Origin of the sequence: Ferrovibrio sp., from assembly GCF_029255545.1 — a bacterium.
Lineage (GTDB): Bacteria > Pseudomonadota > Alphaproteobacteria > Ferrovibrionales > Ferrovibrionaceae > Ferrovibrio.
The window spans coordinates 1-55,982 of the sequence record NZ_JANLJJ010000023.1; the positions used below are offsets into that span (position 1 = coordinate 1).

The 55,982-nt window shown below is 65.6% G+C and carries 53 protein-coding genes and 1 tRNA gene (1 of these 54 running past the window's edge); 24 read left to right on the plus strand and 30 right to left on the minus strand.

Annotated elements, in window-relative coordinates:
* Window positions 1-58: 58 nt before the first annotated feature.
* The 3 genes from Q1J79_RS03870 to Q1J79_RS03880 all read right to left on the minus strand — a co-directional run bounded on the left by Q1J79_RS03870 (window position 59) and on the right by Q1J79_RS03880 (window position 1,971).
* Complete coding sequence (locus tag Q1J79_RS03870) at window positions 59-1,039, minus strand: hypothetical protein (protein ID WP_300296761.1); 981 nt, start codon at window positions 1,037-1,039, stop codon at window positions 59-61.
* Between the two features lie 3 nt (window positions 1,040-1,042).
* Window positions 1,043-1,119 (minus strand) — tRNA-Arg (locus Q1J79_RS03875).
* A gap of 93 nt (window positions 1,120-1,212) precedes the next feature.
* On the minus strand, window positions 1,213-1,971 hold the full coding sequence (locus Q1J79_RS03880; RefSeq protein WP_300296764.1) for a hypothetical protein: 759 nt from the start codon (window positions 1,969-1,971) through the stop codon (window positions 1,213-1,215).
* A 192-nt stretch (window positions 1,972-2,163) separates the two neighbouring features.
* Here Q1J79_RS03880 and Q1J79_RS03885 point away from each other — a divergent pair, with 192 nt between their 5' ends.
* Entirely contained in the window at window positions 2,164-2,673 is a 510-nt protein-coding gene (locus Q1J79_RS03885) for a hypothetical protein (protein ID WP_300296767.1), read from the plus strand.
* A gap of 18 nt (window positions 2,674-2,691) precedes the next feature.
* Here Q1J79_RS03885 and Q1J79_RS03890 read toward each other — a convergent pair whose 3' ends face one another.
* From Q1J79_RS03890 to Q1J79_RS03915, 6 genes are all read right to left on the minus strand, one after another.
* Window positions 2,692-5,517 (minus strand): helicase-related protein, encoded by a 2,826-nt coding sequence (locus Q1J79_RS03890; RefSeq protein WP_300296770.1) that lies wholly within the window; start codon window positions 5,515-5,517, stop codon window positions 2,692-2,694.
* 4 nt (window positions 5,518-5,521) lie between these two features.
* Entirely contained in the window at window positions 5,522-5,962 is a 441-nt protein-coding gene (locus Q1J79_RS03895) for a PaaI family thioesterase (RefSeq protein WP_300296773.1), read from the minus strand.
* A 75-nt stretch (window positions 5,963-6,037) separates the two neighbouring features.
* Entirely contained in the window at window positions 6,038-7,144 is a 1,107-nt protein-coding gene (locus Q1J79_RS03900; RefSeq protein WP_300296776.1) for an ABC transporter ATP-binding protein, read from the minus strand.
* Entirely contained in the window at window positions 7,137-7,805 is a 669-nt protein-coding gene (modB, locus tag Q1J79_RS03905) for a molybdate ABC transporter permease subunit (RefSeq protein WP_300296779.1), read from the minus strand. The genes Q1J79_RS03900 and modB overlap by 8 nt, the downstream gene beginning before the upstream one ends.
* 47 nt (window positions 7,806-7,852) lie before the next feature.
* A complete protein-coding gene (gene modA, locus Q1J79_RS03910; protein WP_300296782.1) occupies window positions 7,853-8,644 on the minus strand; it encodes a molybdate ABC transporter substrate-binding protein in 792 nt (263 codons plus the stop codon).
* A 255-nt stretch (window positions 8,645-8,899) separates the two neighbouring features.
* Window positions 8,900-9,259: a LysR family transcriptional regulator gene (locus tag Q1J79_RS03915; protein WP_300296785.1), complete on the minus strand. Its 360-nt coding sequence runs from the start codon at window positions 9,257-9,259 to the stop codon at window positions 8,900-8,902.
* Between the two features lie 433 nt (window positions 9,260-9,692).
* Here Q1J79_RS03915 and scpA point away from each other — a divergent pair, with 433 nt between their 5' ends.
* From scpA to Q1J79_RS03930, 3 genes are read left to right on the plus strand one after another with little or no spacing between them, the layout of a single operon-like run.
* The gene (gene scpA / locus Q1J79_RS03920; protein ID WP_300296937.1) at window positions 9,693-11,819 is read left to right on the plus strand and encodes a methylmalonyl-CoA mutase; all 2,127 of its coding nucleotides are present in this window, start codon (window positions 9,693-9,695) and stop codon (window positions 11,817-11,819) included.
* A gap of 46 nt (window positions 11,820-11,865) precedes the next feature.
* Window positions 11,866-12,273, plus strand: a complete 408-nt coding sequence (locus tag Q1J79_RS03925) for an MAPEG family protein (RefSeq protein WP_300296788.1) — start codon at window positions 11,866-11,868, stop codon at window positions 12,271-12,273.
* A gap of 49 nt (window positions 12,274-12,322) precedes the next feature.
* Window positions 12,323-13,924, plus strand: coding sequence for a GMC family oxidoreductase (locus tag Q1J79_RS03930; protein WP_300296791.1), 1,602 nt, complete (start codon window positions 12,323-12,325; stop codon window positions 13,922-13,924).
* A gap of 11 nt (window positions 13,925-13,935) precedes the next feature.
* Here Q1J79_RS03930 and Q1J79_RS03935 read toward each other — a convergent pair whose 3' ends face one another.
* The gene (locus Q1J79_RS03935) at window positions 13,936-14,322 is read right to left on the minus strand and encodes a response regulator (protein ID WP_300296792.1); all 387 of its coding nucleotides are present in this window, start codon (window positions 14,320-14,322) and stop codon (window positions 13,936-13,938) included.
* Window positions 14,323-14,471: 149 nt separating this feature from the next.
* Here Q1J79_RS03935 and Q1J79_RS03940 point away from each other — a divergent pair, with 149 nt between their 5' ends.
* Entirely contained in the window at window positions 14,472-16,361 is a 1,890-nt protein-coding gene (locus tag Q1J79_RS03940; RefSeq protein ID WP_300296794.1) for a PAS domain-containing sensor histidine kinase, read from the plus strand.
* A gap of 42 nt (window positions 16,362-16,403) precedes the next feature.
* On the opposite strand, the gene Q1J79_RS03945 is transcribed toward Q1J79_RS03940, so the two are convergent.
* Complete coding sequence (locus Q1J79_RS03945) at window positions 16,404-16,907, minus strand: GAF domain-containing protein (RefSeq protein ID WP_300296797.1); 504 nt, start codon at window positions 16,905-16,907, stop codon at window positions 16,404-16,406.
* Between the two features lie 331 nt (window positions 16,908-17,238).
* On the opposite strand from Q1J79_RS03945, the gene Q1J79_RS03950 reads away from it, so the two are divergent.
* Window positions 17,239-18,690: a CHAD domain-containing protein gene (locus tag Q1J79_RS03950; protein ID WP_300296799.1), complete on the plus strand. Its 1,452-nt coding sequence runs from the start codon at window positions 17,239-17,241 to the stop codon at window positions 18,688-18,690.
* A gap of 4 nt (window positions 18,691-18,694) precedes the next feature.
* Here Q1J79_RS03950 and Q1J79_RS03955 read toward each other — a convergent pair whose 3' ends face one another.
* The 6 genes from Q1J79_RS03955 to Q1J79_RS03980 form a co-directional block, all read right to left on the minus strand.
* A complete protein-coding gene (locus Q1J79_RS03955; RefSeq protein ID WP_300296802.1) occupies window positions 18,695-19,519 on the minus strand; it encodes a phosphodiesterase in 825 nt (274 codons plus the stop codon).
* Window positions 19,520-19,530: 11 nt separating this feature from the next.
* A complete protein-coding gene (locus tag Q1J79_RS03960) occupies window positions 19,531-20,577 on the minus strand; it encodes an ABC transporter ATP-binding protein (RefSeq protein ID WP_300296805.1) in 1,047 nt (348 codons plus the stop codon).
* On the minus strand, window positions 20,574-21,380 hold the full coding sequence (locus Q1J79_RS03965) for an ABC transporter permease (RefSeq protein ID WP_300296808.1): 807 nt from the start codon (window positions 21,378-21,380) through the stop codon (window positions 20,574-20,576). The genes Q1J79_RS03960 and Q1J79_RS03965 overlap by 4 nt, the downstream gene beginning before the upstream one ends.
* Window positions 21,381-21,395: 15 nt before the next feature.
* Entirely contained in the window at window positions 21,396-22,214 is an 819-nt protein-coding gene (locus Q1J79_RS03970) for an ABC transporter permease (protein WP_300296811.1), read from the minus strand.
* A gap of 130 nt (window positions 22,215-22,344) precedes the next feature.
* Entirely contained in the window at window positions 22,345-23,355 is a 1,011-nt protein-coding gene (locus Q1J79_RS03975) for an extracellular solute-binding protein (RefSeq protein WP_300296814.1), read from the minus strand.
* Between the two features lie 4 nt (window positions 23,356-23,359).
* Window positions 23,360-24,184 carry a DeoR/GlpR family DNA-binding transcription regulator gene (locus Q1J79_RS03980; RefSeq protein ID WP_300296817.1) on the minus strand — a complete coding sequence of 275 codons (825 nt, stop codon included), beginning with the start codon at window positions 24,182-24,184 and terminating at the stop codon, window positions 23,360-23,362.
* Between the two features lie 325 nt (window positions 24,185-24,509).
* Here Q1J79_RS03980 and Q1J79_RS03985 point away from each other — a divergent pair, with 325 nt between their 5' ends.
* Window positions 24,510-25,421 (plus strand): Gfo/Idh/MocA family oxidoreductase, encoded by a 912-nt coding sequence (locus Q1J79_RS03985; protein ID WP_300296820.1) that lies wholly within the window; start codon window positions 24,510-24,512, stop codon window positions 25,419-25,421.
* Window positions 25,418-26,113, plus strand: coding sequence for an acylneuraminate cytidylyltransferase family protein (locus Q1J79_RS03990; protein ID WP_300296823.1), 696 nt, complete (start codon window positions 25,418-25,420; stop codon window positions 26,111-26,113). The genes Q1J79_RS03985 and Q1J79_RS03990 overlap by 4 nt, the downstream gene beginning before the upstream one ends.
* Window positions 26,114-26,149: 36 nt before the next feature.
* On the opposite strand, the gene Q1J79_RS03995 is transcribed toward Q1J79_RS03990, so the two are convergent.
* A complete protein-coding gene (locus tag Q1J79_RS03995; RefSeq protein ID WP_300296825.1) occupies window positions 26,150-26,338 on the minus strand; it encodes a superinfection immunity protein in 189 nt (62 codons plus the stop codon).
* A 127-nt stretch (window positions 26,339-26,465) separates the two neighbouring features.
* Between Q1J79_RS03995 and Q1J79_RS04000 the strand changes: the two genes are divergently transcribed.
* Entirely contained in the window at window positions 26,466-27,431 is a 966-nt protein-coding gene (locus Q1J79_RS04000; RefSeq protein ID WP_300296828.1) for a complex I NDUFA9 subunit family protein, read from the plus strand.
* On the opposite strand, the gene Q1J79_RS04005 is transcribed toward Q1J79_RS04000, so the two are convergent.
* A complete protein-coding gene (locus Q1J79_RS04005; RefSeq protein WP_300296831.1) occupies window positions 27,432-28,313 on the minus strand; it encodes a LytTR family DNA-binding domain-containing protein in 882 nt (293 codons plus the stop codon). It abuts the gene before it with no gap.
* A gap of 153 nt (window positions 28,314-28,466) precedes the next feature.
* Here Q1J79_RS04005 and Q1J79_RS04010 point away from each other — a divergent pair, with 153 nt between their 5' ends.
* From Q1J79_RS04010 to Q1J79_RS04025, 4 genes are all read left to right on the plus strand, one after another.
* Window positions 28,467-29,702, plus strand: coding sequence for an acyltransferase family protein (locus tag Q1J79_RS04010; protein ID WP_300296834.1), 1,236 nt, complete (start codon window positions 28,467-28,469; stop codon window positions 29,700-29,702).
* A 260-nt stretch (window positions 29,703-29,962) separates the two neighbouring features.
* Entirely contained in the window at window positions 29,963-31,408 is a 1,446-nt protein-coding gene (locus Q1J79_RS04015) for an NAD(P)-dependent oxidoreductase (protein WP_300296837.1), read from the plus strand.
* 82 nt (window positions 31,409-31,490) lie between these two features.
* On the plus strand, window positions 31,491-35,963 hold the full coding sequence (gltB, locus tag Q1J79_RS04020) for a glutamate synthase large subunit (protein WP_300296940.1): 4,473 nt from the start codon (window positions 31,491-31,493) through the stop codon (window positions 35,961-35,963).
* A 123-nt stretch (window positions 35,964-36,086) separates the two neighbouring features.
* On the plus strand, window positions 36,087-36,383 hold the full coding sequence (locus tag Q1J79_RS04025) for a hypothetical protein (protein WP_300296839.1): 297 nt from the start codon (window positions 36,087-36,089) through the stop codon (window positions 36,381-36,383).
* 22 nt (window positions 36,384-36,405) lie between these two features.
* On the opposite strand, the gene Q1J79_RS04030 is transcribed toward Q1J79_RS04025, so the two are convergent.
* Entirely contained in the window at window positions 36,406-36,795 is a 390-nt protein-coding gene (locus tag Q1J79_RS04030) for an MAPEG family protein (RefSeq protein ID WP_300296842.1), read from the minus strand.
* A gap of 58 nt (window positions 36,796-36,853) precedes the next feature.
* Window positions 36,854-38,743 carry a methyl-accepting chemotaxis protein gene (locus tag Q1J79_RS04035; protein WP_300296845.1) on the minus strand — a complete coding sequence of 630 codons (1,890 nt, stop codon included), beginning with the start codon at window positions 38,741-38,743 and terminating at the stop codon, window positions 36,854-36,856.
* 257 nt (window positions 38,744-39,000) lie between these two features.
* Between Q1J79_RS04035 and Q1J79_RS04040 the strand changes: the two genes are divergently transcribed.
* Window positions 39,001-40,809, plus strand: coding sequence for an ABC-F family ATP-binding cassette domain-containing protein (locus tag Q1J79_RS04040; RefSeq protein ID WP_300296848.1), 1,809 nt, complete (start codon window positions 39,001-39,003; stop codon window positions 40,807-40,809).
* Window positions 40,810-40,812: 3 nt separating this feature from the next.
* Here Q1J79_RS04040 and Q1J79_RS04045 read toward each other — a convergent pair whose 3' ends face one another.
* From Q1J79_RS04045 to dinB, 6 genes are all read right to left on the minus strand, one after another.
* On the minus strand, window positions 40,813-41,400 hold the full coding sequence (locus Q1J79_RS04045) for a PAS domain-containing protein (protein ID WP_300296851.1): 588 nt from the start codon (window positions 41,398-41,400) through the stop codon (window positions 40,813-40,815).
* Between the two features lie 9 nt (window positions 41,401-41,409).
* Window positions 41,410-41,994 carry a PAS domain-containing protein gene (locus Q1J79_RS04050; protein ID WP_300296854.1) on the minus strand — a complete coding sequence of 195 codons (585 nt, stop codon included), beginning with the start codon at window positions 41,992-41,994 and terminating at the stop codon, window positions 41,410-41,412.
* A gap of 143 nt (window positions 41,995-42,137) precedes the next feature.
* Entirely contained in the window at window positions 42,138-43,145 is a 1,008-nt protein-coding gene (locus Q1J79_RS04055; protein ID WP_300296856.1) for an ABC transporter substrate-binding protein, read from the minus strand.
* A gap of 23 nt (window positions 43,146-43,168) precedes the next feature.
* Entirely contained in the window at window positions 43,169-43,972 is an 804-nt protein-coding gene (locus Q1J79_RS04060) for an ABC transporter permease (RefSeq protein WP_300296858.1), read from the minus strand.
* Complete coding sequence (locus Q1J79_RS04065) at window positions 43,969-44,877, minus strand: ABC transporter ATP-binding protein (RefSeq protein WP_300296861.1); 909 nt, start codon at window positions 44,875-44,877, stop codon at window positions 43,969-43,971. The genes Q1J79_RS04060 and Q1J79_RS04065 overlap by 4 nt, the downstream gene beginning before the upstream one ends.
* Window positions 44,878-45,427: 550 nt before the next feature.
* The gene (gene dinB, locus Q1J79_RS04070; protein WP_300296863.1) at window positions 45,428-46,564 is read right to left on the minus strand and encodes a DNA polymerase IV; all 1,137 of its coding nucleotides are present in this window, start codon (window positions 46,562-46,564) and stop codon (window positions 45,428-45,430) included.
* Window positions 46,565-46,751: 187 nt separating this feature from the next.
* On the opposite strand from dinB, the gene Q1J79_RS04075 reads away from it, so the two are divergent.
* Window positions 46,752-47,450, plus strand: a complete 699-nt coding sequence (locus Q1J79_RS04075) for a hypothetical protein (RefSeq protein ID WP_300296866.1) — start codon at window positions 46,752-46,754, stop codon at window positions 47,448-47,450.
* A gap of 49 nt (window positions 47,451-47,499) precedes the next feature.
* On the opposite strand, the gene Q1J79_RS04080 is transcribed toward Q1J79_RS04075, so the two are convergent.
* Entirely contained in the window at window positions 47,500-47,793 is a 294-nt protein-coding gene (locus Q1J79_RS04080) for a hypothetical protein (protein ID WP_300296868.1), read from the minus strand.
* A gap of 305 nt (window positions 47,794-48,098) precedes the next feature.
* On the opposite strand from Q1J79_RS04080, the gene Q1J79_RS04085 reads away from it, so the two are divergent.
* Window positions 48,099-48,710 (plus strand): DUF938 domain-containing protein, encoded by a 612-nt coding sequence (locus tag Q1J79_RS04085; protein ID WP_300296871.1) that lies wholly within the window; start codon window positions 48,099-48,101, stop codon window positions 48,708-48,710.
* 9 nt (window positions 48,711-48,719) lie between these two features.
* Here Q1J79_RS04085 and Q1J79_RS04090 read toward each other — a convergent pair whose 3' ends face one another.
* Window positions 48,720-49,478: a glutathione S-transferase family protein gene (locus tag Q1J79_RS04090; RefSeq protein ID WP_300296873.1), complete on the minus strand. Its 759-nt coding sequence runs from the start codon at window positions 49,476-49,478 to the stop codon at window positions 48,720-48,722.
* Between the two features lie 113 nt (window positions 49,479-49,591).
* On the opposite strand from Q1J79_RS04090, the gene Q1J79_RS04095 reads away from it, so the two are divergent.
* The 8 genes from Q1J79_RS04095 to Q1J79_RS04130 all read left to right on the plus strand — a co-directional run bounded on the left by Q1J79_RS04095 (window position 49,592) and on the right by Q1J79_RS04130 (window position 55,062).
* Window positions 49,592-50,293 carry a YafY family protein gene (locus tag Q1J79_RS04095; RefSeq protein ID WP_300296876.1) on the plus strand — a complete coding sequence of 234 codons (702 nt, stop codon included), beginning with the start codon at window positions 49,592-49,594 and terminating at the stop codon, window positions 50,291-50,293.
* 128 nt (window positions 50,294-50,421) lie between these two features.
* Window positions 50,422-51,501 (plus strand): metal-dependent hydrolase, encoded by a 1,080-nt coding sequence (locus Q1J79_RS04100; RefSeq protein WP_300296879.1) that lies wholly within the window; start codon window positions 50,422-50,424, stop codon window positions 51,499-51,501.
* A gap of 190 nt (window positions 51,502-51,691) precedes the next feature.
* Entirely contained in the window at window positions 51,692-51,835 is a 144-nt protein-coding gene (locus Q1J79_RS04105; protein WP_300296882.1) for a hypothetical protein, read from the plus strand.
* A 24-nt stretch (window positions 51,836-51,859) separates the two neighbouring features.
* Window positions 51,860-52,069: a hypothetical protein gene (locus Q1J79_RS04110; protein ID WP_300296885.1), complete on the plus strand. Its 210-nt coding sequence runs from the start codon at window positions 51,860-51,862 to the stop codon at window positions 52,067-52,069.
* Between the two features lie 80 nt (window positions 52,070-52,149).
* Window positions 52,150-52,509: a hypothetical protein gene (locus Q1J79_RS04115; protein ID WP_300296887.1), complete on the plus strand. Its 360-nt coding sequence runs from the start codon at window positions 52,150-52,152 to the stop codon at window positions 52,507-52,509.
* Between the two features lie 38 nt (window positions 52,510-52,547).
* Window positions 52,548-52,853, plus strand: coding sequence for a helix-turn-helix transcriptional regulator (locus tag Q1J79_RS04120; RefSeq protein ID WP_300296890.1), 306 nt, complete (start codon window positions 52,548-52,550; stop codon window positions 52,851-52,853).
* Window positions 52,854-53,245: 392 nt separating this feature from the next.
* Window positions 53,246-53,560: a hypothetical protein gene (locus Q1J79_RS04125; protein ID WP_300296893.1), complete on the plus strand. Its 315-nt coding sequence runs from the start codon at window positions 53,246-53,248 to the stop codon at window positions 53,558-53,560.
* Window positions 53,561-53,730: 170 nt separating this feature from the next.
* Entirely contained in the window at window positions 53,731-55,062 is a 1,332-nt protein-coding gene (locus Q1J79_RS04130; protein WP_300296896.1) for a hemolysin family protein, read from the plus strand.
* A 542-nt stretch (window positions 55,063-55,604) separates the two neighbouring features.
* On the opposite strand, the gene Q1J79_RS04135 is transcribed toward Q1J79_RS04130, so the two are convergent.
* On the minus strand, window positions 55,605-55,982 hold the 3' portion of the coding sequence (locus Q1J79_RS04135) for an outer membrane beta-barrel protein (RefSeq protein ID WP_300296898.1). 366 nt of this gene lie beyond the right edge of the window; the window shows 378 of its 744 coding nt (coding positions 367-744); its start codon lies off the right edge, out of view; its stop codon occupies window positions 55,605-55,607.

Consider the following 55,982-nt stretch of genomic DNA (forward strand, 5'->3'; position numbering starts at 1 on the left):
CTGACCGCCAGGCAGGGCCGCATCACGCGCTGCCGAGCGTGATGCGGCCGACTGGGGGTTACATGAAAGGAAAGATTATTCTCCAGTGACGGTCTATATCGAAGTCTTCTTCGGATAGGTCGGCCTGGGGCAACCAGGCGCCGAAGGCGTCTTCGACAAGCCCCTCCCGCGCTGTAACGAGTAAATTGTGAGGGGTCGGGCTTTTGCGGATGAAATAGCCGATGCGATAATAATCCTCGTCATCGAGTTGTGCATCGCTGTATGAGATTGCCAGCGCAACATCGGCATTATCAGGAAGAAACCTGTAGGACCCCTTCGCATTCTTGCTCAGACTGGCCTCAAGGCATTCGCTGTTGATCTGTGCCATCTCGGATAGAACCGAACATATTTTGATGGCCTCGCCGACACCAACGTGATCTCGATCCTTCCAGAACCTCAATCCGGTTGCGGGAAACCTGTATGAAAACAGCTCCCTGTCATCACGAGCAAGGCGAATGCGATCTCCCCAGTTTTTCTCGGCATTTCTATCGATCCTCCTTATGTAATTCGCTGTGCTATTGATGATGTTTTGATGCGTCATTTCTACTGACGCCGCACCTTTCCAGACGAAATCCGGTACCGTGAAAAGATAGGCGCGACAACAATTGAGGATGGAATAATAAATCAAGTACGGAGTTGGGATAAAAAGCTTCCTATCATCCGCGTAATCGGCCGACGCTATCATGATGCTTGCCGCGATAATGTATTTGACCGCTAGGTAATGCCTGATGAGCCATATCGTGTTTAATTCATTGGTCCAGGCCTTGGTCGGCGTGCTGAAAAACTTTCGCGTTCCGTCGCAATAGGCCTGTATATCGTCTTCCGCAAATTGGTGTTTCAGGTTTTGGTATTCAAAGCCGCAGTCAATGCCTGTTGGTTTCTTCAAATTTGCAACCCCCGTCAAATGCCAGTGAAGAACGGCTATTCTTCCTGGAAAGAGACTTAACCATGGTGCCGAAAACGCATCTCCATGCCGGCATTCCTGGATGGCATACCGCAAAAATGGCGTCCCCGGAGAGATTCGAACTCCCGACCCGCTGCTTAGGACGCAGCCGCTCTATCCAGCTGAGCTACGGGGACGCTGGGCTTTCCGGCCGGACCCTAACCGGGGCGGCGGCCGGCCGCAACTGCCGGTCCGGGCCCGGCGGCGGAACGGTCGCCGCTCGCGGACGGCTATTCGAGCAGCCGCGCCTGGCGCAGGGTCTGCGGCAGGTTTTCCGCCATCATCTGCCTGAACTGGCCCGCGATGCTGTCGCGATGTTGGACCGGGGCATCGAGGAACTGCGCCGGCACGGGAACATTCGGCGCGCTGATCGGCGATTTGATCGGGGCAAAGGACGACAGCAGGGATTCGCCGGCGGGAAAAGCCCGCATGTCGGCCTGCAGGGAGAAATCCGTGCCGTCGATCACGCTGACGATATAGGCGGCATGCAGTCGCGTATCGCCACCGCCAAACAGGCTGCCGATCCGCACCAGCCCGATGCCGGCGACCGACTGGTTGGTGCCGCGCACGCTGCTGTAGCCGGGCGTGATCAGGATGTAGGCATCAAGTTTTTCACCGCCCATCAGGTCGCGCACCACCTCGGGCACCATCGGGTGATCCTTCGCGAAAATGCCTTTCTCGCCCGGCCAGTGTTTCGGCTGGTCGACAAAGGCGCGCCGGTACCGCCCGAGATCGACCAGCTGATAGCGCGCAGACAGGGCCTGTATGGCGCCGGCGGTCATCACATCGTCGGCGCCGATATCCAGCTTGTCCTCGCGATAGCTGTTGCTGAAAGCGGTGACGCCGACGCCGCTGACCGAAAACCGGTCCTCCATCGCCGACAGAACGCCGACGCGTTTGTATGTTGCCGCCCGTTCCGTATTGATGGGCTGTGTCACGCAGCCGGCCAGCGCCAGCAGCAGCCCTGCGGCCGCGAGAAATTTACGCACCGGCATCCCCCATATTCGGCAAAAACCCGCGCTTGCAATGACTGCAACCTAGCCGCGCAGCAGCGGCGCTTCAACCGCGCGGCGAGGCCGCCCATATCCAAAAAGTAACCTGCCCTATCCGAATGGTAACCCTGTCCGGCGGCCGGCCGGCTGGCAGACTGGCCGCAGGATCCAGAGCGGCGGGAGAGGGTCATGGCGGCAGGACAGGACAGCAGCGCGTATCATGCCCATCTGCGCGCCCGGCTGCGCGACGGCGCCAGTTTCCTGGGCGCGGTGGAGTATTCCCCCGTCATGGCGGCGCCTGGCGCCCCGCTGGCCGGCGCGGCGGAGCGCGAAAACTGGGGCATCGCCATCGAGAATCTGCATTACGGCCTGCTCTGCCTGATGAGCGTCGAGGCCAGCCTGGTGGCGCGCGCGCCGGTGCCGCTGGCCGACATCCTGCAGGCCAGCGACCGGCATTATTGCGGCGCGCTGTTCCGCGACCTGCTGGCCGATTTCACCGAACATGCCGATTGCCGGCTGGCCCGGCTCAGCCCCGGCGGCCGCATCACCCTGCTCTCGCTGCTGCTGCAGGCCCTGCGCGTGGCCTATGGCAACCTGCTGGAGCAGGAGGCGGCACGCCTCGATCCCGACAGCATGACAGACCTGCAGATCACGCTCGACGGCCTCGGCCGCCGCCTCGCGCGCCATCCGGTCGCCTGAGCCCGGCCTGAAGCCGGGTCAGCGCTTTTTCTGCTGCTGCTGTTTCAGCGCCAGCAGGGCGGCGAACGGGCTGTCGGCCATCTTCGCCTCGTCCTCGCGGCGCTTTTCCTGCTCACGCTGGCGTTTGGCGACGATCGCCTTGTGCGAGCGTAAGTAAAGCGTCACATCGGTCTTTGTCTCCGGGTCGCGCGCGCTCACCGTCTTGTAGCCCAGGGCCCAGAGCAGGCGCTGCAGCTCGTCGGCGCCGCAGCCGGCCAGGTTCATCCAGGCGGTGTCGGGCAGGAAGCTGCCGAAGGGGCCCAGGCGCTTTTTTTGTTTCGGCGGCCCGGCATGCATCTCCGGCGCATGAATCTCCGGTATTGGCAGTTCGGCCGGCGCCTCAATTGCCTGTTCGATCTGTTCGCCCACCGGCTCGATCTGCTGCTCGGGTTCGGGCGCGACCTCGATGGCCTCCACTGGGATGGCCTCCACCGGAATAGCCTCCACCGGGATGGCAGGCGGTTCGGCCAGCGGCGCTTCGGTCTTCTGTTCCGGCTTCTGGATGGGCTGGCGCGATGCCTGCTCGGCCTTGCGCGCGCCCTCGGCGATGCGCTGCACGACATCCAGGCGGAAGGCCTGCCGGCCGGCGCGCAGGAAACCCGCCGCCAGCCACCAGGCATCGTCGCGCCATTCCAGGATCGGCAGCGAGGTCAGCCCCGGCGTCGGCGGCGCTTCCGGCGTCACGCCCTGATGCACCGCCCACAGCAACGTCTTGAGCTGCGTCGGCTTGGGCTTGAGCAGCTTGGGCACCAGGATATGCGTCTCGCCGAAGGTGACGCCCATCTTGCGCAACGGATGCCGCTCGGCCTGGCCCATATGGCGCACAAGATCAGAGACGTCGTCGCGTTTCAGCGCGCCGAGATTCTCCGCCAGCTGGAAGGCCAGGCCCCGCGCCGCGCCTTTCAGCTCGGCATCGCGCAAACGATACAGATCGCTCAAATGCTGGCGCAGGTGGCGCTTGAGCCAGCTGCCGAGCTTGTCCTCCACGGCCTTGCGCGTCTCAGCCGGCAGCTGGTCGTCGGCCAGCAATTGCAGCTTCGGCTCCAGCACCTCCGTGCCTTTGGCCAGCACGGCCAGCGGCACGCTCTCCTTGTCCGGCGTGATCAGCAGCAGCCCGCCTTCGCCCGACAGCGCGAAATTCTCGTCCGGCAGCGCCAGCAGGGCCTCGGCATGGGCCTGCAAAGCCGGGCCCAGCACGCGCAGCGCCGCCGAGCGCAGGATGCGGCGCTGCTCCACCGTGTCGTGGCCGACGGCGCGGAAGCGCAGGCCACGCACATGGCCGATGATCTCGCCTTCCACGGTCAGCGCGTCATCCTCGCCCAGTTGCACGTTCAGGCTGGCCGGGTCTTCCGCCAGGCCGCGGCTCAGCACGGAGGTGCGGCGGTCGACGAAGCGTTCGGTCAGTTTCTCGTGCAGGGCATCCGACAGCCTGTCCTCGATGCCACGGGTTTTGTCCTGCCAGCCCTGCGCATCCTCCAGCCAGCCGGCTCTATGCGCCACCGTCGTCCAGGTGCGGATATGCGCCAGCCGTTGCGACAGCGTGTCGATGTCGCCATCGGTGCGGTCGATGTTGCGCAGCTGCCCGGCCACCCAGTCCTGCGGCAGGCGGCCGTCGCGATCGACCAGGTGCACGTAGATCTGGGTCAGCAGCCGGGCATGGCTGTCGGCCAGGTCCTTGGCGAAATCGGGAATCGCGCAGACCTGCCACAGCAGCTCGACGCGGTCGCGGCGCGTGGCGCGCTCGGTGACGGCGGCATCCCCGCGCAGGGCCTGCAGGCTCAACAGGTCGTCGGCATCGCGGCCGCGCACCAGGCCCTCGCGCGGCGGCGGCAGCTCCAGGCTGGCGACCAGGGCGTTGATGCTGGCGAAATCCAGCTGCGGGTTGCGCCAGCGCGCCGCCTGCACCGGCTCGAAGCGGTGGTTCTCGATGCGCTCGATCAGCTCGGGCTCCAGCGGCGGGCAGTCGCCGGTCGTGCCGAAGGTGCCGTTGCGCAGATGGCGGCCGGCGCGGCCGGCGATCTGGCCGATCTCGGCCGGGCTGAGCGGCCGCATGCCGATGCCGTCGAATTTGGACAGCGCGGCGAAGGCCATGTGCTCGATATCGAGGTTCAGCCCCATGCCGATGGCGTCGGTGGCCACCATCACGTCGACATCGCGGTTCTGGAACAGCTCGACCTGGGCGTTGCGCGCGCGCGGGCTGAGCGCGCCCAGCACCACCGCCGCGCCGCCGCGCTGGCGCCGGATCGCTTCCGCGATGGCATAGACGTCGTTGGCCGAGAAGGCCACCACGGCCGAGCGTTTCGGCAGGCGCGAGAGTTTCTTCGCGCCGGCATAACTGAGCTGCGACAGGCGCGGCCGGGCGATGAACTCGGCATGGGGCACCAGGCGGCGCACCAGGCCGCGCATGGTATCCGAGCCGAGAAACATGGTCTCTTCCGCGCCGCGCGCATGCAGCAGCCGCTCGGTGAAGACATGGCCGCGCTCGGCATCGGCGGCCAGCTGGATCTCGTCGATGGCAAGGAAATCGTACTGCCGGTCCAGCGGCATCGCCTCCACGGTGCAGACGAACCACTGCGCGCCCTTCGGCACGATCTTCTCCTCGCCGGTCACCAGGGCGACATGGCGCTCGCCCTTGATCCGCACCGCGCGGTCATAGATCTCGCGCGCCAGCAGCCGCAGCGGCAGGCCGATGATGCCGCTGCGATGGCTCAACAGCCGCTCCACCGCCAGGTGGGTCTTGCCGGTATTGGTCGGGCCCAGCACGCAGAGGATGCGGCCTTTTTCGGCGGTCTTGAGGTTTGTCACGGTGTCAACTCGTTTTGCTCTGAATCGTTTTCGTAATGCGGGCCGAGGTGCACAGCACGCCGTCCACGGTCGCCGCCACGTCGCAAAACGCCGTGCTGCGGCCGCGCTTCAGCAATCGCCCGGTCATCGTCACGCGCTCGCCCGCCAGCACCGAGCGGATATGCTGCACATGGATGTCCACCGTCATGGCATGCTCATCCTCGCGCATGTCGCCCAGCATGGCCAGCAAAGCCGGCGGCTCCAGCAGGCCGTTCAGCACCCCGCCATGCACGTATGCGCCAAAAATCAGCATTTCGCCGGCCGCTGTGAAGGCGACGTCCGACCGGCCGGGCGCAAGCGAAACCAGCTCCAGCCCGGCCCAGCGGTGGAACGCGGTCTGGCCGATCAGGTTTTCGGCAAAGGGCCTGACCCAGGCGGCAAGCGTCGGGTCGAAGCGGGCGGACATGGACGGAGGCTCCGGTTTTGCCCGCAGTATACCGCCGGCCGTCCTGATCGCTCAACCGGCAGCCGGCCCGGCAGATCAGGCGTCGGTCGTGTCCGGCGGCATCAGATGGATGCCCTCGGCGCGCAGCGATACCGTTGCCGCAATGCCGGGGGCCAAATCGTTGCGCGCGGCGACATGGCTGGACAGGGTGAATTGCAGCCGGTCGCCATTATGCTCGGCGGCGAAATCGATGCTCACCGTATCGCCCATGGGCACCAGTTCGGCGATCCGCCCGGGCACCGGGTTCTCGCGCTCGCCCTGGCTTGGCCGGTCGCGCCGGTGCAGCACGATCTGGGCGGCGCGGATGCACCAGGCGCAGGCGTCGCCGGGAGCGAAATCCGGCTGCGGCGCCGCCTCCAGCAGCAGGCCGTTCCAGTCGATCAGCGTGCGGGTTGCCTCCTGCGCCGCCACCCGGGCCGCAAAGATGTTGCGGATGTCGATCAGCCTGGCCACGGTGGCGCTGGCGGGGCGGGCCAGCACGTCGCCGATCCTGCCCGTCTGCAGGGTCTGCCCGTGATGCAGCACCGCCAGCCGGTCGGCCAGCATGGCCGCCTCGCCCAGGTCATGCGTCACCAGGATGGTCGGCATCGCCAGATCGCGGCGCAGGCCGGCGACTTCGCGATAGAGTTTGTCGCGCGTGGCGCGGTCAACCGAGGAAAACGGCTCGTCCAGCAGCAAGGCGGCGGGGTCGCGGGCCAGTGCGCGGGCCATGGCGACGCGTTGCTGCTGCCCACCCGACAATTGCGCCGGGCGGCGTTCGCCCAGCCCGTCGAGATGCACCCGCGCCAGCAGGTCGTCGGCCCGCGCCGCGCGGTCGGCATTGGGCCGGTGTTCCAGCGCGGCCATCACGTTCTGCCGCGCGCTCAGATGCGGAAACAGCGCGAAATGCTGGAACAGATAGCCGATGCGGCGCTGTTGCGGCGTCACATTTATATTGCGCGCGGTGTCCAGCCAGACGGCCTCGCCGCAGGCGACATATCCCTCCTGCGGATGCAGCAGCCCGGCGATGGCGCGCAGGATCGTGGTCTTGCCGCTGCCCGAGGGACCCAGCAGCGCCAGCACCTCGCTGGCTGGGCAGTCCAGCCGGACATCCAGGGGGATCGGCCCGGCCTGCCGCAATTCGACCACCAGATTGTCAGCCATGGCGCCGGCCGATCCGTTTCGACAGCGCGGTGGTGGCGGCGATGGCGCCCAGCGAAAAAACCAGCAGCGCCGCCGCCATCAGCCCGGCGGCCTGGTCGTCGAAGGCCTGCACGCGGTCATAGATCGCGATGGCGATCGTGCGCGTTTCGCCCGGAATGCTGCCGCCCACCATCAGCACCACGCCGAATTCGCCCAGCGTATGGGCGAAGGTCAGCACGGCGGCCGTCAGCAGGCCGGGCCAGGCCAGCGGCAATTCGATCAGCCGGAAGCCGCGCCAGGGCGACAGGCCGCAGCAGGCCGCGGCCTCGCGCAGGTCGCGCGGGATGGCGGCGAAGGCCTGCTGGATCGGCTGGATGGCAAACGGCAGGTTGGCGATCAGCGAGGCGAAGACCAGGCCCTCGAAGGAAAAGGCCAGCGGCCCGCCGAAGATGCTTTGCCATATCCGGCCCAGCGTGGAACTGCCGCCGGTCGCGATCAGGATATAGAAGCCCAGCACGGTGGGCGGCAGCACCAGCGGCAGGGCCAGCATCGCCTCGATCAGGCTCTTGCCGCGGAACTCGCTATAGGCCAGCCAGCGCCCGATCCATATGGCAGCCGGCAGCAGCAGGGCCAGCGTCCACAGGCCGAGCAGCAGCGACAGGCGAAGGGCGGTCCAGTCCATGCGCGGCAGTCTGGGGGTGGTCTGCGGTTTTGCCTAGTCCCGGCGCGTCAGCTCTGTTCGCCCGGCAGCACGAAGCCGTAACGCACCAGGATTCTGCGCCCGGCCGTGCCCTGCAGGTAATCGTAAAAACGCTGCGTGGTCTCGCCGGCGGATTTCAGCAGCACCATGCGCTGGCGCAGGGGCTGGTGCCAGTCGGCGGGGATCAGGGCGTGGCGGCCGCGCTGCTCCAGTTGCGGCGACAGCACCAGCGAATAGGCCACGATGCCGCCCTGCGCGCCGCCGCCGACCGCGAACTGCGCCGCCTGCGACACGTTTTCGCCCAGCACCAGCCTGTCGTGGATCGCATCCCACAGGCCGGCATGGCGCAGGGCTTCCTCGGCGCGGCGGCCGTAGGGCGCGTGTTCCGGATTGGCGATGGCGAAGCGCGTGACGCGGCCGGCCTGCAAAGCGGCTTTCAGGTCGGCCAGGCTGCCATCGGGTTGCAGCGGCGACCCCGGCGGCACGACCAGGGCCAGCCGGCCGATGGCATACAGCGCGCCGCGATCCCGGGTCAGCCCGGCATCGGCCAGCCTGAACACGAAATCCTCGTCGGCCGAGAGGAACATCTGGAACGGCGCGCCCTGCTGGATCTGGCGGAAGAAATTGCCCGACGAGCCAAGCGAGAGTTTCACCGGCCGGCCGGTCTGCCCGGCGAAGTCTTTCGCCGCCTCCTCCAGCGCGAACGCCAGATCGGCCGCGCCGGCGATAATGGGGATATCGGCGCCTGGTGCCTGTGCCTGCGCGGCTGGAGACATGCCGATGGCAAGCAGGGCGGCAAATACAATGGCATGGAAGCGCATGGACGGTCTCCGTTATGTCCAGGCAACCATAACGGCCGTTATAGCCGTCTGACAATAGCGATGTCGTCAATAGTATAAAGACGCCATGCAACCAAGGCCGTCATGCTCGGGCTCGGCCCGAGCATCCACGAGTTTTTTGAAAAAGACGTGGATGGCCGGAACACGTCCGGCCATGACGGTTTATGGGATGAGAAAAGGCTGTGGCCCGTCATGCTGCGGCGGTGCCAAGGCATGACGAAGATCAACGAAAGCGGCTTACGTCTTCCGCTTTTTCCGCAACGCCGCCACATCGGTTGCGATGGCCTTCTCGGTGGCCGCTGCCATGCGGCGATAACGCGTCAGCACCTCTTCGCCCAGGGCGGTAAGCTGCGCGCCGCCGCCGGCCTTGCCGCCGGTGGCCGCCGTCACCAGCGGTTTGGCGAAATAGCCGTTCAGCGTCTCGACCAGCATCCAGGCGCGCTTGTAGCTCATGTTCAGCCGCCGCCCGGCCGCCGAGATCGAGCCGGTGGCGGCGATGCCTTCCAGCAGGTCGGCCTTGCCCGGCCCCAGGAATACATCGGGCGCCAGCACCACGCGCAGGCGGGCGGCGGGTTTTGCCGGGGTCGTTTTCTTCACGCTTTTAGCCATTGTTCAACTACAGCACGGCGACCGGTGTTTCGGCCAGAGGTGTGGACCGGCTTGCCAATTCGCTGACATGTTTCTATATTGTTCTAACATCAGTTGCAGCTTGGAATTTTGCCGCCGCATTTTACCCGCTTATGTTTTTTCAATGGCTTAACACATCAAAACCATCGCAAAACGATGGGAACCGACATACAAACGACGCGACGGCGGCGGATTTCGCCGGCATTGGCCCGCCAAAACACGGGTACGCACAATTGGACGCTGTGCATTGCCGGGGCGTCAAATTGACAGGGGTTAAAACCCGGCCATACTAAGTTTTGCACCGCAGCAACGGATATTACCGTACAGCACGCCTGCGGAGAGTGGGATGCGAGACATGACCGAGACGACCGCGCCAGTAAATTTTCCCGAGGCCTGGGCGAAGATGGCCCAGAAGGAACTGGGCGACAAACCGCTCTCCGAGCTGCTGTGGCAGACGCCCGAAGGCATCACGGTCAAGCCCCTCTACACCGCCGCCGATCTCGAAGGACTGGAGACGCTGAATTCCCTGCCGGGCTTCGATCCCTTCACGCGCGGCGTGCGCGGCACCATGTATGCCAACCGGCCCTGGACGATCCGCCAATATGCCGGCTTCTCCACCGCCGAAGAATCCAACGCCTTCTACCGCAAGAATCTCGCCGCCGGCCAGCAGGGCGTTTCCGTCGCCTTCGATCTGGCCACCCATCGCGGCTACGATTCCGATCATCCGCGCGTGGTGGGCGATGTCGGCAAGGCCGGCGTGGCGATCGATTCCATCGAGGACATGAAGATCCTGTTCGACGGCATCCCGCTGGATAAGATGAGCGTGTCGATGACCATGAACGGCGCCGTGCTGCCCGTGCTGGCCTGCTATATCGTTGCCGCCGAGGAGCAGGGCGTAAAGCCCGACCAGCTCTCGGGCACCATTCAGAATGACATTCTGAAGGAATTCATGGTGCGCAACACCTATATCTATCCGCCGGCGCCCAGCATGCGCATCATCGCCGATATCATCGGCTATACCGCGCAGCATATGCCGAAGTTCAACTCCATCTCGATCTCCGGCTACCATATGCAGGAAGCCGGCGCGACGGCCGTGCAGGAGCTGGCCTTCACCCTGGCCGATGGCCTGGAATACGTGCGCACGGCCATTAATTCTGGCCTCGATGTCGATGCCTTTGCCGGTCGGCTCAGCTTCTTCTTCGCCATCGGCATGAACTTCTTCATGGAGATCGCCAAGCTGCGCGCTGCGCGCTTTTTGTGGGCGCGCATCATGAAGCAGTTCAACCCGAAGAAGGCCGGGTCGTCGATGCTGCGCACCCATTGCCAGACCTCGGGCGTCTCGCTCACCGAGCAGGACCCCTACAACAACGTGGTGCGCACCGCGATCGAGGCCATGGCCGCCGTGCTCGGCGGCACGCAGTCGCTGCATACCAATGCGCTGGACGAAGCCATCGCTTTGCCGACTGAATTCTCCGCCCGCATCGCGCGCAACACCCAGCTGATCATCCAGGACGAAACTTACGTCACCAGGGTGGTCGATCCGCTCGGCGGCTCGTATTACGTCGAGGCGCTGACCCATGCGCTGGTCACCCACGCCTGGGCGCTGATCCAGGACGTCGAGGCCATGGGCGGCATGACCAAGGCGGTCGAAAGCGGCATGCCCAAGCTGAAGATCGAGGAAGCCGCCGCCCGTCGCCAGGCCCGCGTCGACAAGGGCGAGGATGTCATCGTCGGCGTCAACAAATACCGCACGGCCAGCCAGGACGTGCCGGACCTGCTCGAGGTCGACAATACCCGCGTGCGCGAGCAGCAGGTGGCAAGGCTCAAGACCATCCGCAACACCCGCGACAAGGCGAAGGCGGAGGCCGCCATTCGCGCGCTTGAGGACGGTGCTGCCGGCAAGGCCAATCTGCTTGAGCTTTGCGTGCAGGCGGCGCGTGCGCGCGTCACCGTGGGCGAGATGTCCGATGCCATGGAGCGCGTCTTCACCCGCCACCAGGCCACCATCCGCTCGATCAGCGGCGTCTACGGCGCGGCCTATGCCAATGACGAGGGCTTCATGCAGATCCAGAAGGACATCGAGGCTTTCGCCGCGGAGGAAGGTCGCCGCCCGCGCATGCTGGTGGTCAAGCTGGGTCAGGATGGCCATGACCGCGGCGCCAAGGTGATCGCCACGGCCTTCGCCGATCTGGGCTTCGACGTCGATGTGGGCCCGCTGTTCCAGACGCCGGAGGAAGCCGCCAAGGACGCCATCGAAAACGACGTGCATGTGATCGGCGTGTCCAGCCAGGCCGCCGGCCACAAGACGCTTGTTCCCCAATTGATCAAGGCGCTGCACGACCAGGGCGCCGGCGACATCCTGGTGATCACCGGCGGCGTGATCCCGCCGCAGGATTACGATTTCCTGCGTCAGGCCGGCGTGGCCGGCATCTACGGCCCCGGCACCAATATCCCGCAGGCAGCTGCTGAGATCGTCAGGCTGATCCGCCAGCGGCACGCGCCCAGTGCCGCCAAGGGGGCGGCGGAGTAACGCCCGGCCCAGCATGGCGGGAGACCACAAATAGAAAAGAGCCGTCATGCCGCCTTTCGCCATTAGTCCGCTTTACGCCGCCCTTTGCGCCATCCTGCTGATTGCGTTGTCGCTGCGCGTCGCGCGCCTGCGCAAGACGCTGAAGGTGGGCATCGGCGACGGCGGCGAACGCGACCTGCAAAAGGCCATCCGCGTGCAGGGCAATTTCGTCGAATATGTGCCGCTGGCTTTACTGCTGCTGTTCCTGCTCGAGCTGAGCCGCCAGGCGCCGTTCTGGGCCCTGCATCTGCTGGGCGCCGGCCTGCTGCTGGGCCGCGTGCTGCATGCGATCGGATTGTCGTCCACGGCCGGATTGTCCTTCGGCCGCCTGGTCGGCATCACGCTCACCTTCGCCATGATCCTGATCACGGCGGTCTGGCTGCTGGTGATTTCGGTCGCCGGTATGGCAATGTAGGGCAACGACCAAAGCCCGCGGCAGTCGGGCCAGCAGAATGGGGGGCGCGATGGAGTTCGATTACATCGTGATCGGCGGCGGCTCGGCCGGCAGCGTGCTGGCGCGACGGCTGAGTGACGACGGCACCACCAGCGTCTGCCTGATCGAGGCCGGCCCGACCGATGACCATATCCTGTGCCGCGTGCCGCTCGGCGCCGCCGCCTTCATGCCGGTGAAATGGCGCAACTGGGGTTTCGAGACCGAGCCGCAGCCGGGCCTGTCCGGTCGGCGTGGATATCAGCCGCGTGGCCGCATGCTGGGCGGCTCGTCGGGCATCAACGCGATGATCTATACCCGCGGCCATGGCTCGGATTACGACGACTGGGCGCAGCAGCATGGCGCGGCCGGCTGGTCTTTCGCCGATGTGCTGCCGTATTTCAAACGTGCCGAGGGTAATGCGCGGTTCAGCGCCGAGGATCCGCTGCATGGCGGCGACGGTCCGCTGCAGGTCGGCGATCTGGTGTCGCCGCACCGGATCAACGAAACCTTCCTATCCGCCTGCGACACGCTGCAGCTGCCGCGCAATGCCGATTTCAACGGTCCAAGCCAGGACGGCGTCGGCTATTTCCAGGTGACGCAGAAGAACGGCGAGCGCTGGTCGGCCGCGCGCGCCTACCTGACGCCCGAGGTACGCGCGCGCCATAACCTGCGCATCGAAACCGATACCCGCGCGCTGCGCATCCTGTTTGCCGGGCGGCGCGCCGCCGGCGTCGCCTGCCGGCAGAAAGGCCGCGAGATCGCGCTGCGGGCGAAAGCCGGCGTGGTGCTGGCGGCTGGTGCCTTCCAGTCGCCGCAGCTGCTGATGCTGTCGGGCATCGGCCCGGGCGAGGAACTGGCGCGGCATGGCCTGCCGGTGCTGCACGATCTGCCGGGCGTGGGCCAGAACCTGCAGGACCATGTCGATTTCATCCTGCTCTACAAGGTGGATGACCCCACCCTGCCGGGCGTGTCGCTGCGCGGCGGGGCGCATCTGCTGCGCGAGATCGGCCGCTGGCGCCGCGAGCGGCGCGGCATGCTCACCACCAACTTCGCCGAGTCCGGCGCCTTCCTGCGCTCCGATCCGTCGCAGCCGCGGCCCGACCTGCAACTGCATTTCGTCAATGCGCTGGTCGACGACCATGCGCGCAAGACTCATCTGGGCCACGGCTACAGCCTGCACACTTGCGTGCTGCGACCCAAAAGCCGCGGCAGCGTCGGCCTGAAGGGCGCCGACCCGCAGCTTGCCCCACGCATTGATCCGCAGTTCTTCAGCCATCCCGACGATATCGAGCTGCTGCTCAAGGGCGTGAAGCTGGCCCGCCGCATCATGGAGGCGCCGCCCTTCCAGGCGCTGAGCCCTCGTGAGCTGTATACCGCCGGCATCACCGACGATGCCGGGCTGCTGGAACAAATCCGCCGCCGCGCCGACACGATCTATCATCCGGTCGGCACCTGCCGCATGGGAGCAAGCGATGATGCGCAGGCCGTGGTGGATCCGCAGCTCCGCCTGCGCGGCATGGAGGGCCTGTGGGTGGCCGATGCCTCGGTGATGCCCAGCCTGATCGGCGGCAATACCAACGCGCCGACCATCATGATTGCGGAAAAAGCCGCCGACCTGATCCGCGCCGCCTAGGGTACAAGGCTCTAGCCGGCGTCGCGCAGCACCTCGCGCAGCACCGCGTCGACGGCGTTCAGCAGGTCCTCGCGCCGCACCGGCTTCTGCATCACGCGATCGGCCCCCAGCCGCCCGGCCATGGCCAGCAGGTCCTCGGCCGCCAGCCAGCCGCCGCCCGACACGGCGATCACCGGCAGGGCCGGCCAGCGCTGTTTCACCTGGCGCAGGATTTCGATGCCGTCGCGCTGCGGCATCAGGATGTCGGTGAGCACGAGATCGAAGCGGCCATCCTCGAGCAGGCGAAGGCCGTGATCGCCATCCTGCGTGATCTCGACCCGATGACCATTGGTCGTCAGATGCGCCTGCAGGATGCTGCAGAACTCGGCGTTGTCATCAATCACCAGAATGCGCGGCATATCGTAAATCCAGATATCGGCCCGATATTAACGGAAGAATTGGATTGAAATCCCCCGCAGGGTTTTCCATTCTATCCGGGAATAGTGTTTCAGTAACCTCTATTAAAAATAGAAAAATTCTGTAATATCAATAACTTTCGGGAATTGGCATGGATGACGATCTACTCCAGGCCGTCGTGGACACCGCCATTGATGGCCTGATCCTGATCGAGGCCGATGGCCGGATCGCCCTGTTCAACGCCGCCTGCGAGAGGCTGTTTGGCTATACGCCCGCGGAGGTGCAGGGGCGCAATGTGTCCATGCTGATGCCCGAGCCGGACCATTCGGCCCATGACGATTATATCCGGCGGTACCGCGATACCGGCGAGAAACGCATCATCGGCGTCGGCCGCGAGGTGCTGGGCCGGCGCAAGGACGGCACGGTGTTTCCTTTTGAACTGGCGGTAGGAGAATACCGGCGCGATGGCCGGGTGATGTTCGTCGGCGTGATCCATGACCTGAGCAAGTACCACCGCAGCGAGGAACGGCGGCGGGAGAGCGAGGCGCGGATCCGCCTGCTGGTCGACTCGATCACCGACTACGCCATCTTCATGATGGATGCCGAAGGCAAGGTGATGACCTGGAATGCCGGCGCGCAGAACCTCACCGGCTATACGCCGCAGGAAGCCATTGGCCAGACCCGCGACATGTATTACGTCGATGCCGATCTCGGCATCGATGCGCCCAGCCAGGCCCTGCGCATCGCGGCCGCGAAGGGGCGTTACGTCAATGAGGAATGGCGGCAGCGCAAGGATGGCAGCCGCTTCTGGGCCAGCGTGGTGATCACGGCCCTGCGCGATGCCCAGGGCAACCTGACCGGCTTCGTCAACATCACGCGCGACATGAGCGAGCGGCGCCAGGCCGACGAGCTGCGCGACCAGCTGCGGCAGGCGCAGAAGATGGAGGCGCTGGGCCAGCTCACCGGCGGCATCGCTCATGATTTCAACAATCTGCTGGCGGTAATCGTCGGCAATCTGGAATTGCTGGGCGACCGCGTGAACGACAAGGAAAGCACGCGGCTGATCGAACAGGCCCTGCGCAATGCCGGCCGGGGCGCAGATCTGACGCGGCGGCTGCTGGCCTTTGGCCGCCGCCAGAAACTCAATCCCGCGCGCATTGATGTCAGCGAGCATATCCAGGGCATGCTGGACATGCTGCAGCGGACGCTGGGCGACAGCATTTCGGTCGAGCTGGACCTGGCATCGGACATGCCGGTCATCGAAGCCGATATCGGCGAACTTGAGAATGCCGTGCTGAATATCGCCCTGAATGCGCGCGACGCCATGCAGGGTGCCGGGCGACTGGCCATTCGCTCGGCCATGAGGCATCTCAGCGCGCCGCGCGTCATGCCGACGCGGACGGCGCCGGCCGGCACCTATGCGATGATCAGCCTGCGTGATTCCGGCTGTGGCATGTCGCCGGATATCGTGGCGCGCGTTTTCGAGCCTTTCTTCACCACCAAGGACATCGGCAAGGGCACCGGCCTGGGGCTTTCGATGGTATATGGCTTCATGGCCCAGTCCGGCGGCTATGTTGAAGTCGACAGCCAGCCGGGCGAAGGCACCGAATTCCGGCTTTTCCTGCCGGCGCTGGATGATCAGGCGATGCCGCGCCGGCCAGAGCACGAGGCCGGCCGGCGTCTTGTCCTGTGCGTCGACGATAATGCCGATGTGCGCGCCACCATGGCGGCCCTGCTCGGCAGCCTGGGTTTTGCCGTGCTGCCGGCCGCCACGGCCGCCGATGCCCTGGCCGAGATGCGTCGCGGCCTGCCGATCGATCTGGTGCTCACCGATATCCAGATGCCCGGCGGCATGGATGGCGTTGCGCTGGCCGAGCGCATCCTGGCGAAGAAACCCGACATGCCGATCCTGTTCATGTCCGGCTCCAGCGAGGAGGATCGTCTGCGTGCCACGCGTTTTCATGGCGTCACGCAGATTCTGCCCAAGCCGGTGCGCAAGGCCACGCTGGCCGAGGCAATCAAGGCCGTGCTGGGTGAGTGAATCCGGAATCCGCCAGGCCGCCACGCGGCCGGGGTATTTGCCTCAGGCCGCCACGCGGCCGCGGTATTTGAACGTCAGCGTCAGCAGGTTGGCGATCTGATACATGTAAAGCACGTCTGCTTCGCTCCACTCGCGTGGCCGGTCCTGCTCGGCGGACACGATGGCGACCGGCAGGCCGTGCTGATCGGGCACCATGATGTCGATCAGGGCGCGGATGCCGCTGGTGCGGGCATAGGGCGCGGCCAAATTGCGGGTCGCCGGGTGCAGCGCGTAATCCGGAATCACCAGCAGGCGGTCCTTGCTGATCAGGTCGAAATACAGCGGCACGCTGGTGGCCTCCAGCACCATGCCGGCCGGAAAATCGGCTTCGCGCTGGTCTTTCAGGCATTGGCAGTGAATGGCGTCGCCGGCCAGGTTGAACAGCCAGACGCTGGCCCGCGTCGTGCCGAGCTGCTCGGCGATGTCGCGGCAGATCGCCTGGTAGATCGGCTCCAGGCCCTGGGCGCCGCCCCCGGTGGCGCGGATCGCGGCATTGGTATGGTCCATGATCCCTCGTCGCTGTCTGCCGGCAGGTTGGGCCAGCCTGCCGTACAAGCGTAACGGGATTGTTAATGCGGTTTGCCTGGAAGACGGTAGTGGCGGGCTTGTGCCGGACAGGACGAAATAAAAAAGCCGCCCGGTCCTGGCCTGGGGGGGAGGCGGAACCGGGCGGCCCGGAGACAGTCTAACAAAGGCTGCCTGCGTAATGCTGGGATATAACCCTGCAAAAGGGGCGGAATTAGGGCATCGCCGCAGGGCTTGTTTCGCAGAACTGTAACAATTGTAAACGGCTGAGTTGTTTGACTTTTTTTTAAGGCCTCCGGTAGAGTCCGCCGCCATGAGCGATCAGCCCGCGTTGCTGCGTCTCGGTCTCGCCGCCGGCAAGCTGGCCACGGCGCGCCGCCATGCCCTATTGCAGGGCAGCCCGGCCCGCCGCCATCAGGCGCTCCTCTCCCTGTGCGATACCGACAACCGCCGCTTCGCCGCCACCGGCTGGCTTTGTCAGGCTGGTGGTCGCGGTACCGGGGCTCGGCAGGAAACCATCGCCGTCGCCGCCGTCCCGCTGGCCGAAGCGCCGGCGCTGGAAGACGGCCTCGCGCTGGAGACGCTGGCCGACCTGCGGCGCTCGGCCCATGGCTACAGCCTGCTGTGGAATGGCCATGACATCGCCATCGACATCACGAAACTGACCCTGCGCTGCGACGGCCGCAGCGCCGATGATGGGGAAATCCTGCTGCAGGGTCCCGCCGGCGCCGGTCCGGCGCTGCGCGCGCTGGCCGCCGAGCTTTGCGCCGACCTGCCCCTGCGCTGGACCGGTCCGGCGCCACTGGTGCATCTGGCGACCGAGCTCGGCCTGATCGAGCCGCAGCCACAGCGCGCCGGCAATCTGGCGTTCGACCTGAACGAAGATGGCGACGCGGCCGCCGCCTGCGGCGCGATCCTGTATCACTGCCTGTTGCAGTTCGACGCCAATCTGCTGCCGGTTTTGCGTGATCGCAACGTGGAAGGCGTGCATCAGATGCGGGTCGCGCTGCGGCGCCTGCGCTCGGCGCTTGGCCTGTTCGCGCCGGTCCTCGACCAGGCGCGCGTCGCGCCGCTGGTGCAAGAGCTGCGCTGGCTGAACGATCCGCTTGGCCGCAAGCGCGACCTTGATGTCTTCCTCGCCGAAACCCTGTCGCCGCTGCGCCGTGAGCTCGACGATGTGAAGGCGCTGCAGCATCTGGGCATCATTCTGGAAGATCGCCGTGCCGCTGCCCAGGTGGCGCTGGACTCGGCTTTGCGGTCGCCGCGCCTGGCCGCGATGCGGCTGGGCTTCGCCAGGCTTGCCGATGCCGTGGCCGATGGCACGGCGCTCGCCGATGCCGCCCAGGCCGCGCTGCCGGCAGACCGCTTTGCCGCCGCAGTCTTGCAGCGCCGGCGCCGGAAAGTGAAAAAACTGGGCCGGCAGCATGCCGATCTGGCGATCGAAAGCCTGCACGAGCTGCGCATCCGCGCCAAGAAGCTGCGCTATGCCGCCGAATTCTTCCGCCCGCTGTTCAGCAAGAAGGACACGCGGCGCTTCATCGCGGCGCTTAGTCGCCTGCAGGATTGCCTCGGCGCATTGAATGATGCCGATGTCGGCGGCCGGCTGGTGCGCGACCTGCTGCCCGATGCCGGCCATGGCGCCGCCACGGCGGCCATCACCGCCTGGTTCGCCGGGCGCCAGCAGCTGCAGCTCGCCCAGCTTGGTGATGCCTGGGAAAGCCTCGATGCGATCCGGCCGTTCTGGAAGGATGCGCTGAAGGACTGAACGTTCAGTCGATCAGTTTGCCGTCGGGATCGAAAAACGGATAGGGCCCATCGTAATCGCCGATGAAAGCCGTGTGGCTGACTAGCCTGGCGTCCTTCCACCAATGCAGCATGAAGCCCGGCGGCTCCATGCGGAAACAGCTTGGCGCCTGCGGGTCGATGTCCAGCGCCACCTGGTGTGCCGGGCTCGGACAGGTCAGCGCCGGCCGCCCGCCGATGCTGGCGCGGATGGTGCGATGCAGGTGGCCGCACAGGATCAGCTCCACCTGATTGTGGCGCGCCATGATGGCGGCGAAGTCCTCGCGGCCTTTCAGGCCGATCCTGTCCATATGGCCGATGCCGGTCTCGAATGGCGGATGATGCATCAGCACCAGGGTCGGCATATCGGGCTTTTGCGCCAGCGTGCGGTCCAGCCAGTCCAGCCGCTCGGCGCAGAGCTCGCCGCCGCCCTGGCCGGGGATCAGCGTGTCGAGGCCAACGATCCGCAGCGGATATTCGTCATCGATGGCGAATTGCAGGAAGCTGCCGCGCTCTTTCGGCAGATAACCGCCATGGGCAAAGGCATCGCGCATCGCATCGCGTTCATCGTGATTGCCGGGAATGGCGATGATGCGCTGCTTCAGTGGGCTGAGGATGGATTTCAGGTGGTCGTATTCCTCGGGCCGGCCCAGGTCGACCAGGTCGCCGGTCAGCAGGATCAGGTCCGGCTGCGGCTGCAGCGCCAGCAGGTCTAGCACGCAGCGTTCCAGCATCGCCGCGGTATCCACCTTCTTGTAGGCCAGTTTGCCGGGCAGTTTGATATGGGTATCGGTGATCTGCGCGATCAGCATGACGATGCTCCTTACAGAACCAGCAGGCCGCGCGGGTCAATGGCCAGCCGCACGGCTTCGCCATGGCCGAAATCGCGCCGCGCCGTGCTTTCGATCACCAGTGGCTGCGCCTCGCCCACCTCGACGAACAGCCGCGTGCGGTCACCCAGGAAAAACGCCGCCGCGACAATGCCCTGCAGGCCGGTCTGCTCATGGCTTTCGGCGATGCGGATATCTTCCGGGCGGAACAGGATTTCGCTGGCGCCCTGCGGCGCCTCGGCCCAGGCCAGGTCGCCGGCACGGCAGGAAAACACACCATCGCGGGTCGCCCCGGTCAGGCGGTTCATGGTGCCGATGAATTCGGCGACGAAGCGCGTGGCCGGCCGCTGGTAGATCTCGCGCGGCTTGCCGATCTGCGCCACGCGGCCATGCTCCATCACCACGATCCGGTCGCCCAAAGCCATCGCCTCGGCCTGGTCATGCGTCACATAGATCGCGGTGATCTGCAGGCTGCGCAGCAGCGTGTCGATCTCCAGCCGCAGGGTGTCGCGCAGCTTGGCATCCAGCGCGGTGAGCGGTTCGTCCAGCAGCAGGGCGCGCGGTCGCACGGCGATGGCGCGCGCCAGCGCCACGCGCTGGCGCTGGCCGCCGGAAAGCTGGTCGATGCGGCGGTCGGCCAGTTTCTCGATCCGCATCATGCCCAGCATCTCGGCCACGCGGGCCTTGATCTGGGCGGCCGGTGTTTTGCGGATCCTCAGGCCGTAACCGATATTCTGTGCCACCGTCATGTTGGGGAACAGCGCGTAGGACTGGAACACCATGCCGACATTACGCTGCTCGATCGGCAGGCGCGTCACATCCTCGCCGTCGAACAGGACCCTGCCGCCAGCATCGGGCTCTTCCAATCCGGCGATGATGCGCAAGGTGGTGGTCTTGCCGCAGCCCGAGGGGCCGAGGAACACGACCGTTTCGCCGGCATGGATGGCGAGGTCGAGCGGCTCCAGCGCCTTCGTGCCGTCGGCGAAGGTCTTGGCGCAGTTTTCCAGCGCGATGGCGAGCGGCTGTGTCGTGTTGGTCATTCGGAGTCCTCCGCCACGAATTTCGGCGCGCGTGGCTTGGCATAGGCCTGCATGGCCAGCAGCAGCGGCATGATCATCAGGAAAAACACCAGGGTATAGGCGCTGCCGATCTCCAGCCGCAAGGACGCATAGGCATCGGCCAGGCCAACCGGCAGTGTCTTGGTGAATGGCGTGTGCAGCAGCCAGGTCATGTTGAACTCGCCCATGGAGAGCGTCACCACCATCAGCGAACCGGCCAGGATGCCGGCGCGGCAGTTCGGCAGCACGATGTCGCGGAAACGCTGCCAGAAGCCGGCGCCCAGCGAGGCGGCGCCTTCCTCCAGGGTCTGCAGGTCGATGGCCATCAGCACGGCCAGCACGCTGCGCACCATGAAGGGCAGGGTGAACAGCGCATGGCCGACCAGGATGAAGGCCCAGGAGGTGCGGAAGCCCGATAGCGCGCCATAGGTGACGATCAGCGCCAGCGCGGTGGCAAGCCCCGGCACGGCCACCGGCATTACCAGCAATTCCTCGATCGCCCGGGTCAGCGCGGTCTGGCGCTTGGCCAGCACATAGGCGGTGGGCACGCCCAGCACCAGCGTCACGACCAGGCAGGCCAGCGACAGGCCGATGGAGAGGAAGATGGTGTCGCGATAGCCGTTCCACACCTCGAACACCCAGCGGAGCGTCAGCCCGCTTTCGATGCCGATGAAGTAGTTCACGGTGAGGCCGGCCATGATGGAGAGAATGACGGGCACGATCAGGAAGGCGCAGACCAGCAATGTGAAGCCGAGCTGCAACAGGAAGAGGCCGCGATGTTTCATGCTGCGCTCTCCTCTCTAGCCTGCCGCCGCGACGGTGGAGCCGGCGGCGGTGCGCGCCACGGCCAGCACGATCCAGGTGGCAGCACCCAGCACGAAGCTGAGCGCGGCGGCCATGGCGATATTGGCCGACAGGGTGAACTCGGTATAGATCACCATCGGCAGCACGTTGATGCGCGCGGCCAGCGTAAACGCCGTGCCAAACGCGCCGACGGCGGTGGCGAAGCAGATCGCGCCGGCCGAGATGAAGGCCGGCTTGAGGCCCGGGATGATCACGTCCAGCACCACGCGCCAGGGCGAGGCGCCGAGCGAACGCGCGGCCTCTTCCAGCTTGGGATCGAGTTTTTCTGCCGCCGCCATCACGGTGAGGATGGTGCGCGGGATCGAGAAATAGACATAGCCCATGAACAGGCCGGTCAGCGAATAGGCGAAGACCAGCTTGTCGCCGGTGAGGAATTCGGTGATCTGGCCGATCAGGCCCTGGCGGCCGGCCAGCATGATCACCATGAAACCGATCACGACGCCGGGAAAGGCCAGCGGAAAGGTGAGCATGGCGACCAGCGCGCCGTTGCCGGGAAATTTGTGGCGCTGCAGGAACACGCCGGAAATGCCGCTGATGACCAGCGTGGCAAAGGTGGTGGCGGCAGCGACACTTAAGGTGGCGAACAGGCTGTTGAGGTAATTCGCGTCGGTCAGGATGGCGGCATAGGCGGACCAGCCGGTCTTGCCGCTGCCGCCGATGAAAAACAGCCGCGCCATCGGCAACAGGAAAAAAGCCGCGAAAAATATGCCGGCCGGCAGCAGCAGGAAGATCAGGCGTTGGGTATCGCGGCGCATCGTGTCTTTGCTTCTTCCGGTCGAAAAATGGGACCCCGGCTCAGCGCTTCGCTGGGCCGGGGTGACGATCATATGCTGAAGGCCGTCACCCCGGGCTCGCTGTTGCGAGGCCCGGAGTCCCATTCATTCATCAGTTCACTTCGTTCTTGTAGCGCTCGACGATCTTGGCCTGCGCGGCAGCCAGCTTCTTCAGGTTGATCGGCTTGGCGCGGGCGTAGTCGGCCTCGGGCAGAAACTTCGCCTTGGCTTCTTTCGAGAGATGCTGGGCGAAGACCGGGCGCAGATAGGCGTTGCCCCACATGGCCTGGCTTTCATCCGACAGCACGAAATCCAGCACCTTCTTGCCGTTCTCGGCATTCGGGCCCTTGTTCACCAGGCCCATCACATACGGGAAGACCACGCTGCCCTCCTTCGGGATGACGAACTGCACCGGCGCCTTGTCGGTATACTGGCCGCGATAGGCGTTGAAGTCGTAATCCAGCAGGATCGGAATCTCGCCCGAGATGACGCGGGCGTAAGAGGTCTGCTTCGGCACGATCGGCTGGTTCTTGGCCAGATCCTTGAAATACTTGATCGCCGGATCGAGGTTTTCGTAGCTGCCGCCCAGCGCGAGGTTCACCGCCATGACGCCAAGCTGGCCGACGGCCGCCGAGGTCGGATCAAGATAACCGACCAGGCCCTTGTATTCGGGCTTCAGCAGGTCGGCCCAGCTCTGCGGCACCGGCTTCTTGCCAAGCGCGGCCTTGTTGACGAACAGGCCGAGCGTGCCGGAGTGGATGGTGAACCAGTTGCCGTCCGGATCCTTCAGGTCGGCCGGGATCTTGTCCCAGTTCTTCGGCTTGTACGGCGTCAGCACGCCGGCATCCTTGGCCGGATCGGCGGCGATGCCGCCCAGATAGGTCACGTCGGCCACCGGATTGGCCTTCTCCGCGATCAGGGCGGCGATAGCCTGGCCGGAATTCTTGTTGTCGGGCGGCACCTGGATGCCGAGACGGGCCTGGATCGCCTTGAGCTGCGAGCCCCAGTCGGCCCATTCCGGCGGGCAGTTGTAGCAGATCGCCCGCTGCTGGGCGTTGGCATCGGTGATCGTGCCGAGCGCGGCGATACCCAATACGGTTGCGAAAGCGAGACGTTTCAACATGGGGTTAACCCCTCCTGCCGGTTTGGTTGGTTGTGGTGTGGTTTGCTGCTGCGGTGGAAACGGCGTCGTCGGACCAGACGACGAGACGCACGCCGGCATCGCGCAACTGCGCGGCGATGGCGGCAGGGGCCGGGCGATCGGTGAACACGACGCTCGCCTCGGTGATATGGCCGCCGCGTACGGTGGCGCCGCGGCCGAATTTGGAATGGTCCAGCACCAGGAAACGCTGGCGGCAATGGCGCGCCAGTTCGCTGCGCATGGTCACTTCGTCGGTGCCGAAATCCAGCAGCGTGCCATCCTCGGCCACGCCGCCCACGCCATAGATGCCGATATCGACGGCGAAATGCGCGAAGAAGCCATGCGCCTCGCCGGCCACCACGTCGCGGTCCAGGTTGCGCAGCCGCCCGCCGGCCACGGTGATCTCGCAGGACGGATTGCGCGAGAGCGCCAGCGCGACATTCAGGTTGTTGGTCATCACCCGCAGGCCGGGATGGTCCACCAGCGCCAGCGCGCATTGCTCGGGCGTGGTGCCGATGCCGAAGAACAGCGAGGCGCCCTCGGGCACGTCGCGCGCCACCAGCTGGGCGATGCGGCGCTTGGCCTCGATGTTCAGCACCTGGCGGGCGGGATAGGCGAGGTTCTCGCCTTCGGGCGGCAGCTCGACGCCGCCATGGCGCCGGCGCAGCAGGCCGCGGTCGCAGAGCAGGTTCACGTCGCGGCGGATGGTCTGGGGGGTGACGCCGAACTGGACCGCCAGGGCGTCGATGGCCTGGAAGCCGTCGCTGCGGACAAGCTCTACGATGGCGCGTGCACGGTCTTCCGCCAGCATCCCGGTCCCCGAAGTCGTTTCCTGTCCCAATCGGCGCATCATGTTCGTTCGAACATTGAAGGCCGTTCATTTCGTTAAGATGACTTTCGCATGAACATTTTGTGTCGTCAAATGAAGCAACTGTATCTATAAGGTTGATGAAAAATGCAGATAGACACTCTGAAATGGATTTTTGCGGTCACAGAACGCCATCCTGACACCGGCCAGCCGGTTCCGGGTCCCGGCGGCGTTAACATCCCCTTTTCCAATTCGGTCTATTCATGCAATCGCCCATCCAGCAACGCCGGAACTGCCGCGTGACCTTTCCATACCCGTCGCCCACGCCATGCGCGTTCTGATCATCGGCTTTGGTTCGATTGGCCGGCGCCATGCCGAAATCCTGCGTGAGCTGGGCCACAGCGTCAGCCTGCAGACGGCGCAGCAAAGCGACGCCTATCCCTGCTATGACCAGCTCGCCGCCGCGCTGACCAACGAGCAGCCGGACTACGTCGTCGTGGCCAACGAGACCGGCCGGCATCTGGCCAGCGTGCAGGAACTGGCCCGCCTCAAATATTCCGGCCGGCTGGCGGTGGAGAAACCGCTTTTCGCCATGCCGGCCACGCTGCCCGCATTGCCGTTTGCCAGCATGCATGTTGCCTATCAGCTGCGCTTCCACCCGATGATGCAGAGGCTGAAGGCGGCGCTGGCCGGCCGTCACGCCATCTCCGCCAGCCTGTATGTCGGACAGCATCTGGCCGACTGGCGGCCCGGCCGCGATCATCGCAGTGGCTATTCGGCCCGGGCGGGCGAAGGCGGCGTGCTGCGCGATCTCAGCCACGAACTGGATTATCTGCTCTGGCTGTTCGGGCCCTGGCGCCGCGTCGCCGCGCTGGGCGGCAATTTCGGCGCCTGCGAGATCGCGGCGGAAGAAACCGCCAGCCTGCTGATCGAGGCCGCGCGCTGTCCGGTCTGCACGGTGCAGCTGTCTTATCTCGATCGTCCGCCGCGGCGACAGCTGCGCATCAACTGCATGGACGGCACGATCGATCTTGATCTGCTGAGCGGGATCCTGTCCGTCGATGGCAAACAGGAAACCCTGGCCGCTGATCGCAATGGTCCGATCCGCGCCATGCATCGCTCGATCCTGCAGGATGCGGCAACGCCGGCCTGCACGCTGGCGGAAGCGCAGGATGTGATGCAGCTGATCGCGGCGGCCGAAACGGCCATGCAGGCGCAGCAATGGGTGAGGGCGTCGTGAAACGGATCTGCACCATCTGCGTGCGCGGCGGCTCGAAAGGCCTGCCGGGCAAGAATATGCGGCCGTTGCTGGGCAAGCCGCTGCTGGCCTGGACGGTGGAGCAGGCGAAGCGCAGCGGCCTGTTCGACTGCATCGCCGTCAGCAGCGATTCGCCCGAATTGCTGGCGATCGGGCGCCAGGCCGGCGCCGATGAAACCATCGACCGTCCGGCCGAACTGGCCAGCGACACCGCCGGCAAGCTGCCAGCCATCGTGCATGCGGTGACGGCGGTGGAAACCAGGCGCGGTACGCGTTTCGACATGATCGTGGAAATGGATGCCACCGCGCCGCTGCGGCTCAACGCGGATATCACCGGCGCCGTCGCCCTGGCCGAGGCGCATGCGCCGGCCAATGTGATCACCGGCAGTCCGGCGCATCGTTCGCCGTATTTCAACCTGGTCGAACGCGCGGGTGATGGCCATGTGCGACTGGTCAGGCCCGGGGCATTCCTGCGGCGCCAGGATGCGCCGGCCTGTTTCGACATGAATGCGTCGATCTATGTCTGGCCGCGCGACCGCTTCATGGCCGAGCCGAAAGTCTTTTATGACGACACCCTGCTGTTCGAGATGCCGACGGAGCGTTCGCATGACATCGACAGCGCGCTGGATTTCGAGATCGTTGAACTGCTGATGCGCCGGCTGACCGCCGGCTGACCGGCCCGGTTCAGCCCGTCCGTCCAGCCCGTCCGTTCAGGCCGGCTGGCGCAGAGCCAGGCCGAGGCAGACCACCCAGCCGATCACGGTCCAGCCGATGGCCAGGTTGGCGACGAAGATCTTCTGCCGCCAGGGATGGGCCCGCCGCCAGGCCAGCAGGCTGGGCAGGAAATAGACGGTGGCCAGCAGCAAAAGGCCGACAAGGGTGGGGAATCCGGCGCCCATGGCCGCAGAGTAGCGACCGGCTGCGGCTCTGGATAGCATTCAGGTTGCAGCGCAAAGCATTGGCTGCGGCCGGGATTTGGCTATAGTCCGGGGCAGTCGTTTTTCGCGTCAGGCAGGGGATTGCGTCATGTCGCTGCGCAACAAGCTCGTCACCGTCTTCGGCGGTTCCGGTTTCGTCGGCCGCTATATCGTGCAGAAGCTGGCCCAGCAGGGCGCCCGGGTGCGGGTCGCCATCCGCCGCCCCGATGAAGGCCTGTTCCTGAAACCGATGGGCGGCGTTGGCCAGATCGACATCGTGCAGGCCAATATCCGCATGCCCATGTCGGTGCAGCAGGCCGTCAAAGGCGCCGACATCGTGATCAACTGCGTCGGCATCCTGTACCAGAGCGGCACGCAGAAATTTTCTGCCGTGCAGGCGCGCGGCGCCGAAGTGATCGCGCTCTGCTCTCGGGAAGCCGGCGTGCGGCAGATGCTGCATGTCTCGGCCATCGGCGCGAATGCCGAAAGCGGCTCGGCCTATGCGCGCAGCAAGGCCCAGGGCGAGGATGGCGTTCGCCGCCACATGCCGCAGGCGATCATCCTGCGCCCCAGCATCGTGTTCGGCCCGGAAGACGATTTCTTCAACCGCTTCGCCGGCCTGGCCAGCATCGCGCCGGCCCTGCCGCTGGTCGATGGCGGCCACACGAAGATGCAGCCGGTCTATGTCGGCGACGTGGCCGAGGCGGCGATCCATGCCCTGCTCGATCCCAAGGCCGCGGGCCAGACCTTCGAACTGGGTGGTCCGAAAGTCTACAGCTTCCGCGAATTGCTGGAGCTCACGCTGGCCGCGATCCACAAGAAACGCCTGCTGCTGCCCGTGCCCGGCGCGCTGCTGAAACCCGCAGCCTTCTTCATGGAGCTGCAGCCGATCTTCGCGCCGCCGATCACGCGCGACCAGATTGAACTGCTGAAATCCGACAACGTGGTGGCGGCCGGTGCGAAGGGCCTGGAGGACCTGGGCATCGACCTGCCGGTGCCGGTGGAAGGCACCATCGAAAGTTATCTGTTCCGCTTCCGCCGCGGCGGCGGCAAGTTCGAGCCGCGCTTCAGCTGATCACATTTCCGGCGCGCGTAGCGCGTCGCGCCAGCGCCGGCCGCCGGCGATCTGGCGGCCATCGTCCAGCGTCACGGTGAAATCGCCGCTGTCGTTGCTGGTCATGCCGCGCACGCGATGGCGGTTGACCAGGCGCGAGCGGTGGATGCGCACGAAGCCCAGGCCGGCCAGCTGTTCCTCCAGCATCGACAGCGTCTGCCGCTGCAGCCAGCTGCGCCCGGCCAGATGCAGTTCGACATAATTGCCGGCGGCTTCCACCCACAGAATCTCGGCCGGATCAAGCCAGACACGCCGCGCGCCGTCGCGGATTTCCAGCCGGCGTGGCCCGGACTGCGGCGATGGCGTGCCCGTTTGGGCCGGCTGTTCGACAATCGTCGCCGGCCTGCGCAGGGCCGCCGCCAGCAGCCAGGCGCCGATGGCCATGGCGGCATAGGCCAGCGCATCCTTGCGGCCTTCATAGATCAGGCCGGTCACCAGCGGATCGTCGCCCAGATCGTATGAGCCGCCGAGCAGCGGATAGAGCGCCAGCCGCAGCAGGGTCATGCCGCCGATATGGGCCATGCCGAAAGCGGCGAGACCGGCGGCATGACCCAGCAGCACGCGCGGCCAGCCGATGCGGCGCGGATCCAGTCGCGACGTCCAGGCAAACACCAGCGGCGTGACGGCAAAGACGATCACGATGCTGGTCAGTTCGTTGACGACGATATGCCATAGCGGAATCTGAAGGCCGACGCGGCCGGCCTCGATCCAGTAGGACGAACCGATGACAGCGGCAAAGGCCAGCAGGATGCCGGCATAGGCGATCCACATCCAGGCCGGAAAGCGGAAAGCGCGGATTTCCGGCGTCGCCGCCATGCCGGCACGTGTCCCGCCATTCGTCATGCCATTCATCCCGTCTGGCCCGCCATTCGTCACCGGCGTCGTCATGGCCTGCCACCGGTCATGGCAACCAGCCCTCCGCCTGCCCCGCTGCCATTTGCGTCGCCAGGGCCGTGTGACACACCGGTCGGCATTGCAAAATTGCTGGAGTTGCTGATGACCATTCCTTCAGACCGGGAAACCGCATCGTTGCACGCGCGCCGCTACGACCTCGACTGGCTGCGCATCGGCGCCTTCGGGCTGCTGATTTTCTATCATATCGGCATGTTTTTCGTCTCGTGGGACTGGCATGTGAAAAGCACCCATGCTGGCCCAGGAGATCCACTTGGCCTGCAGCCCCTGATGCTGCTGAGCAATCCATGGCGTCTGGCCCTGCTGTTCCTGATCGCCGGCTGCGCCACGCGGTTCATGGCCGACCGGCTGGATCGCGTGACAATGCTGAAAAGCCGCAGCCTGCGCCTGCTGCTGCCGCTGGTTTTCGGCATGCTGGTGATCGTGCCGCCGCAGACCTATTACGAGATCGTCGAAAAGCTCGGTTATGCCGAAGGCTGGTTGGCCTTCTATGGCAAATACATCGGCTTCCACGATGGCTGGCGCCCGGGCGGCCAGCTGCTGATCGTGCCGACCTGGAACCATCTGTGGTTTGTCGTCTATCTGTGGGTCTACAGCATGATCGTCATCATGCTGCGGCCGCTGCTCATGGCAGCCGCCACGCGGCGTCTGGCGCGGCAGGCTGTTCCATGGCTGCAGGGTGCCGGGCTGATCCTGCTGCCATGGCTGCTGCTCGGCGGCCTGCGCCTGTGGCTGTTTCCCCGCTTTGGCCAGACCCATGCGCTGGTTGGCGACTGGTATCTGCATGCGATGTACCTGTCGCTGTTCCTGTTCGGCTATGCCATCGCCAAGGCGGACGCGGTCTGGGCCGCGATCATGCGCCTGCGCTGGGTGGCCCTGGTCCTGGCCCTGCTCAGTTATGCCGGCCTGGTCTGGTTCATGCTGCAGGATGGGCCCCTGCCGGTCCCGCTGCGGATGCTGCGCCAGGCCGTCTGGGCGCTCGATCTGTGGGCCTGGATCCTGATGCTGCTGGGCTTTGCCCGCGTCTGGCTGAACCATGCCGGCCCACGCACCGACACCTGGCGGCGTTATCTCACCGAGGCCGTTTTCCCCTTTTATATCCTGCACCAGACGGTGATCGTCGTGGTTGGCCATCACCTGGCCCCGTTCGCCCTGCCGGCCTGGGCCGAGGGGGTGATCCTGGTCGCGGCGACGATGCTGGCCTGCTGGGTTGGCTACGAGATCATCCGGCGGGCACGCTGGCTCAGGCCGTGGTTTGGGCTAGCCAACGGACCTAGCTCTGTACCTTATATGAAAATCAAGGTCTTATCCGAAAGTTAGTATCATTTCGGACCTATCTTTGAGTCCGGAATGGGTTGAGAGCCATTCGCAGGCGTATAAAATCGAAGGAGACTCCATAAAAAGGTCAACAAACGTGACCTATCGGTTATTTTTTGCTTGATCCTGGCGGCGGCAGGCAATAAATGTTGCCCTCCGCCCCAGCGATTGGTTCTTTGCGTCTTCAGTCATTGCGCCTGCCGCCCGGGGTGTCCCTGTCGTTCGTTACCCGCCCCCGGGAAGCCTTGAGTCGAGGACGCGCCATGGCCGAGAAGATGTTGAAATTCGTGCAGACCGCCCAGGCCATGCCGGAAAAGCGCATGGCGGCCGACCGCGCGAAGGATTTCGACGAAATCTATCGGGAATTCGCCGCCCAGAAGGCGGCCGAGCAGGCCTCGCGCTGTTCGCAATGCGGCGTGCCGTTTTGTCAGGTCCACTGCCCCCTGCACAACAACATCCCTGACTGGCTGCGCATGACGGCGGAAGGCCGGCTGGAAGAAGCCTACGAGCTGAGCCAGGCCACCAACACCTTCCCCGAGGTTTGCGGCCGCATCTGCCCGCAGGACCGCCTGTGCGAAGGCAACTGCGTGATCGAGCAATCGGGCCATGGCACCGTCACCATCGGCGCCATCGAGAAATACATCACCGAAACCGCCTGGGCCTCGGGCTGGGTTAAATCACCCAAGCCGCTGCATGGCGAACGGCCGCAGAGCATCGGCATCGTCGGCGCCGGGCCGGCCGGGCTGGCGGCGGCCGACAAGCTGCGCCGGCTGGGCTATGCCGTGCATGTCTACGACCGTTACGACCGCCCCGGCGGCCTGCTGATCTATGGCATCCCGAATTTCAAGCTGGAGAAGGATGTCGTCGAGCGGCGCTCCAAACTGCTGGCCGAGGCAGGCGTGCAGTTCCACATGAATTTCGAGGTCGGCCGCGACGCCACGCTGGATGAATTGCGCAAGAAGCACGATGCCGTGCTGATCGCCACCGGCGTCTACAAGGCGCGCGACATCCAGGCGCCCGGTTCGGGCCTGCAGAATATCGTGCCGGCGATGACCTACCTCACCGCCTCCAACAAGCATGGCCTGGGCGACACGGTGCCGGAATTCGAGAACGGCCAGCTCAATGCCCAGGGCAAGAAGGTCGTCGTGATCGGCGGCGGCGACACCGCGATGGATTGCGTGCGCACGGCCGTAAGGCAGGGCGCCACCGCGGTGCATTGCCTCTATCGCCGTGACAAGGCCAACATGCCGGGCTCGCTGCGCGAGGTGAAGAACGCCGAGGAAGAGGGCGTCGAATTCGTCTGGCTCAGCCTGCCCAAGAGCTTCCGTGGCGAGGGCAAGGTGACTGCCGTGCATGCCGGCCGCATGAAGCTCGGCCCCGCCGATGCTTCCGGCCGCCAGATGCCGGTGGAGATCGAAGGCGCCGATTTCGACCAGCCGGCCGACCTGGTGATCAAGGCGCTGGGCTTCGATCCGGAAGACCTGGCGCAGGATTTCAAGGCGCCGCATCTGGAAGTCACCCGCTGGGGCACCGTGAAGATCTCGGCGCGCAGCAAGATGACCTCCATGCCCGGTGTGTTCGCCGCCGGCGACATCGTGCGCGGCGCCAGCCTCGTGGTCTGGGCGATCCGCGACGGCCGCGACGCGGCGGCCGCCATCCACCAGTATATCCAGGCCAAGGCGCAGCCCGCTGCGCAGGCCGCAGAGTAAGGAGTGTCCTGACATGACCGACATCAAGACCACCTACGTCGAGCAGTGGCAGGACACCGCCAGGCACCTGGCCGAGACCGGCATGTACCGGCCGGAGGAAGAGCACGATGCCTGCGGCGTCGGCCTGATCGCCTCGCTGGATGGCGCGCCGCATCGCCGCGTGGTGGCGGCTGGCATTCAGGCGCTGAAGGCGCTGTGGCATCGCGGCGCGGTGGATGCCGACGGCAAGACCGGCGACGGCGCCGGCATCCATGTGCAGATCCCGCAGGATTTCTTCCGCGAGCATGTGCGCCGCTCGGGCTTCGAGCCGGGCGAGGGCAAGCTGGGCCTTGGCATGGTGTTCCTGCCCAAGACCGACCTGGCCGCGCAGGAAACCTGCCGCACCATCGTTGAAACGGCCATCCTCGACTTTGGCTATGGCATTTACGGCTGGCGCCAGGTGCCGGTGGACGCCACCATCATCGGCGAGAAGGCCAATGCCACGCGGCCCGAGATCGAGCAGGTGCTGATCGAGAACCGGCATGGCAAGGACGACAACGCGTTTGAGCGCGACCTGTTCCTGATCCGCCGCCGCATCGAGAAGCAGGTGCTGGCCGCCCATATCAGCGAGTTCTACATCTGCTCGCTCAGCTGCCGCAGCGTGATCTACAAGGGCATGTTCCTGGCCGAGCAGATCGACTATTTCTATCCCGACCTGCAGGACGAGCGCTTCGTCAGCACGTTTGCCATCTATCACCAGCGCTATTCGACCAACACCTTCCCGACCTGGAAGCTGGCGCAGCCCTTCCGCATGCTTGCCCATAACGGCGAGATCAACACCCTGCGCGGCAACGTCAACTGGATGAAGAGCCACGAGATCAAGATGGCCTCCGAGGCCTTCGGCGATCTCTCCGACGACATCAAGCCGATCGTGCAGTCGGGCTCGTCCGACTCCGCCGCGCTGGACGCGGTGTTCGAGGTGCTGGTGCGCGCCGGCCGCGTCGCGCCGATGGTGAAGACGCTGTTGATCCCGGAATCGGCCTCCAACAAGCCGCTGATGCCGCAGGCGCATCGCGACCTCTATGCCTATTGCAACTCGATCATGGAGCCATGGGACGGCCCGGCCGCGATCTGCGCCACCGATGGCCGCTGGGCCATCGCCGGGCTGGACCGCAACGGCCTGCGCCCGGTGCGCTACACCATGACCACCGACAACCTGCTGATCGTCGGCTCCGAGACCGGCATGGTCACGGTGCCCGAGCACAAGGTGATCAGGAAGGGTCGCGTCGGCCCCGGCGAGATGATCGCGGTCGACCTCAAGAAGGGCCGCATGTATCTCGACCGCGAGATCAAGGACAAGCTGGCCGCCGAGCATCCCTATGGCGAGTGGGTGAAGAACATCGTCACCCTCGACAAGATCAAGGATGCGCCGGCTGTCGCCAAGGCCTTCACCAGGGATGACCTGCGCCGTTATCAGCTCAATTTCGGCCTGACGCTGGAAGACATGGAGCTGATCCTGCATCCGATGGCCGAAGACGCCAAGGAAGCGATCGGCTCGATGGGCGACGACACGCCGATCGCGGTGCTGTCGGAGCAGTATCGCGGCCTGCATCATTTCTTCCGCCAGCAGTTCAGCCAGGTCACCAACCCGCCGATCGACTCGCTTCGCGAGAAGCGGGTGATGAGCCTGCGCACCCGCATGGGCAACCTAACCAACGTGCTGGACGAGGATGCCAGGCAGATCGCCATCCTGCTGCTGGAAAGCCCGGTGCTGTCCAATGCCGACCTGGCCCGCGTGCTGAAATACGCCGAGAAGACCACGGCGAAGATCGACTGCACCTTTGCCGTCGATGCCGGCGAAGGCGGTCTGCGCGACGCGCTCAAGCGCATCCGGGCCGAGGCCGAGAATGCGGTGCGCGGTGGCGCCGGCCATATCGTGTTGTCCGACGAGGGCGTGAATGCCCAGCGCGCGGCCATGCCGATGATCCTCGCCACCGGCGCCGTGCACAGCCATCTGGTGCGCCAGGGCCTGCGCACCTTCACCTCGCTGACCGTGCGCTCGGGCGAATGCCTCGACGTGCATTACTTCGCCGTGCTGATCGGCGTCGGCGCCACCACGGTGAACGCCTACCTGGCCGAGGCCTGCCTGGTCGACCGCGTCAATCGCGGCCTGCTCGGCAAGCTGACGGCGGAAGAGGCGGTCAACCGCTTCAAGGAAGCCGTCGATGGTGGCCTGCTCAAGATCATGTCCAAGATGGGCATCTCGGTGATCAGCTCCTATCGCGGCGGCTATAATTTCGAGGCGCTTGGCCTGTCGCGGTCGCTGGTGGCCGACCTGTTCCCCGGCATGCCTTCGCGCATTTCCGGCATCGGCCTGATCGGCATCCAGCAGAAGGTGCTGGCGCTGCATGAGCGCGCCTTCCGCTCCGACGTGACCGCGCTTCCCGTCGGCGGCATCTACAAGTACCGCCGTGGCGGCGAGGCCCATGCCTGGGAAGCCAACCTGATCCACATGATGCAGACGGCGGTGGGCACGGAAAACTACGCCCTGTTCAAGAAATACACCGCCGGCCTGCGCGACCTGCCGCCGATCTCGGTGCGCGACCTGCTCGAGATCAAGCCGGCCGCCACGCCGCTGCCCATTGAGCAGGTCGAGAGCGTGACGGAAATCCGCAAGCGTTTCATCACCCCGGGCATGTCGCTCGGCGCGCTGGGCCCCGAGGCGCATGAAACGCTGACGATTGCGATGAACCGCATTGGCGCCAAGTCGGATTCCGGCGAAGGCGGCGAGGCGCCGGAGAATTTCAAGCCGCGCCCCAATGGCGACAACGCCAATTCGGCGATCAAGCAGGTGGCCTCCGGCCGCTTCGGCGTGACGGCGGAATATCTCAACAACTGCCGCGAGCTGGAGATCAAGGTCGCCCAGGGCGCCAAGCCCGGCGAGGGCGGCCAGCTGCCCGGCTTCAAGGTCACCGAGCTGATCGCGCGGCGGCGCCATTCGACGCCCGGCGTGATGCTGATCTCGCCGCCGCCGCATCACGACATCTATTCGATCGAGGATCTGGCGCAGCTGATCTACGACCTGAAGCAGATCAACCCCGATGCCCAGGTCTGCGTCAAGCTGGTCTCGGAAGCCGGCATCGGCACCATCGCGGCCGGCGTGGCGAAGGCTAAGGCCGACGTCATCCTGGTCTCGGGCCATGTCGGCGGCACCGGCGCCAGCCCGCAAACCTCGGTGAAGTATGCCGGCACGCCGTGGGAAATGGGCCTCAGTGAAGTCAACCAGGTGCTGACGCTGAACAAGCTGCGGCACCGGGTGAAGCTGCGCACCGATGGCGGGCTCAAGTCGGGCCGCGACATCGTCATCGCCGCCATGCTGGGCGCCGAGGAATACGGCATCGGCACGGCAGCCCTGGTGGCGATGGGCTGCATCATGGTGCGCCAGTGCCACTCGAATACCTGCCCGGTCGGCATCTGCACGCAGAATGACGCCCTGCGCAAGAAGTTCACCGGCACGCCCGAGAAGGTGGTCAACCTGTTCAGCTTCATCGCCGAAGAGGTGCGCGAGATCCTCGCCGCCCTGGGCGTTAAGTCGCTGAACGAGATCATCGGCCGCACCGACCTGCTCACCCAGGTCAGCCGCGGCGGCGCGCATCTCGACGATCTCGACCTCAATCCGATCCTGGCCCAGGCCGATGCCGGCGATTACGCGCGCCACTGCACGCTGGAAGGCCGCAACGAGGTGCCCGACACGCTGGACGCCCAGATGCTGGGCGATGCGGCACCCGTGTTCAGCCATGGCGAGAAGATGCAGCTCGCCTACAACATCCGGAACACCCATCGCGCCATCGGCACGCGGCTGTCGTCGCATCTGGTGCGCAAGTTCGGCATGACCGGGCTGAAGCCCGGCCACATCACCGTGCGGCTCACCGGCTCGGCCGGCCAGTCGCTTGGCGCCTTCGCCGTGCAGGGCCTCAAGCTGGAAGTGTTCGGCGACGCCAACGACTATGTCGGCAAGGGCCTCTCCGGCGGCATGATCGTGGTGCGCCCCTCGCCCTCCTCGCCGCTGGTGGCCAAGACGAATGAGAACACCATCATCGGCAATACGGTGCTCTACGGCGCCACGGGCGGCAAGCTGTTCGCCGCCGGACAGGCCGGTGAGCGTTTCGCCGTGCGCAACTCCGGCGCCATCACGGTGATCGAGGGCTGCGGGTCGAATGGCTGCGAATACATGACCGGCGGCCGCGTCGCCATCCTGGGCAGCGTGGGCGACAATTTCGGCGCTGGCATGACCGGCGGCATGGCCTTCGTCTACGACCCCGAGGATATGCTGCCGATCGCCATCAATGACGAGAGCGTGGTCTACCAGCGGCTGGCTTCCAGCTACTGGGAGGGCGTGCTGCGCGGCATGATGGACGAGCATATCCGCGAGACCCAGTCGGTCTATGCCTCCAACCTGCTGGCCGACTGGGACATGGTGAAGGCGAAATTCTGGCAGGTCTGCCCGAAGGAAATGGTGTCGCGGCTCGAGCATCCGCTGTCGGATGCGCCGGCCGCCGCCGAGAAGCGCGCCTGATGGTCTAAGGCTTCTGGTTCCGGCCTGCCCCAATCGGCCGGGTTCCAGGGAAGCGGAAACGCCGCCGGATGAAAGTCCGGCGGCGTTTTTGATTCATAAACCAGTCCGGCCTATCTTCGGGCCATGCGCCTGTTCAGCCTTGTCATCCTTGGCAGCCTGCTTGCTTCGCCCGCTTTCGCCTTCTGCGTGGTGAATGAGAGCGGCGGCAGCATCGTGGTGCAGGCCGGTGGTCCGCCGATGCCGGTCTATGTGAAGGAAATCCGGCCGGGCCAGCGCGACTGCTACATCCCGCGCAAACCGGATGGCATCGTGGTGGAAATCTACGATGCCGCGGCGCGGCGGCTGCGCTGCCGCCATTCGGTGGCGCCGAAGACGGCCACCATCACGGTGGGCAAGACCTGCAAGGTGAATCCGGGTTAATCCAGAGGTTTGGTAGGCCGCCTCAGGTCACGATGCCATACAGCACCATGGCCATGCCGGCAAGGCCGCCGACATAGGCCAGCGTGCGCAACCACGGCACGCCGATGGTGTAGACCACGGCATGCACGACGCGGCTGTAGAAAAAGACCTGGGCGCCCAAAGCGGTCCAGGCATCGGCCTTGCCCATCACCGCCGCCGCCAGCACCAGGGCGGCAAACGGCACCAGGTTTTCCACCATGTTGAGATGGGCGCGGTGCGAACGGCCGATCCAGCCATGGCCAACGGGAAAATCCTCGCGGTTGCCGGCCACCACGAACAGGCCGCGGCTGAAGATGAAGCCGAGCGTGTAGGGAAAAGCCAGCAGCAGGCACAGCACGGCACTGGCAATCAGCATCAGCATGTCGGTGGTCATGGCAGGCTCCGGTTTTGGTCTCGTCGCCTGCCATGATCCCGCAAAAGCGGGGGCTTGACTAGGCCGTGCGGAAAAAGCCGACCAGATCGGCCAGCTCGCGGGCCTGAGCCGACAGCGCCTGGGCCGAGGCCGAGGTCTGCTCCACCAGGGCGCCGTTGCGTTGGGTCATCTCGTCCATGTTGGCGACGGCGATGTTGACCTCTTCCAGTCCGGTCGCCTGTTCTCTGCTGGCGGCGGCAATCTCGGCCACGATATCCGAAACCTTCTTGATGGCACCCACGATCTCGGTCAGCGACTGGCCGGTGCGGTTGACCAGGGTGGCGCCGGTCTTCACCTGGCTGTTCGATTCCGTGATCAGCGCCTTGATGTCCTTCGAGGCATTGGCGCTGCGCTGCGCCAGCGCCCGTACCTCCTGGGCGACGACCGCGAAGCCCTTGCCGGCCTCGCCGGCGCGGGCGGCTTCCACCGAGGCATTGAGTGCCAGCAGGTTGGTCTGGAAGGCGATCTCGTCCATCAGCGATACGATGTCGGCAATCTTTTGCGCGCTGGTCTCGATCTGCGTCACCGCCGCCACCGCATCCGCCACCACATTGCCGCCCTTCTCCGCCGTGTCGCGCGCCGCCATGGCCAGTTGGTTGGCGGCCTGGGCGTTGTCGGCATTCTGCTTCACCGTGGTGGTGACCTCGTGCATCGAAGCCGCCGTTTCCTCCAGGGCCGCCGCCTGCTGCTCGGTGCGGCCGGCCAGATCCTGGCTGCCGGTCGAGATTTCCGCCGCTGCATTGCTCTGCGCCTCGACGGCGTTGACGATGTTCTGCACCACGCCGGTCAGGGTGTCGGCCATGGCGTTCAGGTCGGTCTGCAGCGTGGCGAACACGCCCTGATAGCGGCCCTGCATGCGGCTGCGCAGGTCGCCCTTGGCGAGGCCGGCAACCGTGGTCTGGATACTGGCGATGGCATCGCTCAGCGTATCCAGCAGGCTGTTCATCTGCTGGCCGATCTTGGCGGTCACGCCGGCCAGCGTGGCCGTCTCGATCCGTTGCGTCAGTTCGCCGGCCGAAGCGGCGGCGACCACCTGGCCGATGGCGCGGTCAAGGGCAGCTTCCTGGGCAACGCGGGCTTCCTCGTTGCGCTTGCGTTCGTTCTCGATCTCGCCCTGCAGGCGATCGGCTTCCATGCCGTTTTCCTTCAGAACGCTGACGGCGCGGGCAATGTCGCCGACTTCATCGCCGCGGTCCTGGCCATCCACGGCCGCCTGCCAGTCACGCTTGGCCAGGCGGCCCAGCGTATCGGTCAGGCCCTTCAGCGGAATGCTGATGCTGCGCACCATGACCCAGCTCAGGGCCACCAGCAGCAGGATGACGACGACGATGATGCCGCCGTTGGTGATCAGCTGGGTCCGGAAGATCGCATCGACGTCATCGATGTAGATGCCGGTGCCGACCACCCAGCCCCAGGGCGCGAAACCCTTCACATAGGAGATCTTCGGCACCGGATGATCCAGGCCGGGCTTGGGCCACAGATAATCGACATAGCCGGCGCCATTCTTCTTGACGACATTCACGAACTCCACGAACAGCCGCTTGCCGTTCGGGTCCTTGTTCTCGCTCAGATCCTTGCCGACCAGCTGCTTGGCGAAGGGATGCATCACCATCACCGGGCCCATGTCGTTGACCCAGAAATATTCCTTCTCGTCGTAGCGCAGGCTTTCCAGCTCGGCGAGCGCCAGCCGCCTGGCATCGGCCTCGCTCAGTTCGCCGGCCTGGGTGCGGGCGTGGTAGCGCACGATCACGCCATGCGCCACTTCGGCCAGGTTGCGCGTCTTGATCATCCTGTCTTCGAGCAGGACGTCGTGCAGGCGGGAGAGGCCGAGCGCGCCGATCAGGACGAGCCCGATCACGCTGATGCCGAGGATGATCCAGAAGCGGGGCGCCAGGCGCAGATTCTTCATGTCGCTACCCCCTCCTTCCGGGGATGTCGCTGGGAAAGGTCTGATTTTCAGAGGTGGGAGTAACAGGGGGTGTTCTAAATTACTGCTCGAAGCTGTATGAGTTATTTTTTAGTAACTACGAGTAGAAAAACCGGATTATTCACAAATACAATGCGCGTACGGATCAGTGCTGGGGCGCCGGCGCGCCGTCTACCCGCGCCAATCCTTTCCGCGGCGTCGGTGGATTGCTATCACACGGGCCTGATTGAAGGACTGCCATGGCCCCCCCGCTTCTGACCCTGCGCGACATCCACCTCACCTTTGGCGGCGAACCGGTGCTGGACGGGGCCGAACTGTCGGTGCAGGCCGGCGACCGGCTTTGCCTGGTCGGCCGCAACGGCTCGGGCAAGTCGACCCTGATGAAGGTGGCGGCCGGCATGGTGCAGCCCGAAAGTGGCGACCGCGTGGTGCAGACCGGCACCACCATGCGCTACCTGCCGCAGGAACCCGATCTGTCGGGTTTCAGGGACACCCTGTCCTATGTGCTCGACGGGCTCATGCCGGGCGATGACGCGCATCGGGCACGCACCCTGCTCGAGGCGCTGGGCCTGACCGGCGCCGAAGATCCGAAAACGCTCTCAGGCGGCGAGGCGCGCCGCGCGGCTCTGGCCCGCGTGCTGGCGCCCGAGCCCGACATCCTGCTGCTCGACGAGCCAACCAACCATCTCGACCTGCCGGCCATCGAATGGCTGGAATCGGAACTCAAGCGCATCCGTTCGGCGCTGGTGCTGATCAGCCATGATCGCCGCTTCCTCTCCAATCTCACCCGCGCCACGATCTGGCTCGACCGCGGCGCCACGCGCCGGCTGGACCAGGGTTTCGCCGCTTTCGAGGATTGGCGCGATGCGTTGCTCGAGCAGGAAGAGACCGAGCGCCACAAGCTCGACCGCAAGATCGTCGCCGAGCTCGACTGGGTGCGCCATGGCGTCTCGGGCCGGCGCAAGCGCAACATGGGCCGCATGCGCGCGCTGCAGGATCTGCGCAGGGACCGCCGCGAGCAGCGCAAGGTGGCCGGCAATGTCACGCTCACCGTGTCGGAAGCCGAGACTTCATCGAAGCTGATCGTCGAGGCCAAGGCCATCTCCAAGGCCTGGGGCGAGCAGGCCGTGTTGCAGGATGTGTCGCTGAAGATCCAGCGCGGCGACCGGCTCGGCATCATCGGGCCGAACGGCGCCGGCAAAACCACCCTGCTCAATATCCTCACCGGCAAGCTGAAGCCCGATACGGGCAGCGTGCGGCTCGGCGTCAATCTGGAACTGGTGGCGCTCGACCAGAAGCGCGACGCGCTCGATCCCGAGATGACGCTGCAATACGCTTTGGCCGGCGGCAGCGACAAGGTCACCATCAACGGCCAGCCTCGTCATGTGATGAGCTACATGAAGGATTTCCTGTTCGCGCCGGAACAGGCGCGCACGCCGCTCCGCGTGCTCTCGGGCGGTGAGCGCGGCCGGCTGATGCTGGCGCGCGCCTTGAGCAAACCCTCCAACGTGCTGGTGCTCGACGAGCCGACCAACGACCTCGATCTCGAAACGCTCGACCTCCTGCAGGAAATGCTGGCCGATTATCCCGGCACCGTGCTGCTGGTCAGCCACGACCGCGATTTCCTCGACCGCGTCTGCACATCCGTACTGGCCTTTGAAGGTGCCGGCCGCTGGCAGCTTTATGCCGGCGGCTATTCCGACATGGTGGCCCAGCGCGGCCAGGGCGTGCAGGCCAAGGCGGCGTCGGCGCAGAAAAAGATGGAGACGGAAGACAGGGCCGCGGCTTCAGCGCCGCGCGCGACGCCCAGGCGCAAGCTCAGCTTCAAGGAAAAGCATGCGCTGGAAACCCTGCCCAAACGCATGGCCGATCTGCAGGCCGAGATCGCCAGACACCAAACGGCGCTGAACGATCCGCAGCTTTTCTCCCGTGAGCCGGCGAAATTCCAGGCTGCCAGCGCCGGACTGGAAAAGGCCACCACGGAGCTTGCCGCCGCCGAGGATCAATGGCTGGAGCTGGAAATGCTGCGCGAGGAACTGGAAGGTTAGGCCCTACTGCACCGGCCGCGCCGCCTGGCGCTGGCTCGGCACCAGAGGCGGCACGCCGAAGCCCAGATCGATGAAGCGCATGCCGTCGCCTTCCTCATAGGAATCCGGATCGAGCGGCTCGCCGCGCATGTCGGTCTTGGCCAGGCCGGTGGCGCAACACAGGATCAGGCTGGCCTCGGCAGCATCATCCTCGGTCAGCGGTGCGCCGCAGAATTCCACCGGCAGCACCGAGCCATCGGCGAAGCGCAGCCAGTAATAGATCACCACGCCGCAGGGCTGGGCCGCCTGGGCGATGGTGAGATGGGCGCGCCAGGCGCGGTTCTCGGCGCTGGTGAGGTCGAGATAGTTGAAGCCGGTCAGGTCGTAGCCCAGATGCGCGGCGATGGTGTTGCCGGCCAGCGCGACGCGGATCTCGTCATGGCCGCGCAGTTCCAGCAATACGCAGGTCTCGTAGAAACTGCCCAGGATTTCCGGCGTGATATCGCTGCGCCGCGGCAGCTTGCGGCCATGGCGGCATTCATCCCACAGGGCGAAGAATTCCTTGGCGCGTTGCGAAAGCGGGGCGGGCAGGCTGTTCAGGAAACCGATCATGACGCTCGCTTAATGGGCCTGCTGCAGGTTCAGCGGCTGATTGGGATTGGCCGCCGGGATGCCGAAGCCGATATCGATGAAGCGCATGCCGTCTCCCATCACATACGAGTCCGGATCGGCCACGCCGGCCACGGCGATCCGGGCCAGCGGCGTGGCGCAGGACAGGATCAGGTCCGGGATCGCCGCGCCGTCGCTGCAGACCGGGGCGCCGACCCATTCCACCGGCAGCACGACGTCGCCAGGATAGCGCAGCCAGTAATACAGCATGAAGCCGCAGGGCTGCAAAATCTGCTCAAGCGTCAGCTGCGCCCGCGTGGCGCGATTTTCCGGCGTGGTCAGGTCGAGATAGTTGCAGCCGGTCAGGTCGAAGCCGATCCGCTCGGCGATGCCGGGCCCGGCCATGACGATGTGGACATCGTCGCGGCTGCGGATTTCCACCAGCATACACATCCGTGCCTGGTCGCCCAGCGCGGCAAGGTCGATATCGCGCCACGTGGGCAGGGCGCGACCGTGGCGCCAGTCCTGCCACAGGGAGAAGAAGCGACGGCTCGGCGCCGATAACGGCCCCGGCAGCTTTGCCAGGAAATCGCCCATGGCAGCCCCCTTCCATGGTACGCGGAAGAATACCCACCCGGCGCCAGTATAGTCGTGCTTTGCCCCGCGGCAATCCCGAATAAAAAACGCGGCCGGAGGACGGCTCCGGCCGCGTCACCCGCAGGCTGAATAGCCGGCGGCTTTTACTTCTTCACGGCCTTGACGAACTTGTCGACGAAGGTCTTGTTGAGATCGACATTCGATGTCGCCAGCGCCTCGTCGAACTGCGCCAGCATGTTGAAGCCGCTCTTCATGCCATCGACGCTGATCAGGCCGGTACGCGAATAGGTCTCCATCGAGTTCTTCACCGCCTGGATGTAAAGCGGCTTGTCGCCGAGGTAGTAGGCCTCGGGCACGGTGGCGGCGACGTCTTCCGGCTTGGCGGTGCTGAGCCAGGTGAGCGCCTTGTGGAAGGCATTGACCAGCGCCTGGGTGGTCTGCGGGTTCTTCTCGATGAACTCATTCTTCAGGTAGAGCACGGCGGCCGGGTTGGAGCCGCCGAAGATCGCCTTGGTGCCCGCTTCGGTGCGCGAGTCGGCCAGGATGAACACGGTCTTGTCGAGCTCCAGCTTGGAAATCACCGGATCGAGGTTGGAGATCGCGTCGATCTCGCCCTTCTGCATCGCGGCCACCGCGCCGGCGCCGGCGCCGACGCCGATGAAGGCGCTGTCCTTGTAATTGCCGCCGGACTTGGCGATCAGGTAGTTGACGAAGAAGTTGGTGGACGAGCCCGGCGCGGTGACGCCGATCTTCATGCCCTTCAGATCGGCGGCGGTCTTCACCTTGCCCTGATGCTCTTTCTTCACCGCCAGCACGATGCCGGGGAAACGGCCCAGCTCGATCACCGCGCGGATGTCCTGGCCCTTCTGCTGCATGCGGATGGTGTGCTCGTAGGCGCCGGTGACGGCGTCGACGGAGCCGCCGACCAGCGCCTGCAGCGACTTGGCGCCACCGCCGAAATCGTTGATCTCGACCTCCAGGCCCTCGGCTTTGAAATAACCCTTCTGCTCGGCGATGGTGAGCGGCAGGTAATACAGCAGCGGCTTGCCACCGACGCCCAGCGTCAGCTTGGCCTTTTCCGGCGCGGCCTGTACGGTCGCGGCCGTCAGCATGACGGCGGCGGCCGCGGCCAGAAGCATCTTGATCTTCATGTCGTTTCCTCCGTTTTGAAAAGTCAGACGGTCTTCGCCGCCGTATCGGGCCGCCAGACCAGCAGCCGGTTCTCGATCATGGTCACCACGGTGTCGATCACGATCACGAAGATCGCCAGGATCAGCATGCCGGAAAACACGCCGGTGACGTCGAACACGCTTTCCGCCTCGTGGATCTTGTAGCCCAGGCCGCCGGCCGAGCCGAGATATTCGCCCACCACGGCGCCGACCAGCGCGAAACCGACGCTGGTATGCAATGACGAGAACATCCAGGTCAGCGCCGCCGGCCAGTAGACATGGCGCAGCAGCTGGCGCTCGTTCATGCCCAGCATGCGCGCATTGGCCAGCACGGTGGGACTGACTTCCTTGATGCCCTGGTAGACGTTGAAGAACACGATGAAGAAGACCAGCGTGAAACCGAGTGCCACCTTCGACCAGATGCCAAGGCCGAACCAGAGCGCGAAGATCGGCGCCAGCACCACGCGGGGCAGCGCGTTGGCCGCCTTCACATAGGGATCGAACACGGCGGCCAGCAATTCGCGCCGCGCGAAGGCGAAACCCACCACGATGCCGCCCAGCGCGCCGATGGCAAAGGCCAGCTCGGTTTCCAGCAGCGTGATGCCCAGGTGCCGCCAGATTTCGGTGCCGGCGAAATCCTTCGCCGTGCGCGCCAGCACGTCCAGCGGCGTGGAGAAGAAGAAGGGCGGCAGCAGCGGCTTGCCGTCGATCACCGGAATGGTGGTGAGCAGGTGCCACAGCAGCAGGAAGCCCAGGCCGACCAGCACCTGCAGCACCAGCAGGGTGCCGCGATTCAGCGCGCCCTTCATTGTTGCGCCTCCGCGCTCATCTCGTAGGTTTTCTGCACTTCGACGCGTAAGGACGCCCAGATCGCCTTGTGAATCTGGTGGAAGGCCGGCTCGGTGCGGATTTCGGCGATGTCGCGCGGCCTGGGCAGCTCGACGCGGAAATCGCCGACGATCTTCGCCGCCGGCCCGGCCGACATCACGATCACGCGGTCGGCCAGCGCGATGGCCTCTTCCAGGTCGTGGGTGACGAACAGCACGGCCTTGCGCTCGCCGGCCTGGTCGCCAGCGGCCCACAGCGACAGCAGCAGGTTGCCCATGATCTGCCGCGTCTGCGCATCCAGCGGGCCGAAAGGCTCGTCCATCAGCAGGATCTGCGGATCGCGGATCAGCATCTGCGCCAGCGACACGCGCTTGCGCTGGCCGCCCGACAGCATATGCGGATACCGGTCGGCGAAGTTCTTCAGGCCGACGCGGGTGAGCCAGGCCCGCGCGCGCTCCAGCGCCTCGGCGCGTTTCACGCCCTGCGGCTCCAGCGCCACGGCGACATTGTCGATCGCGGTCTTCCATGGCATCAGCGCGTCGGCCTGGAACAGGTAGCCGGCTTTGGCATTCAGGCCGCTGAGCGGGGTACCGTTGATCTCGACTGTGCCGGCCGAGGGCTTCAGCAGGCCGGCGGCGGCATTCAGCAGGGTGGATTTGCCGCAGCCGGTGGGGCCGACGATGGCGACGAAATCGTGGCGCGCCACGTTCAGCGTGATGTCGGAGACGGCGCGGTGCACGCCGCCGGTCTGCAGCTGGAAGGTGATGTCCAGGCCGGCGAAACGCACCGCCTGGGCAGCCGGGTTGGGCCGGGCGAAGGCCGCCGGGGTGGATGCAGCCGGGGTGGATGCAGAATGGCCCGATGACATGCTGGCCGGAACGGACAAGGCCGGTTTCCTTCCCAAAATCGTTGTTGCGCCTACAAAAAAGCGAAACGGCACAGTAGCCAGCCGCCGCCTGCAAAGTCAAAGGGGCGCGGCGTAAAGGGGCCGAAGGCGGCTTCGCCGGTATTCGCCCGGGTTCGTTTCGGTTCGCCCGGGTTCGCCCGGGTTCGTCTGGGTTCGTTTCGGTTCGCCCGGGTTCGCCCGGGTTCGTCTGGGTTCGTTTCGGTTCGCTCAGGTTCGCTCAGGTTCGTTCGGGTTCGCCCAGGTTCGTTTCGGTTCGTTCGGGTTCGTTTTGCGTATCGCCCCTTATGCCGGCTTATCGCCGCTTATCGCGCGGCATGGCGCCCCGGGACGGTTCACCGGGCAACGATTCACCGGGCAAAAACCGGGTATGCCGGCGCGGCGGGGGGATTGCCGCACCGGCATACGGTGTTATGCAAACTCACTCTCGATAACTCTGCCGTGGTGGCGGCATTGAGAACATATATAGTACAAATCGCTTCCTCCGGCAAGTGGGCCGGCGCCGCTGCCCGCGCGCCGGAACGACCCTCCCTCACATGCCCAGGCTGAGCTGGCCCGTCATCTCCGCCTTCTCCGCCTCGGCCTCGTTGAGCGAGGAAAGCGTCACGCCAAGCAGGCGGATGCCCTTGGTCACCGGAAACAGCTGCTCCAGCAGGGCGCAGGCGATCTGCTCGAACACGGCGCGCGCGGCGATCGGCGCCGCCAGGCTGCGGCTGCGGGTCACCTGCTGGAAATCGGCGTATTTCACCTTCAGCGTCACGGTGCGGCCGCGGATGTCGCGGTCCTCGCAATAGCGCCACACCTTGTCGATCAGCGGGTGCAACTCGGCCAGGGCGGCGCCGTGCTCAAACAGGTCGGCATTGAAAGTGTTTTCCGCGCCGACCGATTTGCGCACGCGGTCGGGCCGCACCGGCCGGTGATCGATGCCGCGCGAGATCCAGTAGAAATAGGTGCCGGCCTTGCCGAAATGACGGACCAGGAAGGGCAGCTCCCGCGCGCGCAGGTCGAGGCCGGTCATGATGCCCAGCCGGTTCATGCGCTCGGCGGTGGCCGGGCCGATGCCATGGAACTTGCCGACCGGCAAAGTCTCGACGAAGACGGGGCCCATCTTCGGCGTGATGACGAACAGCCCGTCGGGCTTGTTCTGGTCGGAGGCCAGCTTGGCGAGGAACTTGTTGTAGGACACGCCGGCCGAGGCGGTCAGCCCGGTTTCGGCCTTGATGCGGGCGCGGATCTCCTCGGCGATCTGCGTCGCCGATGGCATGCCCTTCAGGTTGGTGGTGACGTCGAGATGCGCCTCGTCCAGCGACAGCGGCTCGATCAGCGGCGTGTAGTCGGCGAAGATGGCGCGGATCTGCTGCGAGATCGCGCGATACACGTCAAAGCGCGGCCTGACGAAAACCAGCTCGGGGCATTTGCGTTTCGCGGTGACCGAGGGCATCGCCGAGCGGACGCCGAATCTGCGCGCCTCGTAGCTGGCCGCCGCCACCACGCCGCGCTCGCGCGAACCGCCCACGGCGACCGGCCGGCCACGCAGCTCCGGGTTGTCGCGCTGCTCCACCGAGGCATAGAAAGCATCGAGATCGACATGGATGATCTTGCGCACCGGCGCATCCCGCGCTGCCGCCGGCGCCGGGTCGCCGTCATGCTCGACGATCGTTTCGGGCATTGCTTCTGGCTGCATCGGTTCAGACCACAAGACTCCAGGCGACGACCGGCTTCATCCCTAGTGCATCCGGCATGCCGCGTCGATCCGCGCCGGGACGGAACGCCGCGCGCCGCCGCGCGATGCATGATATAATAAAAACCAACGATGCATACTGGCGCATGCGGGCAGGCAAAAGGCGGGGCGCGTCATGGACAAGCTGGGCGGTCTGTCGGATTTCGATATCTTTGCCTATCTGGCCACCGGCCTGGCGGCGATGGCGGCCTGCGATCTGGTCTTTGCCACCCATTGGGTGATCGGCGCGAGCTGGTCGCTGTCCGAGGGGCTGATCACCCTGCCGCTCGGCTATGTGCTGGGCCATATCCTCGCCGGTCCGGCCGGCTTCCTGATCGAGCGGCATCTGGTGCCGAAACTGCTGGGCGAACCGAAGCGGCTGCTGTTTGCCGAGCAGCCGCAGGGCGGCTGGCCCCGGCGGACGCTGCTGCTTGAATATTACACGCCGCTGGATGACGGCCTGCGCCGCCGCGTGACGGAGCGCGCGGCGCGCGAACACAAGCCGGCCGAGGCCGGCGAGGCGTTGTTCTGGACCGCCTATGCGGTGGCCAAACGCGATGAGCTTGCCTTTCGGCGCATGGAAATCTTCATCAAGCTCTACAGCTTCTGCCGCAACATCGCCTTCGTCGCCGCAATGGCGACCGTGGCCTTCCTCGGCGCCGCTGCCTGCCTGTGGTGGCGACAGGGCTGGTCCGACATGGTCAGCGGAAAACTGTGGCTGGCGCTGCTGGCGGCCGCCATCGCATTCGGCATGCTGATCCGCTACCTGAAATTCCTGCGGCTCTACACGGTCGAGGTCTTCGTGGCCTATAGCGAACCGCCGCCCGCCAAGTAGGACTGAACAGGCAAGACCAAAGCATGCAGAACCGGGGCGCGCGGCCTGCTCATACCGCGCGCAGCAGCACCTGCGCCGCGCCGGCGGCGATGCGGATCGCCCCTTCGGACAGGCGCACGCGCTCCATCGCGTTGTCGACCGGGCGGTCGTCGATGCTGGTTTCGCCGAGCGTGATGAGCCGTCGCGCGGCATCGCGGTTCACCGCCAGGCCGGCCAGCACCAGCAATTCGGCCAGCGACACGCCTTCGGCGAGATGCGATTTCTGCAGCGCGACCTGGGGCAGGTCCAGCTCAGGCGACAGGTCTGGCGCCGGGTTCAGGTCGGGATTTTGCTGGGTTTGCATGACGGTCTCCTTGAGGGCCGGGTTCTGAGCCGCCGGGCCGGAGACCTTCAGTGATGTTGCAAGCCGCCGACCTCGGCGGCTGCAATGGTTCAGACAATGACCAGCGCGCCGCCCGTATGGGAGGGGGTAAAATAATGCCAGAAGCGGTAGGTCGCGGTCATGGGGCGAAGTCTAAGCCCGCGCCGGCGCCGCCGTCAATCGGGGATCGGCGCCAGCGGGACGCTTTGTCGCACGGGCTGTGATATCGGTTACGCGCCGCCATGATTGAGGCGAGACATGCCACGATTGAGACGAGACAGGCGACCATGACCACCGATCCCCGCCGCCATGCGCCGGCCACCCTGCGCAACCGCGAGGCCATCCTGGCCGTTCTGCGCGCTGAGCTGCCAAAACAGGGCCTGCTGCTGGAAATCGCCAGCGGCAGCGGCGAGCATGCCGCCTTCATGGCGCCGCTTCTGGCGCCGCTGCTCTGGCAGCCAAGCGATTTTGATGCCGATGCGCTGCCCTCCATCGATGCCCATGCGGCCGACAGCGGGGCCACCAACATCCGCCCGGCCCTGCGCATCGACGTCACGGCCGATGACTGGCCGGTGCGGCAGGCCGATGCGCTGCTCTGCTGCAACATGATCCATATCGCGCCCTGGGCGGCGGCCGAGGGACTGGTGGCCGGCGCGGCCCGCATCCTAGCTGGCGAGACCGCGCCGCTCATGCTCTACGGCCCGTTCCGGCGCAACGGCGTCCATACCGCGCCGTCGAATGTCGCCTTCGACGACAGCCTGCAGGCGCGCGATCCACGCTGGGGCGTGCGCTGCCTCGATTCAGAGGTCGCGCCGCTGGCCACGCGCCACGGCTTCACGCGGATGTCCGTGGTCGAGATGCCGGCCAACAACCTGATGGTCATGTTCCGCCGAATGTGAACGGCCGTCTCACGCCGCCTTCTGGCAGGCGCGCCAGGCGAAACGCGGATAGAAGCGCTCCATCATGCGCTCGACGTAATCGACCAGATTGTGAAACGCCTCGGCGCGGCGGCGCAGGGCATTGTCGAAATATGGCGAGAGGATATTGGCCAGCTGGGCGAAGGCGATCGCGTCGCTGCCGGTGGGGTGTCCGCCGAACAGATACGGCTTGTCGCCCAGCAGCACCGACAGCGACCGCAGCGAGCGCGCGCCCAGCAGAACGATCTCGTCATGGCCGTGGCGCGTGATGCCCACGGCGAACAGGTTGGCCATCACCTTGTCGCGCAGGGCCTGGCGCAGCTCGGTGCGCTGCGGCTCGGGCACGGCGTCATACCAGCGCGCCGGACCATTGGCGAAACTCGCATCATCGGCATAACGGAAATAGGCGCAGGCCCAGCCGAGCTGGTTTTCCACCATGCGCTCCACCGCCCAGGCCACCGCGCGCTGCTCCGTGCTTAGGGCCGCATCGAGGTCGACGCCGTATTTCTGCTCGATATAGCTGCGGATGAAGGTGGAATCGGCCACCGTCACGTCGTCATCGGTGATGAAGGGCAACTGGCCCTTGGGCGAGTCGGCCGGCTGGGCGCGCACATGGATGTAGGGCAGGCCGGCGATCTGCAGCTGCACCTCGGTCTTCATCGTGTAGGGGCTTACCTCGGGCAGACCGAAGGCGGGGCCGCCGCCATGCAGGCGGATCGGCTGGCGGGCGGGGATGTCCATATAGCTCATGGTGGCTCCGGAGGCGTGAAAAGGGGGAGGCAACGGCGCGATGCCGTCGGAAATGCTTGTAGCAACCCCCTGCTGCCACCATGCTGTCAGCAGTGCCGGGATAGACCTTGCCCATGAGAAAAGCCGACCGCCTGTTCCAGATCGTGCAGATCCTGCGCCGCGCCAGACGCCATCCGGTGACGGCCGAGGCTTTGGCGCAGGAGCTCGAGACCTCGAAGCGCAGCGTCTATCGCGACATCGCGGCGCTGATGGCCCAGCGCGTGCCGATCCGCGGCGAGGCCGGCATGGGCTATGTGCTGGACCAGGGGTTCGACCTGCCGCCGCTGATGCTCACGCCGGATGAAATCGAGGCCGCCGTGCTCGGCGCGCAATGGGTGTCGCGCCGCGCCGATCCGGTGCTGGCGCGCGCCGCCCTCGACCTGATCGCCAAGATCGCCCAGGCGGTGCCGGAGCGCCTGCGCCCCTATGCGGCCGAACCGGCCGCCATCGCGCCGCCGAGCTGGAACCAGCAGCCCGATGCCATCGACATGGTGCAGACGCGACAGGCGATCCGCACGGGCCGCAAGATCGCGCTGGATTATCGCGACGAGTTGGGCCGCGAAACCAGGCGCGTGATCTGGCCGGTCACCATCGGCTATTTCGACACCGTGCGCATGGTGGTGGCCTGGTGCGAGCTGCGCCGCGATTTCCGCAGCTTCCGCACCGACCGCGTGCTGGCGGCCGACTTCCTCGATGAACGCTACCCCGAACGGCCGAGCGCGCTGCGGGCGAAATGGCACAAGGCGGTCCTGCGCAACAGGGGGCATGTGGAATAACGCCGCCGGCCGGAATCTCCCAGCTTGAAATCCCCCTGGCTTGAAGTGTCGCGCCTTGAAATTCAGTTGGGGCATGCCAGAGTGTCGCGGCATGTCCCTTCCTCCTTCCCAGCATTCCGGTCCTTGCAATGGATAGCGTCACGCAGCTTCTGTTCGGCGGCGTGGTGGCCCAGGCCGGTGCCCGCCGCATTCTCGGCCGCCGCGCGGTGGCCGCCGGCGCACTGATCGCCACCCTGCCCGATCTGGATGTGCTGTCGGGCCTGTTCGGGCCGGAGAGCATCACCGATGGCTGGCTGTATCACCGCGCCGTCAGTCATTCGATTCCGGCCACACTGATCTACGGCACCGCGATCGGCTGGATGATCTGGAAGGCCGAGCGGCTGCGTCGCAAGCCGGCCGACACCGAGGAGGACCGCAACCGCCGCCATTGCTGGATGTGGCTCGGCGCGCTGGCCTGCGTGACGCATCCCGTGCTCGATCTTTTCACCGCCTATGGCACGCAGCTGCTGGCGCCGTTCAGCGCGGTGCGGTTCGCCATCGATGCGATGCCGATCATCGATCCGCTTTATACCCTGCCGCTGCTGGTCGCCTTCCTGTTCGGCCTGACCAGTCGCGCCAAGCCGCGCCATGTGCAGCGCATGGCGCGGTTCGCGCTGGTCTATGTCGTGCTCTACACCACCATGGCCTGGGGCATCGGCCTGCACATGCAGGAGCGCACGCGCGCGGAGCTGCGCGCTGCGCATGTCGTTCATGCCGACACGGCGCGCGTTGCCGCCTATCCGGTGCTGTTCCAGCCCTGGTGGCGCCGCATCGTGGTCGACCTGCCCGATGCCATCCTGATCGGCTTCGCCTCGCCGTTTGCGGCCAAGCCGATCGCCTGGCAGACGATTCCGCGGCCCGACCGCAGCAAAGCGTTGCAGGCCGCCGAGGCGACTTATGATGCCGGCGTGTTCCGCTGGTTCGCCGATGGCCGCCTGCACTGGACGCTGAAACCCGATCCGATGCCCGACAATGCCGGCGGCCTGATCGCGGAAGCACACGACTATCGGTATGGCATGCCGGGCGACAGCATCCTCGGCTTCTGGGGGCTGCGTTTCCGCCTCACCGCGCAGAACGAGGTGGTCGGCCCGCCGCAGTATCTGACCGAGCGCCCGCGCTTCAGCCGCGCGAGCTTCGAGCAGCTCCGGGACGGCGTGCTGGGCCGCTGAGCGGACTAGAACCAAGACTACTTCCGCGATGAATATTTAAATCTGGGAGCCTTAACAGGCGCTTATAAAGTAAAACCGTCATTAAATACTTGGAAACAAAGGTATTTCTCAAATAAATACATCGACTTGCACAAGTAAAAAGCCTAGACCGGGGCTGCGGCGTTTCTGCCGCATAGAAAGCGTGATTGTCATGACCCAGTCCCAGAACAAGCCGAATAATCTGGCTGAACTCGACAAGAGGGTCGCCGATGCCAAGGCCGCCGAAGGCCAGACCCAGCAGCAGGGTCCGGCCAACGCGCCGGCCCAGCCGCAGCCGGACGCCGTCAAGGTCTGACCGCATGGCCGGGGAGGAGTCGCGATGAGCAACATCCTGTCGTTTCCTTCCCGGCCGTTGCGGGTCGCGGCGCCAGCGGGTCCTGCCAATATCCGGCTGGACCTGCTGCTGTCCGACGAGGTCGGACAACTCGCGCTGCGCAGCGCCGGGCTGAGCGAGCGGCAATTCCGGCTGCAGTTCCGCCAGACCGCGCGGGCACGCCGCAGCATGCTGGCGCTGCCGCAATACATGTAACGCGCCGCCCTGCCGGCGACGCGTCTTTCACGCCCTGTCTCTCAGCAGGCCGCCTCAGGCAGCGCGGCGGAGGATTTGTGATGACATCATCCATCAACAGCAAGACGACCTGGCAGCAGCGTTTCGGCGACCGCTGGGACAGCATCAGGCCGGTCGCCATCGCCCTTGTGGTCGGCCTAGTCGCCGGTCCGCTGATTTCCAATTCCATGGGCTGGCAGGTCACCCAGGGCCGCGCCGACCGCCAGAGCCATGCCAGCGCGGTCGAGCAGCAGGCAATGATCTGCGCCGCCCAGGCGCGCGTCGTGACACCGAACAGCGCGGCGCTGGACTGGAGCGCGCGGCGTGAACTGGCCGAGAAATTCGCCGTCATGCCGGGCCGCGAAAGCGCGGAAAGCGATGTGATCAGCGCCTGCACGCAGATCCTGGCCCGGGACAGCTGAACCGGTATCGACCGGACGCAAAACCACAGGGAGCCGTCATGACCGCCACCGCCGCGCCATTGCAGGGCCCGCACGCCCTCAGCATCCTGCCCCAGGCGAGCATCGCCATGCTGTGCCGGCCGCAGCGGCGGCAGGGCAAACTGTTTTATCCCGCCGGCATGCAGCTCTGCTTCGCCGACATCTGCCATGCCCGCGGCCTGACGCTTGAGCAACTGGCGACCAGGCTGATCATGACGCGCGACAGCCTGGTTGCCATCCTGCATGGCGCCCGGGAAGTGCCGCCCGGGCTGGCAGCCAGCCTGGCCCAGGCCCTGACGGCGGCGCCGGAGCAGGCCAGGCCGTGAAATACGGCGCGCTGTGGTTTTCCCTGCTGGCGCTCTGGGGCCTAATCGGCGTTGCCACAACCTGGACGGCTATCGGGTTCTGACGCGCGGATGCTGGCTATTGGGCGTATACTGTACTATAATTATAGATAATACGCCGGATGACTGCCGGCGCCCCGCCCTGTCGCTCCAGTTCTTGTTCCGCAGCCACCGACAAGGGCATTCAGCGCGCTTCGCATCATAAAGCGGCGAAGCCCGGATTACCGCCTTCAAGCCGTTATCGCCCTCGGATCATCCGGGGCTGCAACGCTCGTTTCCGACGCAACACCCCTGCTGTCAGCGCGGCATTGGCCGGCCTGATGACAGTTCCTGTCGTTTCGCGACCGCCCCGTCGCCCTGATCAAGGACCACCCATGTCGACACGCACCGTATCCGCCGAAGAAGCCCGCCTCCGCGCCGAAGAGCGATTCAAGAAAACCGCCCTGCGTGAGCGCGAGGCCGCCGAGGCGCGCCGATTCCAGCAGGAGAAGGACAAGGCCGAAACCGCCAAGGTGGATCGCCTGCGCGCCCTGCGTCTGGCCCGCGATGCCCAGCAGGCCGAAGCCGCCGCCCAGAAGCTGGCCGACCAGCAGAATTCCGGCGTGGCGCCGGCCGAGAAACGCAAGCGCCGCAGCAAGGCGGACGCCGCCGCCGACACGGCCGAAGCCACAGCCGGCGCAGAGTCCTGACCACGGCGAATGCAACCAGGCGGCGGTCTGCCCCCTAGCATCGCGCCGGGGCGTCGCTTATATTCCCCCGGCTATGCCAGACCGACCTTGCCGGGGCCGTGCGCCCGTTGCCGGCCGCGACTCTCTTTCCGCCGCCCCACCTGAATCCCCGCTCCGCATGAAGGCGCATCATGTCGCTCGCGCTTGAGCTGATCCTCATCGCGGCGCTGATCCTGCTCAACGGCATGCTTGCCATGTCGGAGCTGGCGGTGGTGTCATCGCGGCGCGCCCGGCTGGAAGCGCTGGCGCGCCGGAAAACCGCGGTGGCGCGCGGCGCCAGACTGGCGCTGAAACTGGCAGCCAATCCGGGCCGCTTTTTGTCCAGCGTGCAGATCGGCATCACCCTGGTCGGGATTCTCGCGGGCGCCTTTTCCGGCGCCACACTGGCCGATCGCTTTTCCACCTGGATCGAAGCCACCTATCTGGTGGCCGAACCGATTGCCGATGGCATCGCATTTAGCGTGGTGGTGGGCAGCGTCACCTATCTGTCGCTGATCATCGGCGAGCTGGTGCCCAAGCAGCTGGCGCTGAAAAAACCCGAGCCGATCGCCGCCGCCATGGCGCCTTTACTGGCCGGCCTGGCCTGGATCGCCAGCCCGGTCATATCGCTGCTCGACATTTCCTCCAAGCTGGTGCTGCGCCTGCTGGGCGCCGGCGCCAGCAACACGGAAGCGGTGACGGAAGAGGAAATCCGCCATCTGGTGGCCGAAGCCGAAAGCGCCGGCACGGTGGAGCCGGCCGAGCGCCAGATGATCGCCGCAGTGCTGAAACTGGGCGACCGCGCGGTGCGCAGCGTGATGACGCCGCGCCACGATCTTGACTGGCTTGATCTCGATGCGCCGCATGACGAACTGGTGCAGCGCCTGCGCCAGACCATGCATCTGCGCCTGCCCGCCTCGCATGGCTCGATCGACGAGCCGGTCGGCATCGTCGGCGTGAAGGACGTGTTCGATGCGCTGCTCGATGGCGGCCGCGACCAGCTCGCCGCGAAAGGCTTCGCCGAGCTGATCCGCCCGGTGCCCGCGGTGCATGAAAGCGCCGACGTGCTGGACGTGCTGGCCTTGCTGAAGACCTCGCCGGCCGGCATGGCCTTCGTGGTCGATGAATTCGGCAGCCTGGAAGGCGTGGTCACCGCCAGCGACATCCTGCAGACCATTGCCGGCGATTTCGCTTTTCCCGATGGCGAGGCACCCGACCTGGTGCAGCGCGAGGATGGCTCCTGGCTGATCGATGGCAGCCTGCCGCGCGAGGACATGGCCGACCGTCTCGGCCTGCATCTGCCCGAGGAGGAAGGCCATACCGTGGCCGGCTTCCTGCTCGCCCGTTTTGGCCGCCTGCCGGTGGCCGGCGATGCGGTGGAGTGGCATGGCTGGCGCTTCGAGGTGATGGACATGGATGGCCGCCGCATCGACAAGGTGCTGGCGGTGCCGCCGCGCGAGGCGGTGGCGGCGCATGATTCCTGACCGCCGTCAGGGAAGCGCGCAGAGTTTCAGGTAATTATCGGTCGCCGCGGAACCGGTGTGAAATCCGGCAGTTTCCGTATGGACGGCCATGCTTCGGGCAAAAAAAGGGGCCGCACCGAAGCGCGGCCCAAGTCTAGGGAGGAAACGCCCGAGAAGGGCATGCAACAAACCGGAAGCTTGTTGCGATGCAAAAAATAATGGGTTCGACAGTGCAGTGCAAGAGGAAAAATGGTGTCCCGCGTCACATTAACAAAAACATATACTTGAGACATTTTTTGAGTCGAATCGGGGCTTTCCGCGACAGATTGTTAGTTCACATTCTATTGTGCGGGCGCGAAAAGCGAGAGAGTGTTGCGCCCGGAACACAGGCAGACGCTTTTTTAATCAGAGCCGGAATGGGCAGCAGAAGGCCGTAAGCGGACGAATCGGCCATCGCCCACAGGTCCGGCGGGTGGTTCCGGCCCGGCAGCAAAAAGCCCGCTCCGGATGAGGGAGCGGGCCTGCGATATGCCTGATGCCTGATCGGCGAGTCAAAAGGGGCGTCAGAAGTGCCAGGCAGTGCCCACGCGGATGATATGCGCGGTCAGTTCGGCGTCGTTATCCGTCGTGTAGCCGGCAACATTGGCCGGCACGCCTTTGGCGCCATTTTTCTCGACCTTGCCAAGATAGGCGTAGAGATACTCCGCCTTCAGGCTCCAGCTTTTCGACAGCGCATATTCCAGACCGCCGCCGGCCGTCCAGCCGAGCAGCAGCCGGTCCTCCGACAGCCCTTCGGAATGATATGCGACGTTGGTCTGCGTGAATTTCTGGTCCACCCGGGCATGGGTCAGGGAGACGCCGCCCGTGGCGAACAGCAGCAGATTGCCGGAGAGCGCCTCGGGCACATAACCCACGCGCGGGCGCAGGCCGGCGAAGAAATC

Bases quoted from the DNA above. Each gene is read 5' to 3' on its own strand.
- Q1J79_RS04085 (WP_300296871.1), top strand. From the start codon at position 48,099: ATGACCACCGATCCCCGCCGCCATGCGCCGGCCACCCTGCGCAACCGC.
- Q1J79_RS04045 (WP_300296851.1), bottom strand. From the start codon at position 41,400: ATGATCGGTTTCCTGAACAGCCTGCCCGCCCCGCTTTCGCAACGCGCC.
- Q1J79_RS04115 (WP_300296887.1), top strand. From the start codon at position 52,150: ATGACATCATCCATCAACAGCAAGACGACCTGGCAGCAGCGTTTCGGC.
- Q1J79_RS03945 (WP_300296797.1), bottom strand. From the start codon at position 16,907: ATGGACCATACCAATGCCGCGATCCGCGCCACCGGGGGCGGCGCCCAG.
- Q1J79_RS04030 (WP_300296842.1), bottom strand. From the start codon at position 36,795: ATGACCACCGACATGCTGATGCTGATTGCCAGTGCCGTGCTGTGCCTG.
- Q1J79_RS04055 (WP_300296856.1), bottom strand. From the start codon at position 43,145: ATGAAGATCAAGATGCTTCTGGCCGCGGCCGCCGCCGTCATGCTGACG.
- Q1J79_RS04090 (WP_300296873.1), bottom strand. From the start codon at position 49,478: ATGAGCTATATGGACATCCCCGCCCGCCAGCCGATCCGCCTGCATGGC.
- Q1J79_RS03955 (WP_300296802.1), bottom strand. From the start codon at position 19,519: ATGCTGATCGCGCAGATCACCGATACCCATATCAAACTGCCCGGCAAA.
- Q1J79_RS03985 (WP_300296820.1), top strand. From the start codon at position 24,510: ATGCGCGTTCTGATCATCGGCTTTGGTTCGATTGGCCGGCGCCATGCC.
- Q1J79_RS04080 (WP_300296868.1), bottom strand. From the start codon at position 47,793: ATGCAAACCCAGCAAAATCCCGACCTGAACCCGGCGCCAGACCTGTCG.
- Q1J79_RS04130 (WP_300296896.1), top strand. From the start codon at position 53,731: ATGTCGCTCGCGCTTGAGCTGATCCTCATCGCGGCGCTGATCCTGCTC.
- Q1J79_RS03960 (WP_300296805.1), bottom strand. From the start codon at position 20,577: ATGACCAACACGACACAGCCGCTCGCCATCGCGCTGGAAAACTGCGCC.
- Q1J79_RS04105 (WP_300296882.1), top strand. From the start codon at position 51,692: ATGACCCAGTCCCAGAACAAGCCGAATAATCTGGCTGAACTCGACAAG.
- Q1J79_RS04125 (WP_300296893.1), top strand. From the start codon at position 53,246: ATGTCGACACGCACCGTATCCGCCGAAGAAGCCCGCCTCCGCGCCGAA.
- Q1J79_RS04015 (WP_300296837.1), top strand. From the start codon at position 29,963: ATGGCCGAGAAGATGTTGAAATTCGTGCAGACCGCCCAGGCCATGCCG.
- Q1J79_RS04100 (WP_300296879.1), top strand. From the start codon at position 50,422: ATGGATAGCGTCACGCAGCTTCTGTTCGGCGGCGTGGTGGCCCAGGCC.
- gltB (WP_300296940.1), top strand. From the start codon at position 31,491: ATGTACCGGCCGGAGGAAGAGCACGATGCCTGCGGCGTCGGCCTGATC.
- Q1J79_RS04120 (WP_300296890.1), top strand. From the start codon at position 52,548: ATGACCGCCACCGCCGCGCCATTGCAGGGCCCGCACGCCCTCAGCATC.
- Q1J79_RS04000 (WP_300296828.1), top strand. From the start codon at position 26,466: ATGTCGCTGCGCAACAAGCTCGTCACCGTCTTCGGCGGTTCCGGTTTC.
- modB (WP_300296779.1), bottom strand. From the start codon at position 7,805: ATGGACTGGACCGCCCTTCGCCTGTCGCTGCTGCTCGGCCTGTGGACG.
- Q1J79_RS04075 (WP_300296866.1), top strand. From the start codon at position 46,752: ATGGACAAGCTGGGCGGTCTGTCGGATTTCGATATCTTTGCCTATCTG.
- Q1J79_RS04010 (WP_300296834.1), top strand. From the start codon at position 28,467: ATGACCATTCCTTCAGACCGGGAAACCGCATCGTTGCACGCGCGCCGC.
- Q1J79_RS03930 (WP_300296791.1), top strand. From the start codon at position 12,323: ATGGAGTTCGATTACATCGTGATCGGCGGCGGCTCGGCCGGCAGCGTG.
- Q1J79_RS03970 (WP_300296811.1), bottom strand. From the start codon at position 22,214: ATGCGCCGCGATACCCAACGCCTGATCTTCCTGCTGCTGCCGGCCGGC.
- Q1J79_RS03980 (WP_300296817.1), bottom strand. From the start codon at position 24,184: ATGCTGGCGGAAGACCGTGCACGCGCCATCGTAGAGCTTGTCCGCAGC.
- Q1J79_RS04040 (WP_300296848.1), top strand. From the start codon at position 39,001: ATGGCCCCCCCGCTTCTGACCCTGCGCGACATCCACCTCACCTTTGGC.
- Q1J79_RS04110 (WP_300296885.1), top strand. From the start codon at position 51,860: ATGAGCAACATCCTGTCGTTTCCTTCCCGGCCGTTGCGGGTCGCGGCG.
- Q1J79_RS04095 (WP_300296876.1), top strand. From the start codon at position 49,592: ATGAGAAAAGCCGACCGCCTGTTCCAGATCGTGCAGATCCTGCGCCGC.
- modA (WP_300296782.1), bottom strand. From the start codon at position 8,644: ATGCGCTTCCATGCCATTGTATTTGCCGCCCTGCTTGCCATCGGCATG.
- Q1J79_RS03975 (WP_300296814.1), bottom strand. From the start codon at position 23,355: ATGTTGAAACGTCTCGCTTTCGCAACCGTATTGGGTATCGCCGCGCTC.
- Q1J79_RS03925 (WP_300296788.1), top strand. From the start codon at position 11,866: ATGCCGCCTTTCGCCATTAGTCCGCTTTACGCCGCCCTTTGCGCCATC.
- Q1J79_RS03935 (WP_300296792.1), bottom strand. From the start codon at position 14,322: ATGCCGCGCATTCTGGTGATTGATGACAACGCCGAGTTCTGCAGCATC.
- Q1J79_RS03885 (WP_300296767.1), top strand. From the start codon at position 2,164: ATGGCGGCAGGACAGGACAGCAGCGCGTATCATGCCCATCTGCGCGCC.
- Q1J79_RS04025 (WP_300296839.1), top strand. From the start codon at position 36,087: ATGCGCCTGTTCAGCCTTGTCATCCTTGGCAGCCTGCTTGCTTCGCCC.
- Q1J79_RS03895 (WP_300296773.1), bottom strand. From the start codon at position 5,962: ATGTCCGCCCGCTTCGACCCGACGCTTGCCGCCTGGGTCAGGCCCTTT.
- scpA (WP_300296937.1), top strand. From the start codon at position 9,693: ATGGCCCAGAAGGAACTGGGCGACAAACCGCTCTCCGAGCTGCTGTGG.
- Q1J79_RS04035 (WP_300296845.1), bottom strand. From the start codon at position 38,743: ATGAAGAATCTGCGCCTGGCGCCCCGCTTCTGGATCATCCTCGGCATC.
- dinB (WP_300296863.1), bottom strand. From the start codon at position 46,564: ATGCCCGAAACGATCGTCGAGCATGACGGCGACCCGGCGCCGGCGGCA.
- Q1J79_RS03940 (WP_300296794.1), top strand. From the start codon at position 14,472: ATGGATGACGATCTACTCCAGGCCGTCGTGGACACCGCCATTGATGGC.
- Q1J79_RS03965 (WP_300296808.1), bottom strand. From the start codon at position 21,380: ATGAAACATCGCGGCCTCTTCCTGTTGCAGCTCGGCTTCACATTGCTG.
- Q1J79_RS04060 (WP_300296858.1), bottom strand. From the start codon at position 43,972: ATGAAGGGCGCGCTGAATCGCGGCACCCTGCTGGTGCTGCAGGTGCTG.
- Q1J79_RS04050 (WP_300296854.1), bottom strand. From the start codon at position 41,994: ATGGGCGATTTCCTGGCAAAGCTGCCGGGGCCGTTATCGGCGCCGAGC.
- Q1J79_RS03995 (WP_300296825.1), bottom strand. From the start codon at position 26,338: ATGGGCGCCGGATTCCCCACCCTTGTCGGCCTTTTGCTGCTGGCCACC.
- Q1J79_RS04005 (WP_300296831.1), bottom strand. From the start codon at position 28,313: ATGACGAATGGCGGGACACGTGCCGGCATGGCGGCGACGCCGGAAATC.
- Q1J79_RS03900 (WP_300296776.1), bottom strand. From the start codon at position 7,144: ATGGCTGACAATCTGGTGGTCGAATTGCGGCAGGCCGGGCCGATCCCC.
- Q1J79_RS03950 (WP_300296799.1), top strand. From the start codon at position 17,239: ATGAGCGATCAGCCCGCGTTGCTGCGTCTCGGTCTCGCCGCCGGCAAG.